This window comes from Halochromatium roseum (assembly GCF_016653315.1).
Taxonomy (GTDB): domain Bacteria; phylum Pseudomonadota; class Gammaproteobacteria; order Chromatiales; family Chromatiaceae; genus Lamprobacter; species Lamprobacter roseus.
Window position 1 is genome coordinate 114,543 of the sequence record NZ_NHSH01000065.1, and the last position, 56,702, is coordinate 171,244.

Consider the following 56,702-nt stretch of genomic DNA (forward strand, 5'->3'; position numbering starts at 1 on the left):
TCCTCATCGCTGATCTTCAGCAGCCGGAAGATGCTGCGCTGCACATCCTCACGATGGATACGGATCGAGCCGCCGCCGAGTTCGGTGCCATTCAGGACCAGGTCATAGGCGCGCGACAGGCAGGCGCCCGGATCGGTCTCGAGGCTGTCGAGCTGGTCTTCCTTCGGCGCCGTGAACGGATGATGCAGCGCGGTCCAGCGACCGGTGTGCGGCTCCTTCTCGAACATTGGGAAGTCGACCACCCAGAGCGGCTGCCAGCTACCTTCGAGCAGACCACGGTCGTGCCCGAGCTTGACCCGCAGTGCACCGAGCGCCTCGTTGACCACCGTCGCCTTATCGGCACCGAAGAACACCAGATCGCCGTCTTCAGCGCCGGTGCGCGCCATGATGCCATCGACCGCACTATCGGGCAGGAACTTGAGGATCGGCGATTGCAGCCCCTCGCGGCCCTTGCTGGACCAGTCATTGACCTTGATGTAGGCCAGCCCCTTGGCGCCATAGATACTGACGAACTTGGTGTAGTCGTCGATCTCTTTGCGCGTCAGCTCGCTGCCCTTGGGGAGTCGCAGCGCTGCAACGCGGCCCTCGGGATCAGCCGCTGGGCCAGCAAACACCTTGAATTCAACCTCGCCCATCAGATCGGCGACATCAACCAGCTCGAGCGGCACGCGCAAGTCGGGCCGGTCGGAGCCATAGCGACGCATCGCCTCGGCATAGGTCATGCGCGGGAAGGGGTCAGGCAGATCGACCTCAAGCACGCTTTTGAACAGCTCGCGCACCATCTGCTCCATCAGCGCCGTGAGCTGAGCCTCATCCATGAACGACATCTCGATGTCGAGCTGGGTGAACTCGGGCTGACGATCGGCGCGCAGATCCTCATCACGGAAGCAGCGCGCGATCTGATAGTAGCGATCCAGCCCGGACATCATCAGCAGCTGCTTGAACAGCTGCGGCGACTGCGGCAGCGCATAGAACTCGCCCGGGTGCACCCGGCTCGGTACCAGATAATCGCGCGCGCCCTCGGGGGTCGACTTGGTCAGGATCGGTGTCTCGATGTCGAGAAAACCCTGGGCATCGAGGAAGTTGCGCAGGGTCTGGGTGATGCGGCTGCGCAGGCGCAGGCGTTCTTGCATCTCCGGGCGGCGTAGATCGATGTAGCGATAGCGCAGCCGGACCTCCTCAGAGGCCTCGGCGCCATGCTCGTCGAGCTGGAACGGGGGCGTTTCGGCGGCGTTCAGCACCTGCAGTGAGAGACCCAGCACCTCGACCTCGCCGGTGGCAAGCTCTGTGTTCTCGGTGCCCTCGGGGCGGCGGCGCACGCGGCCAGTCACGGCCAGCACGAACTCGCTGCGCACCTGTTCGGCGAGCGCAAAGATCTCGGCGCGGTCCGGATCGAACACGACCTGGACCAGGCCGCTGCGGTCACGCAGATCGACAAAGATGACGCCGCCGTGATCACGCCGACGATGAACCCAGCCGCAGAGGCTCACCTCGTGGTCGATGAGGCCGCTCTCAAGCTCACCGCAATAATGACTGCGCATGCCGTTCAATCCCCGTTAACTGCCTGCCAGCCGGTGAGCCCAGCCAGCGGAATGCGGGCGGTGAACACCGCCGGAAAAAACAGAACAAGATAACGGCACCTGAACCCCTACGCAAGCAAGGGTTCAGGCGCGCCACTAGGCGGCCGTCATGATTCGGTTTTTAGACGGCTTATCAGGATGCAGACGGCTTATTAGGCTCCGGCCGCGGCCGCTTTCGGCTTCGGCGATTCCTTTGCGACGGGCTTAGCTGCCGGTGTGTCAGACGGAGCCTTGGGTTTCGCATCTGCGGCCGGTTTCTCTTTGGGCTTGTCAGCCGCGGATTTATCCTTGCTCGGCTCCGCATCCTGGTGCAGATTCTTGCGTTTATCTTTGTCGTTCTTGAAGTCGGTCTCGTACCAACCACTGCCTTTGAGCCGGAAGGCGGCGGCGGTGATCTGTTTGGCCAAGGCCGAGGCGCCACAAGCCGGGCAATCGGTCAACGGAGGATCACTGATCTTCTGCAATGCATCCATCTCGTGGCCGCATTCTTCGCAGCGATAGGCGTAGATAGGCATGTTCTCACTCACCAAGCAACAGGGGTTTAACCGCGCAAGTATGGGGTTTTGGGGCCGATTTTCAAAGCCTGATGATGGCTCGGGCAGCGTTCAGCCTGAAGACAGGCCGAAGCGGCTCTCAGCCCTCCTGTTGATGGGCGTCGAGCAGCGACCGGAGCTGCCGAAACAAGCGCCGCGGCGCCTCTGCACGCCCACGCACGGCATCACGCTGGGCAGCACGCACCAGGCTGCGCAGCTGCTGGCGATCGACCTCAGGATAGGCTGAGATCAGTTCAGCGAGGGCCGCGTCGCCCTCTTCGATCAGGCGTTGACGCCAGCGCTCGACCTCATGTTGGCGTGCCGTGGCGGCACGTGCTTGCGCCTCGCGCTGCTCCAGAAGGGCTTGCAAAGGCTCGGTGTTCTCGCGCGCCAGGCAGTTGGCGATGCGCTTGTAGTGGCGACGCAATGCGCGCTGATCCTTGATACGCGCAGTCTCGTTAATGGCAACCCAGGTCAACTCGCTGAACGAGAGTTCCTCGAGCAACCTACGCGGTAGCGTCAAGAGCTGCTCGGCGAGGCTCTGCAGGGCCAGATGCTCGCGCTTGATCTGGCTACGGCTCGGTTTCTTGTCGTCCGTGTCGAGATCTAGATCTGGATCTAGCGCATCGGTCGCGGCACGGGTGCGAGACGAGGTCATGGATTCATGGGCTCCGAGGCGGTGAGCGTTGCACACTCGACCGGGCGGTCAACGGCCATTCTCTAGGGTTGAGGTCATCAGCTTAGGCGATTTCTGCCAAAGCTCATACCGCTTTGCTTGTCTTTTCGCGCGTCTTGCTCCTCGTTTTGCTCCTCGTTTTGCTCCTCGTTTTGCTCCTCGTTTTGTTCATCGCCTTGCTCCCTCGTCTTGTTCATCGCCTTGCTCCCTCGTCTTGTTCATCGCCTGGTTCATCGCCTTGCTCATCGCTCTGCGGCCTGCTCGAGCTGTTCTTGCAGCGCTAAGACATCTGCGCGCGCGGATCGGAAATCGAAGCGCCGTACCGCTTGCAAAACGGCGTCGAGCTGGTTGCGAGACCGAGGGTCGATGACCCGCCGCGCCAGCGCCTCAACCTCCGCCCGAGCACGCAGATTATGCGCTGCCAGAAGCGCATCGAGCCGCTTCAGTTCTACTCCAAGGTCAACCGTATCGAGCGGTTCGGAACCGCCGCGCTCGATCGACCCAGCCTCAAGGCTCGAATCGGCTCGAGCAGACAAGCTCCTGATCGAGTCCAACACCTCGACCAAGGCGGTCTCCAGCGCTCCAAGCCGCTCCGCCAGCAACATCGGCAACGGCGCAAACCTTGCCCCGTCCGCCTGGGCGATGCGGCGCTCGATATCCTTCGCAATGGCGCCAACTCGTGGCATACCGAGCGTCAGCGCAACCCCGCTCAAGGCGTGCGCCGCCGCCCTAGACTGCTCCCAGTCGCCCGCATCAAGTCGCGCGCGGATCTCAGCAGGATGAGCCGAAAATCGCTCGGCAAAACGACGCAGGCGATCGAGATGGCCAGCAAGGTCCTCGTCAACCGGGTCCAGGCCCGGGCCAAGCTCGGCCATCGGTCGAGCGTCCGCCGACACAAGACGCGCCTTGGCAGCATCCTGCGCAGCAGCAGCCAACCCGCCTTCCTGTGCCTTTTGCACAGGGTTGGCTGGATCGGCATCAAACTCCGCGTTCTTGGCCGCTCGATCAGCTGCGCCTTCCGGCCGCAGCCCCCGCAAGGCGGCGATCAGCTTTGAGCGCTCGATCGGCTTACTCAAGTGCCCATTCAAACCCGCCGCACAACAACGCTCGCGCTCGGCATCCGTAGCATGAGCGGTCATCGCAAAAATCGGCTGCATCGCGCAGCCAGGCAGCGCACGCACCGCTCGGGTGGTCTCATAGCCATCCATTTCCGGCATCTGCAGATCCATCAGGATGGCATCGATGGCCTGGCACCCGCGCTCAGCGAGCAGCGCCAGCGCAATGGCGCCAGACTCGGCGACCAAGACCTCAGCGCCAGCATCCCGCAGGATCGCGGAGGCGACCTCATAGTTGAGTGGCTGATCCTCGACCAACAACACCCGCAGCCCCGACAAGACATCCGGGGCTGGCCGCTCAAGCACGAGCGGGCGCGAACGCACGTCCGGCGGCGCCGCCTCCAACGTCAGGTCGAAGGCAAAGCGACTGCCAACGTCGAGCTGGCTCGTCAGCTCGATCTGTCCACCCATCTGATTGACCAAACGCCGGCAGATGGCCAGGCCGAGCCCGGTGCCACCAAAACGCCGGGTGATCGAGGCATCGGCTTGGGTAAACGGCTGGAACAGCCGCTCGCGCTGATCGTCGCGAATACCAATGCCGGTATCGGTCACGGCAATGGCCAATCGCACCCAGTCATTGGCGAGAGGCTCAGCGCGCAGCTCAAGCTTGACCTGTCCTACCTCAGTAAATTTGATCGCGTTGTTGAGCAGATTCACCAACACTTGCCGCAGGCGCGATGCGTCACCAAACACCCAGCAGTCGTCTCCTCCCTGTTGCTCGATCTTCAACGCTAAGCCTTTGTTGACAGCGCTCAACTCCACCAAATCACGCGCCTCGTCGACCAAGGCGCTAACGCTGAAGGCGGTTCGCTCTAACTCGAGCCGCCCGGATTCGATCTTCGAGAAATCGAGCAGATCCCGAATCAGGTGCATCAGCACCCGCGCGGCGCGCTCAGCCTTGGCCACATAGTCACGCTGCGTCGCATTCAGCCTGCTGCCCTCTAGTAGCTGAATAAAGCCGACGATGGCGTTCATCGGCGTTCGGATCTCATGACTCATATTGGCCAAGAACTGCGATTTAGCGCGGTTAGCCGCCTCTGCCTTCTCTTCTGCGCGCCGTCGCACCTCAGCCTCGGCGCGCAGCCGCTCGTTGGTTTGACGAAGATCGTTTAGGGTTTCCCGCACGCGGGACTCGAGACCAACGTTCTCCTCCTTGATGGCGTCTGCAGCGCTGGCTTGCTTCTTGCGGCGCTGCTCCTCCAGCAGATAGAAGCGATCGGTAATCGCAAAGGCTAGGATCACCGCATCCAGGCCTGAGCCGATCTGCGTCGCCCAAGTGGTGATAAAGGTGGTCGGCAACAGACCAAAGGCATTCAGCGCATAGATCACCATGAAGCCGAGCAACACGGTCCAGCCAAACGAATAATAGATCGCCGGCCGAAACCCCTGAAAGCTGACTTTGAAGCCAACAACGATAAACAAAATGACACTAAAGACCAGCGCAACGGCAAACCGGACCGCGATGTCATAGGGTCCAATCAAAGCCAGCAGCATGCCGATCACAGCGAGCCAACGCAGACCACCCAGGATGCGGTGGATGACTGGCGCATTGGTGGCGGTATCCAAGATCGATCGGGTAAACGCAACCCCCGCCAAGTAGGCCGCTGAAAGGAAGAACGGCAGGCTGACATTACCCCACCAAGGATGATTGGGCCAGAAGAACTGAAATGAGATCCCACTCAGCGCAAGCTGAAAGGCGACGTAGAGACTGACAAAGGCCGCGTAATAGAGGGCATTGACATCACGGAGGCGCCTAGAGTGGTAAATGTTGTAGACCACCAGCATCAGCAGCGCGCCATAGTAGAGCGCCAATACGCTGTATTCAGTCGCCACGCGCTCGAACGCGCCATTGCCTGACAGGAGTTCGATCGGTAGGTTCAGCGAACCAGTCGTCTCAACCCGGAGATAGACGGTGACCAGCGCACCCGGCTGCAAGTCCAGTGGAAACAGAAAGGTCCGGGTCATCACCGGCCGCGTCGCAAAGGGCTCACGATCACCGGTTTGATAGCGTATGAATCCATCTGGGCCATCAACATAAACGATGACCGAATCGAGCAGTGGATAGGCCAGCTCAAGGAAGTAGGTCTGTGGACGATCGAGCCGGTTGTCGATCTGCAGGCGCGCCCAATGCACGCGGCGATCGAAACCAAGACTGTCCATTTCAGCCCGTACCGAAGCGAAGGCCGTAGCCGCATCCAGAGCGCGCACATCCTCGATGCCAAGCGCCCCGTCCGGATCGGTCAACAGCTGCAAATGCCCGACAGTGCTATATTGATCCTGCTTGCCCGCGACGAGCAATGGCGAGACTCGAGCGCCTAAGTCCCCTTCAGTAGGGGGCGCGACCGCCCAACTAAAGGCGGGCGCTAGCAGAGCCGCCAGCAGGAGGACGACTATTAAGTTCAGATGTGGCCGGATCATATTGAAGTCCTTCTCTCTCAGGTCCGTGAAGCCTACACCGCAGACTCCCACCGCTGAAGCCAGAGCTGGCCGCGTCCAGTGTTCGCGGCCTGCTCAAGTGCCTGCGATGCCGCTAAGGCCAAATCGTGGGAGCTAACCCGCTGAGTCAGATCAATCAGCGCAAACTCCAGTGTGATCCCACCCACACTGGCCGTCACCAGTTGCCCGGGTTCACGCCCCTTGAGTCCCAGCTGCGCCACCGTATCCACCAAAGCGGCCGCCCGGTCCAACGCCATATCGGCGCCCTGCTGCGGCAAGATCATTGCAAATTGGGGGCCGCCAAAGTGCGCACAGAAATCGAGTGCCCCCCTCGCCTGCTCAGCCAGCCCCCGTCCAACGCGCTCGAGCAAGGTCTGAATTGCGAGGTGTCCGCGGCTATCCACCAAGGCGCCGAAATCGTCGATCCCAACCAGCAACAGCGAGAGCGGCATTTGCTCGAGTTCAGCGCGCTTGATCTCACGCTCGAGCAAGCTGTCGAAGGTCGCGCGGTTCGCCACCCCGGCAATGCTATCGACCTGAGCCAGGGCTCGCAAACGATCGCGACTCGCCTTCAGCTGAAGATGGGTGCTGACCCGCGCCCGCACCCGCAGCCGTTTGATCGGCTTGGTGATGTAATCCACGCCGCCGACCTCGAAGCCCTTCGCCTCGTCCTCGATATCGGTCTTCGCGGTGACGAAGATCACTGGGATCTCGGCGAGCCGCGGATCGAGCTTGAGTAGACGGCAAACCTCATAGCCGTCGACATCCGGCATCATGATGTCGAGCAGGATCAGATCGATACGCAGGCTTGAGGCGATCTCGATGGCCTCGTCGCCCGACATCGCAAAGAACACCTCACACTCGGAGCCAAGGGCTGCGGCGAGCACCTCGATGTTCTCTGACACGTCGTCGACGATCAGCACATGTGGCCGCTCTTGCGAACCGGGATCGATCCCAGGATCAATGATCGCCATCTATCGCCTCACTCCACTCAGGCTCGAAAGCTCAGGCTGGAAAGCCGGCTGCGCAGATCAGATCGCGCTAAGGAAACGCCTCAAGCTCAGCGATCGCCCGTTCATAGCGCTCGCGCAGCTCATCGCGAAGCTTGGCCTTCTTAGCGCCCGAGCAGCCGCCCAGCTCGCCCAAGCGAGCAAGAAAGTCCTTTCTCATGCGCGCTTGCGCATCGCGATAATACCCTTCCGGGAAGAGATCGTCCTGCGCATCGAGCACCGTCATCCGAAAGCCGCTCGCCAGAATCTTATTCAGGTTTTCCGTGCGGCGCCCAGAGCGATCTTGCCGACAGCGATTGTTGTAGAGATCGAGTTCAAAGGCGGCCTCAACCGCGTTGACGATAAGCTGCTGTGTCTGCTCATCGAGCGAGGCTTGGGCTCGCGCCTGGAGTGGTATCAGCAACACTGATGACAATGACAGGGCGAGCAAGCTCAACAGCGCAGCTGAGCTGAGCAAACGCCGACGCAGCATAGATCGGTATAACAGGTGCATCGCCCCCTAGCTCCGGCCGTAGACCGGTACAGCCGCTCCAGTGACGCAACGCGCGGCGTCAGAGGCAAGAAAGACCATGACATCGGCAAGCGCGGCCGGCGGCACCCAGCGCGAATGATCTTGGTCTGGCATCGCTGCGCGGTTCTCGGGGGTATCCACCGTACCCGGGAGGATCGCATTGACCCTGATGCCACCCTGCTTGTGCTCCTGAGCCAGCGACTCGGTGAGTGCCACAACACCCGCCTTGGCCGCACAGTAAGGCCCCATGTGGCCTTTGGCCGCAAGCGCGGCTCGCGCCGAGACGTTGACGATGCTGCCCTGGCCTTGCTCGAGCATGACCGGCACCACCGCACGGCAGCAATGGAAGACGCTGCGCAGGTTGAGATCGAGCATGCGATCCCAGGTGGCGTCATCGGTTTCGTGCAGCGGCGGCCCCATCGCGAAGCCGCCAGCCACATTCGCGAGGATGTCGATACGGCCGAAACGCCCCTTGGCTGCAGAAATGGTGCGCGCGACGTCGTCGCTTGCCAGCAGGTCGGTTGGGAAGAGTTCGATCTCAGCGTCATCTGGCAGCCCAGATCTGGCCTTGACGAGGCCCTCCGAGCTGATGTCCAGCATGGCAATCCGCGCGCCTTCGCTCACCAGCGCCGCACACAGGGCTTGACCCAGATTACCAGCGGCGCCGGTCACCAGCGCGACTTTATCGTTAAACTGTCCCATATAGATACTCCCACATTCAGATACGCTTTTCAGACGCTTCAGCTACTCTGCTCAGACACTCTACTCGGACACTCTAAGCAGACACTCTACCGGTATCGACTGAGGCATGGACGGCGAGGTCGATGACGGCCAGACGCCTAGGGCCAGCCGAAGACTTGGCGCTGTCCAGCGGCGGCCTCTGCAGCCGGACAAGGAAGCACCGTAAGGCTATCGGACCGAGCTGTAAACGTCGCGCAGCCCCAAAGGCACGCCAACGCTGAACGGCCTGCGCGAGTCTGCATGCGACCCAGCGAGCTTCTCTGTATCATTAGCGGTTGTTCAAGTCACCGTAAAGAGGCCTGGCTTTGCCGAGAACGCTGACAGCAGCTGGCATCTGATGCAATGGCTTTTCCTATTGTTACCGATCGCGGCCGCCTCTGGCTGGCTCGTCGCGTGGCGCAGCGGCTCGCGACGCCGCCCCGAGGGCAGCTGTAGTAGCGGAGATCCGGTCTTTTTTCGCGGCCTCAACTATCTGCTCGACGAGCAGCCAGATAAGGCGATCGACGTCTTCCTGAAGCTCGCGGAGGTCGATGGCGAGACCGCGGAGACGCATCTCGCGCTCGGCGCCCTGTTCCAGCGCCGTGGCGAGGTGGAGCGCGCCATCCGCATCCACCAAAACCTGGTTGCCCGCGAAAACCTGAGCAATGCCCAGCGCGGTTACGCGCTCTACGAGCTCGGGCGCGACTATATGCTCGCCGGTTTGTTCGATCGGGCCGAGAGCCTGTTTCTGGAACTGGTCGAGCAAGGCCTGCAAGATCGGCGCGCACTTCGCAGCCTGATCGAGATCTATCAGGCGGAGAAGGATTGGCGGCGCTGTCTCGAGACGGCAGATCAACTGCGGCGGCGCTCCGACCAACCCATGCAGACCGAGATCGCCCAGTATCACTGCGAGTTAGCCGACGAATGCCTACGACATGCCCGCCGCGACGAAGCGCGCGCCCATTTGCTCGACGCGCAAGCCGTGGACCCCAATTGCATCCGCGCGACCATGATCCAGGCGCAAATGGAGATGGATGGCGGCGATCCGGACTCCGCGTTGATGCTGTATCGACATCTCGCGCGGCGCGGCCCCGATTACCTGCCGGCCATGCTGCCAGCGCTGCTGCACTGCTGCGAGCGACTCAACCGCCAAGGCATCGCCAACGAACTCGGCGATCTGTTCGCGGCCCATCCGTCGCCACCGTTGATGCTCGAGCTCTCGCGCGCAATCGAGCGCGAACAGGGCCCACAGGCCGCGCTCGAGTTCCTCAGCGACTACCTCGGCGCACATGCCGACCTGGTCGGCACCGAGCGGCTGCTCGAGCTGCGGCTGTCTCGGTTTCCGGAGCAAGCGGCGGAAGGCGACGCGCAACTGCTCGAGGTGATCAGGCACCTGGTCGCCGCACGCCCAAGCTATCGCTGTGACCAATGCGGATTTGAGGCCCGCGCCCTGCACTGGCAGTGCCCGAGCTGTAAACATTGGGGCAGCATCAAGGCCGTCGCCGCCCAGCCGCTCAGGTCACCTAGCGGCCTGGCGCCAGGCCTAACCGCCAGCGTCAGCGGTTAACCTTGGCCGTCAGCCGCGACAGACACCGAACAGACTCCGAAACAGACAGCGATCACGATCACGATCACGCCAACGCACGCGACCCAACGGATCACCGATGCCAGCCCTTGCAGACACCCGCATCATCGTCGCCCTCGACTACGCCTCCGCCGACGCGGCCATTGCGCTCGCCGACCAACTCGACCCGCAACACTGCCGGGTCAAGGTCGGCAAGGAGCTGTTCACCAGCGCCGGCCCGGCCGTGGTCGAACAGCTGGTCGGGCGCGGCTTCGATGTCTTCCTCGACCTCAAATTCCACGACATCCCGAACACCGTCGCTGCCGCTTGCGCCGCCGCCTCCGCACTCGGGATCTGGATGCTCAACGTCCACGCCTCCGGCGGGCTCGCCATGATGCAAGCCGCGCGTGAGCGTCTCGAGCGCGCGCAGAAGCCCCCCTTACTCATCGCCGTCACCCTGCTGACCAGCCTCGATGACAACGATCTGGCCGATATCGGCTGCCCCGGCAGCACTCTCGAGCGGGTCGAACGCCTCGCTGCACTCAGCGCCCAGGCGGGCCTCGATGGCGTCGTCTGCTCGCCACTCGAAGCCGCGGCACTGCGCCAGAGGCTTGGTCCGCAGTGTCTGCTCGTCACACCCGGCGTGCGTCCGGCCCAGGCTGTCAGCGGCGACCAGAAGCGCATCATGAGCCCCAGTCAGGCCATCGCTGCCGGCGCTGATCATCTGGTCATCGGTCGCCCCATCACCGCCGCGGATGATCCCATGGCCGCGCTGCTCGCGATACAAGACGAGCTTGCGGCCACCCCTTCCGCCCCAGGCTGACATCTGCGCAGGGGCTGTGATGGCACGCTATGGCACGCAGCGTCCCCGCCACCTCGAAGGATGCAGCGCTTGTTTCACAGTCACCAACACTACGACAGGAGCCCTCATGGCCAAGATCAATAAAGCTGTCTTCCCCGTCGCCGGCCTCGGTACGCGCTTTCTCCCGGTGACCAAGGCCAGCCCGAAAGAGATGCTGCCCATCGTCGACAAACCACTCATTCAGTACGCCGCCGAAGAGGCCGAACAGGCCGGAGCGACGCAGCTGGTATTTGTCACCGGCCGTCACAAACGCTCGATCGAGGATCATTTCGACAAGTCACCCGAGCTCGAGTCCGAGCTCGAATCGGCCGGCAAGGACAAGCTACTCACTATCGTGCGTACCATCCTGCCCGAGCACGTCAGCTGCATCTATCTGCGTCAGGCCGAAGCCCTCGGGCTCGGACACGCGGTGCTCTGCGCCAAGCCAGTAGTCGGCAATGAGCCGTTCGCGATCCTCCTCGCCGACGACCTGATCGACAATGCCGCTAAGGGCGTTTGCGAACAGATGGCCGAGTTGCACGAGCGCACTGGCGCCAGCATCCTCAGTGTCGAAGAGGTACCGCCGAACGAGACCCACAAGTACGGCATCGTCGAAACCGAGGCGCAGCCCGATGGCAGCCTACGGGTGACCTCGATCGTCGAGAAGCCGAAGCCAGAAGAGGCCCCGTCTAACCTCGCCGTCGTCGGCCGCTATCTCCTCACGCCAGCGATCTTCGACAAGCTCGAACAGACCCAGGCCGGCGCCGGTGGGGAGATCCAGCTGACCGATGCGATTGCGGCATTGCTTAAAGAAGAGACCGTGATTGCCCACCCGTTTGAAGGCAAACGTTACGACTGCGGCAGCAAAGAGGGCTACCTCGAGGCGACCGTCGAACTCGCGCTCAAACATCCAGAGCTTGGCGAATCGTTCCGTGATTACCTGAAATCGCTGGCGTTATGAGGGCTGCTTAGCCAGCCAGAGGACGCCAAGCCAAGGGGCTGCGGCGTCCTCGCGCCCAAGGCATCAATCGCCAGCAGCAAAAGTAAAATTTTGTCGACGATAAAATTTTTTTGATTGCCAATACCTAGGCAATTAGTAGGATACTCGGCTGGGTCTAGTCGACCGGTACCCGTACGGCAATCGCCAGCGATGACGAGGAGATGATGTACCAGTGAAAAACTGCAAGCTTTGCCGATTAAGCCGCCACTGCAACGACCTTCCCGGCGTCTGTATCCTGATGCCTTACTTTGCCGTCGTTGTGCTCACGGTCTCCATCGGCTATCTGTTCGTGACCCAAGAGGTCCTGGCCTAAGGCTCCGGCTCCGGCTCCGATCAGCCGAGTCCATGATCGAGCCGGTAGATCAGCATCGTCATCACGAGCGCTCCGGCCAAGAACCAGATCGGCCCGAGTAGCCATAGCGCTAGCGGGATCGCGACGTAGTAGCAACGCATCCCAAGGTTGTAGGCGCTCGCCCCGCGACTGAGCGCACGAATCGCGGCATCAGCGTCGAGTACCAATGTTTGGTCATCGCTTTGGTCATCGCGTGGCAGGTTGAGCAAGAAAGCGGCGTGATTATAGAAGCGCACGCAAAGCGAGAAGCTGACGAAGGCGATCAGAAACACGAGCACAATCAGCAAGGCCTTGATCACTGCCAGCTTATGGCTGCGAATACCGGCAAGATGGAAGATATTATTGAGCTGATCGAGACCTTCGTAGGTCAGGGCAAAACTGAGAATCCCGAGCCCGATCACAATCGCAGTCGAGGCCAGGAAGGTGGCCGCCATGGTCCAGTTGCGCAGTGTCTGCACCGCGAGGATATCAGCCCCCCGCGCCATGACATGCGAGGCCCATCGGGCCCGAGCGCGATTATTCCGACCGAGCGACGTCCTTGCTGGCCAATAGCGAACCTCCAGCAAGTGGATCAAGTGATAGCCAATCAGCAAGCCCCCCGCTGAGCCCGACAAGGCCAGTTCGAGGGTCAAGTCCGAGTCTGCGATCAGCATCAATGCCCGCCGGTCGATGAAGGGTCGACCTGCGTGATACAGGCCGGAGCCATGCCACCGCAGCTGTCGTCGTCACGCTCGCAGAAATCGAAACAGGTGATAAGCCGCCCCTCAAAGGTCGCATCCACCTGGAGACTGTTGGGGGTTCGGTCAACACTGAAACCCGCCTGAGGCTCCGGACTCTGCCCGACGAGGCGCAGACGCTGGCCGGGATAGTCGATACTCAGGGCGACGCGCATTGGATAATAACCATCCAAGAACCGGCGCATGTACGGGCCATTTCGGAGTCTGAACAGTCCATCCCCGAGCGATTGCAGGGCGCGACTCTGGGCCCGGATACACAGCTCCGCGTCGGCGCCAACATCCTCGAGCTGAACGCTATAGCCTTCGACCCAAGCGCGGCCGATATTGCGACTGCGCTCGATGGCAAGATCGCGAATGCCGTCGACCTTAAACAGGATCTGCGCAGCATGCACTGGGTCGATGTTCTCGTGGCATTGGATCAGCTCGACCCAACCGAGATCGAGGCTGGCCTCGGTGATCGCAATCCGGTTGCGATGATAGTGGGCGCCATCAGCCGCTGCCGACGAGATGAACTCCAGCTCGCCCTCGTTGACCAACTCGACTCGCGAGGAAAGATCGAACTCGTCGGACCAGTCCTCCGGCCAATCATCGGTCGCCTCAGCTGTTGCCGCTGCGACTGGCACTGCCATGAAGACCAGGGCGAGCAAGACCCACAAGAGGTAACTGAGCTTACCCCCCTTGTTGGGACAATTCTTGCAGCGCTTACCCTCTTTATACTTCTTGCAGCACTTACCGTTTTTCTTGGGCATGATCGGCGCCTGCGTGTTGAGCGATCAGGCCGCCGAAGGCGCAGCGGCACTAATCTTCTTCGCCGCGGCTGCAAGCTCATTGTCGATCATCAGCAAACCCTGTCCCTGGTCGCCAAACAATCGCAGACGGCCCAAGATGTCGTTAACGGTCGCCTCCTCTTCGATCTGCTCGGTCACGAACCATTGCAGGAAGATATGCGTCGCATGATCCTTCTCGTGCGCGGCATGGTCGACAAGGTCGTTAATAGCGCCAGTGACACTGCGCTCATGGCTCAGCGTGCGCTCGAACATGTCCATGATCCCGGCGGTCTGTGCCGGCGGCGCTGATACCGCCTCGAGTTCTACGGTGGCATCTTGATCGAGCAGGTAGCGGTACATCTTCAACGCATGGGTCATCTCCTCGCCATGCTTCGCCATGAACCAGGCTGCCGTACCGTTCAGATTATTACTTTCGGCCTGTGCAGACAGGCCGAGATAGAAATAGGCTGAGAACAGCTCTCGGTTGATCTGCGCGTTGATGCGCGAGGCCATTTCGTTAGAAATCATCGACGGGTCTCCGTTGCTAGCTGCCTAGGTTCTTGCAGATGCGAGTCATCCGAGCGCGGCGCATGTCTCATTCAGCCACGTCCAGCAACGTTGCTGGTCGACGCGCATCGAACGCACACTGTTATCAGCCCATGAGTTTGCGAGTCGAACGCCGTTTTCAAGCTCCCCTCGGACCCTGAGCCGACAGACGGGGTTCTGATCGAACGCGACGCCGCCGCTGTCGCCGAGCCAATGCCCGTGTCGCCGGGCCGATGCTCGGCTTGATCGCGCTAAAATGGCACCCATCCGCGCGCACCTGAGCGCAAACGTCGCTAATGTCCCTGCCTCCTTCATGACCGATCACCACGCGCGACCCCGCATCGCCATCGCCGGCGCCAGCGGCTTTATCGGCACCGCCCTCTGCCCGCTGCTCGCCGAGCGTTTCGAGGTCATCGCCCTGACGCGCTCGCCGGCACGCGCGCAAACGCCTGATCCAACAGGGCGCATCCAGTGGCGGCAGTGCGACCTGTTCTGCTCCAGCGCACTGGTCGACGGGCTTGCCGACATCGACTATGCGGTCTATCTGGTGCACTCCCTCGCTCCCTCCTCTCGCCTGACTCAGGCGAGCCCGCGAGACATGGATCTGGTTCTGGCCGACAACTTCGCCCACGCGGCCGCCGCCAACGGCGTCAAGCAGATCGTCTTCGTCAGCGGCGTGATGCCGGAGAGCTTCCGCTTCTCGCCGCTGCTTTGGAGTCGGCGCGAGGTCGAGATGGTGCTGGGCTCCAGGGGCACGCCGGTCACGGCACTTCGCGCCAGTCTGGTGATGGGTCCCGGCGGTACCGGCCCCCGGCTACTGCTCGACCTGGTGCGGCGCTTGCCCCTGTTGCTGTTGCCACCTGCGGCAGGCTCCGTGACCCGCCCGATCGCGCTCTCCGACCTGCTGCGAGCCATCCTCCACTGCCTCGGGCAGCCCGAGCGATTCCGTGGCGCCTACGACATCGGCGGCGCGGAGTCGCTCAGTTACGAGGCCATGCTGCGCGAGACCGCCGCTGCACTCGGCCTGCGACGGCGCTTCGTCAAGGTACCGGTGCTGCCGGTCGGGCTCGCGTCGCTGACAGCACGCGCGATCAGCGGCGCACCGGCGGCCATGGTCGGCGCCATCGTCGAGAGTTTGCCGCAGGATACGCGGATGCGCGACAACCCGGTGCAACAGGCCATCGAGCCGCATGCATTGGGCTTTCGCGCCGCCCTCGAGGCCAGCATTGACCCAGCCACCAGGCGCCTGTTGCCGAGCCCATGGCAACGCCTCAAGGAGCAGGATCGCGAGGTCATGCGCGAGCAATCCCTGGTGCGCTCGATCCAGCGCGCCATCCTGCCTCCGGGGCAGGACGCGGCTTGGCTCGCCGGCAACTATTTTCGCTGGCTCGGCGACTGCTGCTGGCCATTGGTGCGAAGCCAGGTCGACGACGACGGCCATGTCGAGGTCTGGTCGCGGCTGCCGCGCCTGCGGATGCTCCGGCTGCGGCACATGGCCAGTGAGAGCACGCCAGAGCGCCAGATCTACGAGATCGCCGGCGGCCTGCTGGCCCGCCCCGGCGAAGGCCGCGCCCGGTTCGAGTTCCAGACCCTGCTCGATGGGCGCTACACCATGACCGCGATCCATGACTACGCCCCGGCCATCCCCTGGTATCTCTACATACTCACCCAGGCTGTCGCCCATCGGCTGGTGATGCGGCGCTACCAGTCGCGCTTGGCGCGCCTAGCGCGTTAGCCGCGGCGAGTTCGGGTCAGGCGCAGCGTCCGAGCTTATGAAAGCACCCGACAGCCGTCTCGAACAGCGCCGGCTTGCACTGTGATGGTCAGGCATCGAGAATCGGGCAGTCAGAGGACAGTGACGACGCTGTCCATCACACTGAAGGATGACCGCAGCGCGCGGTGACGACACCCCATGACAGGAGAAATGCGTGATCACAGGAGAGCTCAAATCAAGGATCGACCGCATCTGGGACAGCATGTGGTCCGGCGGCATCTCCAACCCGCTCACCGTCATCGAGCAACTCACCTACCTGCTGTTCATCAAACGCCTCGATGAGCTGCACAGCCTGCGCGAGCGCAAGGCCGCGCGCACCGGCCAGCCGATCGAAGCGCCCATCTTTCAGGACTACCAGTCGAAGCTGCGCTGGTCGCGCTTCAAGGAGACTGCGCCCGAGCAGATGTTCGCCACCGTCAAGGACGAGGTCTTCCCCTTCATCAAGACCCTTGGCAGCCGGAACGGACCTGGCGGCGGCACCGACGCGGAAGGCGACTCCACCTACTCGCACCACATGCGCGACGCCATCTTCATGATGCCCACCCCGCGCGTACTCGCCAACGTGGTCGATCAGCTCGACGCCATCGACATGGCCGACGCTGACACCAAGGGTGATCTCTACGAGTACATGCTTGGCAAGATCGCCAGTGCCGGGCAGAACGGACAGTTCCGCACCCCGCGCCACATCATCAAGCTGATGGTCGAGATGACCGCGCCGACGCCCAACGATAGGATCTGCGACCCGGCCTGCGGCACCGCCGGCTTCCTGATCGCCGCCTCCGAGCACCTGCGCAGACAGCATGCCGAGGCCATCTACAAGAGCGAGACCTCACGCCGGCGCTTCAACGAGGGCACCTTCCACGGCTTCGACTTCGACAGCACCATGCTCCGCATCGGCAGCATGAACATGCTGCTGCACGGGGTCGAGAACCCAGACATCCGCTACAAGGACTCGCTCGCGCAGTCGGTCACCGATGATGGCAACGACGCCGAGCGCTACTCGCTGATCCTCGCCAATCCGCCCTTCGCCGGTAGCCTGGATTATGAATCCACCGCCAAGGACCTGCAGCAGATCGTCAAGACCAAGAAGACCGAGCTGCTGTTCTTGGCGCTGTTCCTGCGCCTGCTGCAGATCGGTGGACGTGCCGCGATCATCGTGCCGGATGGCGTGCTGTTCGGCTCCAGCAAGGCGCACAAGACGCTGCGCCAGATCCTGGTCGAGGACCAGAAGCTCGACGCCGTCATCTCGATGCCCTCGGGCGTGTTCAAGCCCTATGCCGGGGTCTCCACCGCCATCCTGCTGTTCACCAAGACCGGCCCTGTGGGGCAATCGAGGGGCGGCACCGACCAGGTCTGGTTCTACGACATGCGCGCCGACGGCTACTCGCTCGACGACAAGCGCAGCCCGCAGCCGGACAAGAGCGACCTTCCAGACATCCTCACCCGCTGGCAAGCCTTGCGTGCACAAGGGCAGGACGCCGAGGCCGAGCGCAAACGCACCGAGCAGAGCTTCCTGGTGCCCAAGGCCGAGATCGCTGGTAACGACTACGACCTCTCGATCAACCGCTACAAGGAGGTCGAGTACGAGGCCGTCGAGTACGACCCGCCGCAGGTGATTCTGGAGCGGTTGGCGAAGCTCGACGCAGAGATCGCCGAAGGGCGGGAGGCGTTGGAGGCGCTGCTGCAATGAGCCGTGATCTCGCCGGAGCGCCCGACGCCTTCTTCGAGCGCATCCGCGCCATGCTCGCCGAGGCGCGCGGCCGGACTTACGCCAGCGTCAACGCCATCATGGTCGAGGCGTACTGGAAGATCGGTCAGCGCATCGTCAAGGAAGAGCAAGGCGGTCGGGCCAATGCCGCCTATGGCAGCCAACTCATGCCCGAGCTGTCCCGGCGCTTGGGCGATGAGTTCGGCAAGGGCTTCTCCGTCGCCAATCTGAAGAACGCCCGCCAGTTCTACCTTCGATTTCCGGACCAGGAAAAACGCTACACACTGCGTAGCGAATTGAGCTGGAGCCACTACCGGCTGATCATGCGCGTCGAAGACGCCAAGGCCCGCGCCTACTACATCCGCAAGGCCGCCGACCAAGGCTGGAGCAGCCGCCAGCTCGAGCGCAACATCCGCAGTGGCTGGCATCGGCGCCTGCTGTCAAGCGCGGCGCCGATGACAACCCGACACTCGGTATCATCCTCTGTGCCGACAAGGACGAGACCGTCGTGCGCTACTCGGTGCTGAACGAAAACGCGCAGCTCTTCGCCGCCAAGTATCTGCGCGTGCTGCCTAGCGAAGAAGAGCTCGCGCGCGAGATCGAGGCGCGCCATGTCCTCGAACTGCCCGGAGCGAAGGATGACGCATGACCAGCCCCGAGTCCGTCCACCGCGAGCATCGCCAGAGGCGTCCATGATGACACTTGAGATCAAAGCGATCGGCGATTCGGTCGGAGTCATCCTACCGCCGGAAGTGCTGACCCTGCTGCGCGCGAAAGAGGGTGACAGGCTGCACCTGACAGAAATGCCCGAGGGGATTCTGCTCAGCACTCAACGCCCCGAGTCGACAAGGCAAATGCAGGTCGCTGAACAGATCATGGATGAGGACTGTGAGGTTTTGCGTGAACTGGCCAGGTGACCAGGACCGCGTCTCAGTGCATCAAAAATGTTAGTGATCAGCCTTTCACAAGAATCCGAAGCCCATTTGGAACAGATCGCCATGCGTGCCGGGCTGACGCCTGATGAACTGGCGCGACGTGCCATTCTCGACTTTCTTGAGGAGCAACAGGACGCTGAAACCGCCTTAGAGCGGCTCAACCATCCAGCCTGCCGCTGGAGCCAAACCGATTTGGAGCAAGGGGTTGATTTGGAGGATCGAATAGAATGAACGCAGCTGTTGCCAGCTACAATGCCTTGATTCAGCCATGCTGCGATACGGTCAAATATGATCCGCCCGCAGTGATCTTGGAGCGGTTGGCGCGGCTGGAGGATGATATTGCCGAGGGTCGGAGGGAACAGGAGTCGATGCTGCGATGACTCTCAAGCAGGCACCGATTGGGGACTTGGTTGCCAAATGCAGTACATGGAACCCGATACGCGACGGTAGCGGCGAGTTTGACTACATCGACCTAAGCTCCGTTGACAAAGACGAGAAACGGGTCGTCACCGTTGAGCGGTATCCGTGCGCCGAAGCACCTACCCGAGCTAGACAACTGGTCAAAGCTGGCGATGTTCTTGTTGCCACGGTGCGACCGAACCTAAACGGCGTCGCGCTCGTTGAGGAGTCTCACGACGGCATGACAGCATCGACTGGCTATTCCGTCTTGCGCCCGCTAGCGGACAAGCTCGACTCGGGTTTCCTTTTCCACTGGGTGAAGACGAACGCGTTCGTTCAGCGGATGATCGATGTTGCCACCGGGGCAAACTACCCAGCCGTATCCGACGCCAAGGTACGCGCTTCTACAATCCCCCTTCCCCCCCTCGCCGAGCAGAAGCGGATTGCGGCGATTCTGGATGCGGCGGACGCCTTGCGGGCCAAGCGCCGCGAGTCCCTCGCCGAACTCGACAGGCTCCTTCAGTCCACCTTTCTTGATCTGTTTGGTGATCCGGTTACCAATCCGATGGGGTGGGAAGTCAAACCACTAGGCGAGTTGGGCACGCTTGATCGCGGGGTATCTAAACACCGCCCTCGGAACGAACCTTCGCTTCTTGGTGGTGCACACCCGCTGATACAGACGGGCGAAGTTGCAAACTCGGAGGGCTACATTCGCTCCTACACGTCAACCTATTCCGATCTCGGGTTGAAGCAAAGCAAGATATGGTCAGCCGGAACACTCTGCATCACGATCGCAGCCAACATCGCCAGCACGGGGATTCTGACTTTCGACGCATGTTTTCCTGACAGTGTTGTCGGCTTTAAGTCAGACAAAGGTGGACGGGTTGAATACGTGCAAGGGCTATTTTGGTTCTTCAAGGAGATTCTGGATCAGAGAGCGCCGCAGGTTGCTCAAAAGAACATCAATTTGAAGATTCTTCGCGCTCTTCCGGTCCCGCTCCCCCCCGCTGATCTCCAACAACGCTTCGCCACCATCGTCGAGTCCATCGAACGCCAAAAGACCCGCCTCCGCGCCCACCTCTCCGAACTCGACACCCTTTTCGCCTCGCTCCAGTCTCGCGCCTTCAACGGTCAACTCTGAGAGATTGCCGCCATGACGCTCGCCGAAACCATCTACCAGAAAAGCCTGTCACTGCCGCCGGAGAAGGCGCGCGAGGTGCTCGACTTCATCGACTTCATCAAGGACCGCCCAGGCGTTACCGAGGCTGTTAGCGACAGAGGCGCCGCCAAGCGAAGGTCACTACTCGAAGTCTTCGAGGAAGCGGGCCTGATCGGCTGCCAGGAGACGGACAAGCAGTTATCAACAACCTACAAGGCGCAGCTTGACTTCTAACAGAAGCACGTTGGATCAATGTGATCATCGTCGACACCGTTTTCTGGTTCGGCCTGATGGACCGCCGCGATCAATACCACAAACCCTGCCATCGATTTCTCGCCAACTGCCAAGAACCGTTGATCACCACTTTTCCGGTGCTCACCAAGGCGCTGCACCTGCTGATGAGTCGGGGCCGTGCATCACAGGGCTTGACCGCCAAGGGTTAACGCGAGCTTGCATACAGAGTCATTTTAGGAGCGGGATGTGAGCACACAGAATATCAGTCGCGAACAGGTAAAGGCAGAGATCGATCAACTCGATAGCGAGTATTTGGGACTCGCCTATCGGGTAATTCGCCAATTTCCTCATCGAGCGGAACAGCGACAGCGCCCCGGCAAGCCAACTTTTTCGCGACGTTGGCTAGGCAAGCTTCAAAAGCCATCCCTCAGTGGCCAAGCGCTGCAGGAAGATCCCAAGTTGGCCTATCTGGCAAAGCGGTATGGGCTATGAGGGGTCGGACTTATGAATCTACCCTTGGAGACACCGTCATGACCGACTTAGCACGCATCACTGTTGATCCCGAGGTCTGCGGAGGTCGACCATGCATTCGAGGCCTGCGGGTGCGCGTCAAGGATATTTTGGACATGCTTGCAGCGGGTGCCTCACGCGACGAGGTCTTGGCGGATTATGCGTACTTGGAAGACGCTGACATCACCGCCGCACTCAACTACGCAGCGGCCCAGTCCGACCACCTGATCTTGCGAGTCGCCTGATCCTGCGCTTTCTGGTGGATGCTCAATTGCCCCCGGCGTTAGCGCGCTGGTTGGAATGGTTCGAGACGCTCCTGCCCAAGATCGAGTCGGCGTCGCGCTTGGGAGCGTCATTCGTCGAGGTCGTCTGAGGGCTGATCATGAGCAACTTCGCCTTCCTGCCAACCGAATTCCGCGCCATCCAGGAGTTCGCCACCAACGAAGAAAGCCACAAGCGGGACTGCTTGCGCGTGGCATGCTTCAAGTTCGCCGCTCTTGTACAAGCGTGTTACGAGAAATCTGAGGTGCACCGTTAATGGACAACATCTTCACTCTTGTCCAAGATGGGCATGGCCGGGGAGCCACCTATTGCACCAAGGGTTCAGATACGGTGGACATGGCAGGCGCGGATGAACTCGCTGCTTCAGATGCTAGCTCCGAACAGAGTAAGCGAAGGTCCGAGCATATCTCACCGACCTCCGAACATTTGTCGCTTAGCTCCGAACATTTGGAAGAGAGCCCCGGAGCGCCTCCATCAGCGTTGGAACGCCGTTTCCCAAAGCAACCAAACCACGAAGCTCAGGCCTATCGGACGAGAGGGACATGACCAACTTCGCCTTCCTACCCCCGGAGTTCCGCGACATCCAAGATGCCGCAACCAAGGCAGAAGGTCACATCTGGAGCGATCCCCGCGCCGCCTGCTTCCATGCCCGCTTCACGCTCGAGGCCATCGTCCACTGGCTCTACCGGCACGACCGCGACCTGCAGCCTCCCTATGACAACGGCCTCGGCGCACTGCTACACGCCACCAGCTTCCAGAACCTGGTCCCGCAGGCGGTCTACCTGAAGGCCCGGCTGATCCAGCAGCAAGGCAACGAGGCCGTCCACAATCCACGCCCGGTGCGCGAGCAGGATGCGCTGCAGGTGGTTAGAGAGCTACATCATCTCTGCTATTGGCTGGTCCGCACCTATTCACCAGGGGCTTCCCGCAACGGTGCGGCCTGGAAGGACGCGCGCGTCCCGCCCGCCCTCAGCAGCCACGCGGTCGTCCCGCGCCAGGAGCTGGAAGCCCTGGAGGCCAAGCTCGCAGAGCAGACCGCCGAGGCGCTAAAACGCCAACAACAACGCGATGCGCTGGACACCGAGATCCAGGCCCTGCGCGCCCAGCTCGCCGAGGTCCGCGCCGCCACCGAGCAGGTGCCCGACGATCACGACTACTCCGAGGTCGAGACCCGCTCGCACCTGATCGACATCGAGCTAAAGCGCGCCGGCTGGGCGCTCGATCCGGCCCCCGGCAGCCACAAGGTTCGCGAGGTCGAGGTCACCGGCATGCCCATCGGTATAGACTCTGGCACGGGCATCGGCTACGCCGACTATGTGCTCTGGGGCGATGACGGCCAACCGCTCGCAGTGATCGAGGCGAAGAAGACCAGCGTCGACCCGCACGCCGGCCAGCAGCAGGCCAAGCTCTATGCCGATTGCCTGGAGCAGATGCACGGCCAGCGCCCGCTGATCGTCAGCACCAACGGCTACAGCATCTGGCTCTGGGACGACCAAGCCTATCCACCACGCCAGATCGCCGGTTTCTACAGCAAGGACGCCCTGAGCCGACTCATCATCCGCCGCAGCCAACGCCAGGCGCTGGACGTGGCGCAGGTGAAGGATGCGATCGCCGGGCGCTACTACCAGAAGCGCGCCATCGGCAGTCTCTGTGCGCTGTTCACCGCCGCGCGGCGCAAGGCGCTCCTGGTGATGGCCACCGGCACCGGCAAGACCCGCACCGCCATTGCCCTGGTCGATCTGCTGCAGCGCGCCAACTGGGCCAAGCGCGTGCTGTTCCTGGCCGATCGCGTCTCCCTGGTCAAGCAGGCCTGCAACGCCTTCAAGGTGCACCTGCCCGAGTCCAGCCCGGTCAATCTGGTCACCGAGAAGGACACCGAGGGCCGGGTCTACGTCTGCACCTATCCGACCATGATGGGGCTGATCAACGAGACCGCCGGCCACCAGGCCCGCTTCGGCGTCGGCTACTTCGACCTGATCATCATCGACGAGGCGCATCGCTCGGTCTATCAGAAGTACGGCGCGATCTTCCGCTACTTCGACGCCCTGCTGGTCGGGCTCACTGCGACCCCGCGGGATGAGGTCGACAAGAACACCTATGCCCTGTTCGATCTGGAGCCAGGGGTACCGACCGACGCCTATGAGCTGGAACAGGCGGTCAACGACGGCTTCCTGGTGCCGCCCAAGGTCCAGCAGGTCGATCTGCGCTTCCCGCGCGAGGGCATCGACTATGACAGCCTGAGCGATGAGGAAAAGGCGCAGTGGGAGGCGCTGGATTGGGGCGATGACGCCGAGGACGCGACCTTGCCCGAGCGGGTCAATGCCGCCGCCATCAACAACTGGCTGTTCAACAAGGACACGGTCGACAAGGTGCTGCAGCACCTGATGGAGCACGGCCACCGCGTCGACGGCGGCGATCGGCTCGCCAAGACGGTGATCTTCGCCCGCAACCACGACCATGCCGTCTTCATCGAGCAGCGCTTCAACCAGCACTACCCGCACCTCAAGGGTCAGTTCGCGCGTGTCATCGACAACTACGCCAAGTACGCCCAGAGCCTGATCGACGACTTCGCCCAAGCGGAGAAGCTGCCGCAGATCGCGATCTCGGTCGACATGCTCGACACCGGCATCGACGTCCCCGAGATCGCCAACCTAGTCTTCTTCAAGCCGGTCTACTCCAAGATCAAGTTCTGGCAGATGATCGGCCGCGGCACCCGGCTCTGCCCGGACCTGTTCGGCCCTGGCGAGGACAAGCAGGACTTTCGCGTCTTCGACTTCTGCTTCAACTTCGATTTCTTCAACGAGCATCCGGAGGGCATCAACGCCCGCGACAGCGCGCCGCTGGGCACCCGCTTGTTCCGCGCCAGAGTCGCGCTGCTCGGACACCTGCAGACCACCCCCGAGCTGGACCCGGATGCCGATCTACAGATCGCGCTGAGCGATAACCTGCATGCCGAGGTGTCGGCGATGAACCGCGAGAACTTCATCGTGCGGATGCACCTGGAGCCGGTTGAGCGCTTCCAGGAGCGCGCTGTCTGGGACGATCTCACCGAGCAGGACCGCGACATCCTGCAGCGCGAGCTTGCCGGCCTGCCGTCCGAGATCGAGACCGATGATCTGGAGTCGCGACAGTTCGACCTGACGGCGCTGCGCATGCAGTTGGCCTTGGCCGAGACGGACAGCGCAACCTTCGAGCGCCAACGCCAACGCGTGGTCGAGATGGCGATGCTGCTGGAGGAGAAGCAGGCGATCCCTGCCGTTCAGCAACAACTCGCCTATCTCGCGCGCCTGCAGGAGACCGACTTCTGGGAAGGCATCGGTCTCCCGCAGCTCGAGGAAATCCGCCTGCGGCTGCGAGGCCTGGTGCCGCTGCTCGACAAGAAAGCGCGCAAGGTCGTCTACACCGACTTCAAAGACGAGGTCCTCGGCATACGCGAGGAAGCGGCGGTGGCGGTGCCGCGCATGACCGGCCTGCAGTACGAGAAGAAGGTCAAGGCGTACCTGAGCAGCCACCTGGACAACATCGTCATCCACCGCCTGCGCACCAACCAACCACTGACCCCGACCGACCTGGAGCACCTGGAAGCAACGCTGGTCAAGATCGGCGAGGATGAGGGCAAGACCCTGCTCTCCGGGCTCTTGGAGCGTAACAGCGCGCCTTCCCTGGTGCATTTTGTTCGCAGCCTGGTCGGCATGGATCGCCAAGCGGCTCAGGCGGCCTTCTCGCAGTTCCTCAACGACCGCAGCCTCACCCCACCGCAGATGCGCTTCATCGAGTTGATCATCGACCAACTGACCGCGCGCGGGCTCATGGACGCCGCCGCGCTCTACGAACCGCCGTTTAGTCACCTGCATGCCGGTGGACCGGATGCGTTGTTCGCGGGACGAGATAATGTGATCGATGGGGTGTTTGCGGCGTTGAAGGGGTTGGAGCCTGAGCGGCTGGCCGCTCCAACCCCTCTTCCGCGAGTGAGTCGCAGCCGATAGATGCGCCAACCGTGGCTGCATGCAGGTGGCCTGCTGAGCGTGCGGAAACACCGCGTTTCGCGGCAGACTTGGAGGACAGTTACCTCAGTGCCCGCTTGCTGGCCGCCGGCGAAACCGGTCTGCCTGAAACTCCGTTCCCACCGACTTGTCCGTTTTCGGCCGAGCAGTTGTTGGATCAAGACTATTGGCCGGAAGCCCAAGATCAAGCGCATTGATCCCGTTTTTCCTGGGTGGCCAATACTGGCAAGGGCTCGAACCCAAAGTGCCGATAGAAGGCCACGGCCAGGATCTGGCTGGCCTGCACGACTTTACGGCAGGCATCGGAGCGCAAGATCGACGGCCAAGCGTCCGAGTAACGTAACCGGTTCTGGAGAGTGGACAGCTTGCGGACCATCTCGGGCGGCAACCTGTCAGCGCGAACGCTTGCTGCGCTGAGTGCGAAAAAGCCAGCGGGTCGTTGCGCCTGCACGAATCGATCCACCCCGGAGAAAGCGGCATAATGGCGGCAGCTTAGCCCCAAACCTCAGATCCCAAACCGACAAGATCGTGCCAACCGCAGAGTGCGACGCATCCGGGAGAATGTTCAACGTGCCCGAATCATCTCAATCGATCTGGAAACCGCTGTTTTGGCTCGTGCTCGCCTCGTTGATCGCGGTCTATCTGCTCTGCAGCTACCACAACAGCCAACGACGAGAGACGATTGGCGATGAGCATCAGTCGCTGCGCGCACTCGACCAGCCCCTGACATCCAGCCTTAAATCCAGCCCTAAAACCACTCAGCACGAGCTGGCCAGCGCTACACAGGCGCGGATCGAACAGTTACAGACCGCGCTCAAGGCCGTCACGGCCGAGCGCGACCAGCTTGCCGCGGCGCGCAACGGTGACCAGCAAGCGCAAGCCGCTGATTATGAGGCACGCATCGCCGACGCCGAGGCGGCCCTCGAGGCGATGCGTCGCGAGCTGCAAGCGCAAGAGCAGGCGCTGCAACGTGCTCGCGAGCAGAGCGCGCGTTTGCGACAGGAAGCGGTTGAGCAGACCTCCGACCAGATCCATGACTTCTACGCGCAATTCGCTCCACTCGGGGCACAATTGACCGATCGTGGTCTGCTGGTCAACCTGAGTGGTGACACCATTCGCTTTCCCAGCGGCAGTGCCCAGCTGCCCGAGGACGCCGAGCCGACCCTGACCCGGATTGCCGACATCCTGGCTGAGCATCCAACGCTGATCGTGCAGATCGAAGGTCACACCGACAGCTCCGGCAACGCCACCATCAACCTGCAACTCTCAGAGCAACGCGCAGCCGCGGTTCGCGATGCACTGACCGAGCGGGGGATTCAGTCGGCACGACTCAGCATCAAGGGCCTGGGCTCGACCACCCCAATCGCATCCAATGCGACCGCCACGGGGCGGCAGCGCAACCGCCGGGTCGAACTCTATGTGGTGCGAGAGTAGATCTGTCTACTAGGTCACCCAGTAGGCCCCGCCAAATCGATCCGCCGATTCGGTTCCCAAGCAGGCACGCGAACTCGTCCTCGAAGGCCATCGCTAACCAGGGAATTCAGTGGCGCCAAAGCGACTCGTCGATCAGATCCTTGAGTCGCTGCTGCGATACCGTATCCGCCGAGCTGAACTCAAGGCTCGTGCGGAAGCGGTCTGCCCAAGGCACCGTCTGCACGACCTTCGCGTAGAGGTCGCCAACATCAGGCAATCCCTGATGCGATGCCAGACTGATCACCACGTCTGATGCATCAGGGAGCCCCAGTGGTAGATCAGCCCGCAAACCAAAATAACCGATATCGTTAATCAGACCCGGAATCGGCATCGGCCGAATGCCCTGCGCATCGACTTGGCGGAAGGTCGCTTCCAGACTAACCCCGATACGCGGCGAACGGCGTACCTCGATCGGCGGCACGACCAGTCGACACTGCGGGGCATGCACACTCAGCAGTTCGTAGAGCTGCACCGGATGTCGAATGCCTTTGAAGCGCACCACGTTGACCGCACCGACCTCGATCAGATCTGCAGCAGCGGCGCGGGTGGACTCGCTGATCAGCACCTGCCCGCGGAGCGCAAAGGACTCCATGCGTGACGCCAGATTCACCACGTCGCCGATCACGGTATATTCGCTATGCGCCGTTGCGCCGAAGCTGCCAGCAACCAGACTGCCGGTATTCAACGCAATGCCGGCGAAAAGCTCAGGCAGACCGCGCTCCCGAGCGTCCTGGTTGAGCGCCAGCATGGCCCGCTGCATCTCCGCCGCACAGGCCAATGCCCGTACCGCATCATCACCGCGCGCATCCGGCAGCCCGAACAGCGCCATCACAGCATCGCCGACGAACTTATCCACCACGCCACCAAAGCGATCGATGATCGCCGTCATCGCGGCAAACCAACGATTCAGAAGCTCGATCATGGTCGCCATCGGCAGTGACGACATCAGCGCGGTAAAGCCTCGAATATCGGCAATCAACACCGTCGCATAGGCCTCAACCTGGGGCTGCGACTCGAGTAGAAAGGTATCGAGCAGCGGGTTAAGACGTCCTTCGAGCGCGCGCCGTATCGCCTCTGGCTGCCCAGGCTGCGCCAGGCGCAGTAAGCCCTCGGCCTCGAGCTCTGCAACCACCTGCTCGATGCCGGAAAATAGCTCTGCTCGATTACGATGTTGCATGAGAGGCAGTGCTTAAGGACGAAAGTTCCGAGGCCCCGCGACCCTGATCGCCGGCAACATGCGCGAGTACGGCCTCGATCTGCATCGGCGCCTCACTATTGAGGAAGACCGCCGTTGGGTGCTCGGCATCGGTCAACGGCTCACGGTTGGCAATTTGCAAGCTCAAGACATCGATATCAGCATCTGAGGCGTCACCGCCCACAAGACTGCGCGCACTGATGCGCTCGCGCAAGAGGTGCATCGGCGCCTGCATCACCAGGATGCGGTGGGGACAGTTCAAGGTCTGCGCGAGTGCCCGGAAACGGGCTCGCTGCCGGCGTTGCAAGAAGGTCGCATCAACCAACACACTGAACCCGGCCTCGATCAGCTCACGTGCGAGGGCGAGGAGGCGCGCATAGGTCCGCTCGCTGGCATCAGCGCTGTAGAGCTGAGCAATCTGCTGAGCAATCTGCTGAGCAGCCTGCTGAGGAACTTGCTGTGCCGAAGGATGGCCCTGTGGCGCAATTCCGCACAGACGTTTGCGCTCGATATCGGAGCGGATCTGAATGATCGGCAGATGCTCGCGCAAGAGATTCCCGATCCAGGTCTTGCCGCTACCGGAGAGGCCATGGGTGATAAAGAGCTTGGGCCGATGGCGACCGGTACAGGTTTGGGCAAGCGCCAGATAGTGAAGCAGCGCCGCGCGCGCGCTGAGCCCGGACGACCCACCAGGCACAGGACTCGGGGCGCCCGCGTCTAACGTTGGCGAAGCGGAGGGCGGAGAAGGTCGCTCGGTCTCGATGGCCTGTGCCGGATCAGCTTGCATCAACTGGATTGCGCAGACCTTGGCCCGCACCAGTGCACGATAGACCTGATAAAAGCGCAGCAAACGCAGCCCAGCATAATCACCGGTGACCTCGAGGTAACGGTTGAGGAAGCGTCTGGCGTAACTGCTCGCGCCACTCTCGGCCAGGTCCATGGTGAGAAAAGCAACCTCACTCATGGTATCGATCCAACGCAGGCTCGAATTGAACTCGAGACAATCGAAGATCAACGGCTGCTCGTCGAGCACCACGATGTTACCGCGGTGCATATCGCCATGACACTCGCGGATGAAGCCATCGCGACGTCGCTGCTCGATGACCGGCCGCAAACAGGCGAAACGTTTGCGCGTCCAGCGCTCCAGGCGCTGAAGGCGACGCCGGATATCAGCGTCCCCAGACACCGCGAGCGCGGCTTGCAGAGGCGGAAAATTGTCTAACATCGGCGCCAATACAGCGCTCGGATCACCATAGGGCGTATCCGGCGGCGCCGGCGATAGACTGGCATGGAAGCGCGCTACGCGCTCGGCCAAGCGGTCGATCAGCACGCCATTCAGCGGCTGCTGCGAGAGCAACAACCGTTGCTCAAAACGGCGCATCCGCACCGCATAGTCGATGACCTCACCCTCAGCATTCATGCGTACCTGATTGCGAACGCGAACGACAGGAACCACATCCAGATACAGTTGCGGTGCTAGGCGGCGATTGAGCCGTAGCTCCTCCTCGCAGTAGAAGCGTCGGCGGCCTAGGGTCGAGAAGTCGACAAACCCAAGTGACACCGGCCGCTTCAGCTTGTAGGCATAGTCGCCCGCCAAGAAGATTTGGGAGATATGCGTGATCAGACCTTCGACCTGATCAACCGGATGCGGATAGGCTCCGGGGTCGAGGAGATCCGCGAGTGGCGCTAACTCGTTGGCCAGCATTAGGGAAGCCAGGCCCTAGACCCGCAACAGTGGCAACAGCAACGCACAGGGCATAAGTAGCGGCCAGGACGCCAGCAAGCTTGCGAAGACGAAGGCCGGTTCACTAGACTATTCTCCAGTGCGTCAATCACGCTATCTCTCTGAGGTTCATTTGATGAGTATCGAACGTATCGTCTTCGCGGTCGCCGGCGCCTTTGTGCTGATCTCCGCTATCCTGGCTGCGACTGTCAGCCCGCTTTGGCTCTGGTTCACCGGCTTCGTCGGGCTCAACCTGCTGCAGTCGGCCTTTACCGGCTTCTGCCCGCTCGCCGTCATCCTGAAAAAGCTCGGCAAAGAGCCTGGCACCGCGTTCTGAAGGCGAGCTTGGTAGGCGAGCTTGGTAGGCGAGTTTGGTGGGCGTCCTAGCCAGGGCGCCCAACCTCTTGCCGCACCCTGCCGATCAGATCAGCCCGGCTGCAGCCGCGCGATCAACCAACACTCGACTCTGGGCGGCTGTCGCAACCTGCGCAACCGGCAAGGGCTCCCCCGCCGACCAGCCCCGAATGGCATCCGCCTTACCGCTCCCGGTCACCAGGATCAGCAACTGTTCACTCTGCGATAATGCGCGAGTGGTCAGCGAAACACGATCTGGTGGCGGTTTCGGCGCCTCATGCACCGGCATCGCAAGCCGGTCGGCAGGCACCTTGCGACCCGGGAATAGGCTTGCTGTATGGCCATCTTCCCCCATCCCCAAAAGCACCAAATCGAACGGAAGCGCCGCCGCGACGAGCGGCTCATAGGCATCGGCGGCAGCCTCAGCGCCGAGTTCGGCCGGAATGGCGAACACCTGGCCAGGCAGCACGGGCACGCGGTTCAGCCAGACCTGATCGGCCGCAAGGCTATTGCGCTCCGGGTCGGTAATCGGCAGGCAGCGCTCATCGCCGTGATAGATCCACCAGCGCGACCAATCCGCATCCGCATCCGCCAACAACGCATAGGCTGCGGTCGGGGTCGTTCCGCCAGCCAAGCACAGCCGGAAGCGGCCATGACGCGCGATGGCCGCATCTGCAGCCGCCAGAATGGTATCAGCGGCAGCTTGAGCCACCGCAGCCTTGTCGTCGAAGAGCACCACCTCGGTACCCGGTAAGACAACGTCATCAGAAGCCATGCTGCTCTCCGTCGAAGATCGTTTTCACTAGTGCTCTACTAGTGCTCTACTAGGCCAGCACGCCACCTCCAGTGGGCTCCACCATCACGCAGGCAGGTCGCGGTGGTGACGATGGTAAGCCGAGATTCGCCAGTGGCACTAGCCCCGAACCGGACGGGCAGTTAAAGTGAGGGCAAGTCGGACATACGGCTAGGGAAAACGCTTACCTTCGAACAAGCGCTTCGTCGTCCGGAGTGGCGACTCGACTTGACCTGTGCCGAGGCATCGCGTAAATCTCCAAAAACAACGATCTCAGCAATAACGAGGAGCACCACCGATGGCAGAGACTATGCGCGACATCATGAACCCGGGCGCAACAAACCATGACCCGCGTTTCCCACAAGCGCCAGCGGACTGGAGTCCAGCAGATGCCGAACAGCAAGCCAGCAGCGAAGGTCTGACCCTGAGTGACGACATCTGGGAGGTTGTCCGGGCACTGCAGACCTTTTTCGCCAAAGACGAGCAGCCCAACACGCGAGCGCTTCACGACGCCCTCGACGAACACTTCCACGATCGTGGCGGCCTCAAACACTTGTATGAACTCCTGCCTGGCGGTCCAGTGGCACAAGGCTGCCGCCTAGCCGGCCTGAAACCCCCAGCGGGTGCCGTCGATACCTCATTCGGCAGCGTCAAATAGCTGTTGGCATCGCCGTCGTACTACAAAACCCGGGGTAAGCACTGATAGCTAAGGCCAGATTGGCGCGGGAGTCCGCGCCTGGTCCGCATGTGACTCAGCGCAGTGCACGGCGGACGCAACGATCAGATTCCGTCGGGCCGCACTGGTATTGGACTGAAAGAACGCGACTCAGGCGATTTCTATCAAAGCCGCTGAACTCAGTTTAGCCGCGTTCAGCCTCGCTCCCGCTCGAAGGCTTGCGCGACGCATGCCGGTCGGCCTCTGCATCCGGGAAGCGGCGCCCATCTTCAGCATCGGCATCCTCATCCATCAAGATGCGCTGGCCGTCGCCTTCCAGGTCATCGAACTGACCACTGCGTGCAGCCCAGAAGAGCACCACAACGGCCACCAAGCCGAGCAACAGCATGCCGGGAATCAGGCCATAGATCACTTCCATTCGCTCACCTCGTGGGGCTTGCCCCGAGCGGTTGACGACCGCGAGCCTTGCTTGAACAGCCGGCGCAGCCGTGCCGAGTTACCAATCACCGCCAGCGAGCTCAACGGCATCGAGATCGCGGCGACTAACGGCGTGATCAACGCGGCCATCGCCAGCGGCACCATAATCAGATTGTAGGTAATCGAGAGGCCGATGTTTTGGCGGATGGTGCGCAGCGTGCGCCGCGACAGGGCTGCCGCATCGCGGACCCGCATCAGCTCGGCGCTCATCAACACGATGTCGGCACTGGCGATCGACACATCGGTGCCGCTGCCCACCGCAATGCCGACATCAGCACGCACTAAAGCCGGCGCATCGTTGATGCCATCGCCGACCATCGCCACCCGCTCGCCACGCCGTTGCAGATCGGCGATCACCCGGTCCTTATCCTCGGGACGAACATCGGCGATCACGTCAACCGTCCCCAGCTGCGCGGCGATGCGGCGCGCGACGGCCTCGCGATCGCCGGTCAGCAGCGTGACGCGAATCCCATCGGCTTGCAACCGTTGCACGACCTCGGCGGCATCCGCGCGCAAGCGATCGGCCGCGAGCAGCCGCAGGCGCTCGCCCCCGTCGATGGCGCAGTGCAAGGTTGTGCCGTGAGGGCTGTCGGGCTCGTCGATTTCACCGTGAAACACGCCCGTCATCGTCCGAGACGGTGATGCGCTCTGGAGGTTGCGCGAATGCTCCGGCACGGCAGCCGGATTCGCGTTTTCCGCTGCCGGATTCTCGCCGACCGGATGCGGCTTCTCGGGTAATGCCGACGGATTCTCGGCGCCTGCAGACGGCTGGCACTCAATGCCGTTCTCGCGCAGCCACTCGCGTGTCCCGATCACCAGCCGATGCCCATCAACGCGACCACTGATCCCGGCGCCAGGCTCAATGTGCACGTCCCGCACCTCAGCCGAGCCCAGCCCGATCCCAGCGCCTTTCGCCAAGCGCACCACTGCACGTGCCAACGGATGCTCGGAGACCCGCTCTAGCGCCGCCACCAGCCGCAAGACCTCAGGTTGCGCGTTAGCGAATGGCGCCTCTGCATCTGCAGCTGCCGGCTGGCGCTGCCAGACCGTCTCCAGTTCAGCGGACTTTCCAAGCTCATCCCGTCCGGCTGGCCCAGGGTCCGCCCCGCGTTCACTCGGCTTGGCCAATGCCGCAGGAACGCCCGAGTCCGATGACCGGGCTTGCATACGCAGCCCGGCTGGCCCAGCCGCCAAGGTCTGAACCTGAATGACTTCCGGGCGCCCCTCGGTCAGGGTTCCAGTCTTATCGAACACGAAATGGTCGATATCCGAGAGTGTCTCCAGCACCGCACCCTGTTTGATCAGGATGCCGTATCGCGCGCCGAGCCCAGAGGCGACCGCGATCGCCATCGGCGTCGCCAGTCCGAAGGCGCAGGGGCAGGTGATGATCAGCACCGAGGTCGCCGCCATCAGCGCCGTCTCCAGATCGCGCCCGCTCCAAAGCCCAAAGGTGATCAGCGCCAGGCCGATGGTGAGAGCGACGAACCAGGGCACGATCCGATCGGCCAGGGACTGGATCGGCGCCTTGCTCGACTGCGCGTCCTCGACCAACCGGATGATGCGCCCGAGCGCGGTATCGCGCAGCAGGCCGGTGACCCGCACCTCGAGCACGCCGGCACCATTCAGGGTGCCTGCGGCAACGCTGTCGCCGATGGCGCGTTTGACCGGCTCGGACTCGCCGGTCAGCATGGCCTCATCGACCTCGCTGCGCCCCTCGCTGATGATCCCGTCAGCAGGAATCGTCTCGCCGGGGCGCACCAACAGCAGCTCCCCCATCGCTACCGCGCGGATCGGCACCACCACCTCCTCGCCGTCACGTAGAACGGTGGCCATCTTCGGCTGCAGATCCAACAGGCGCTGCGTCGAGGCCATTGCTTGGCGCTTGGACATCGCCTCGAGGAAGCGCCCGACCAAGATCACGAAGAGAAAATTCACCACCGTATCCCAGTACACATGGCCCTGGCCATCGACCGTGACGTAGAGCGAGTATAGGTAAGTGATCGAGGCGCCGATCGCGATCGGCAGATCCATGGTCAGTGCGCCCTGCCGCAGCCCCAGCCAGGCGCCGCGATAGAAGGGCCAGCCGGAGTAGATCAGCGTCGGCGTGGCGATGGCGAAGCCGATCCAGTGGAAGAGTCCGCGGAACTCACCCTCGTCGGCCCCCGCATAGAGCGCGATCGAAACCCACATCAGGTTCATCGCCGCGAAGGCGGCAAACGCCATGCGGAAGAGGAGCGCGCGGTTGCCCCGCTTTAGCGCGCCTTCGGCGGTCTCGGGGTCGAAGGGCACCGCGGCGTAGCCAATCTCGCCTAGCCGCCCGAGCAGGCTCGACAGACGCTGGCGCGAGTTATCCCATTTCAGACGCAGCCGGCGACCGGTGAGATTGACCCGCGCTTCCTCGACGCCGGGCATCTTACTGAGCCCGGTCTCGATCAGCCAGACACAGGCCGCGCAGTGGATGCCTTCGACGTGCAGATTGATCTCGCGCAGGTCGGCCGTGGTATCGAGATAAGCGGCCTGGACCTCGTCTAGGTCATAGAGCGCGAGCTGTTTCGGTGGCTCAGGCGGTGGCCCGAGCACCTCGCCTTCAGGCGTGCGCCGATAGAAGCCGTCGAGTCCAGCGGCGAAAATGGCCTCACAGACCGATTTGCAGCCGGTACAGCAGAAGTGACGCTCGCCGCCGGCAACGCTCGCGGTGACCGTCTCCGTGCGATCGAGCGGCAGACCACAGTGGAAACAGCGGTCATTGTGCCGGCACTTCATCGTCCGGATTGGCGAAGCGCCACAACCTTAACCTGAATCACGCGCGAATCGTCTAATGATCAGCGACCCCAATGCGCTGGTCGAAGGCCACCTCTTGGCCTCCGGTCTGCGCCGCGACCAGGGTGTCCCAGAGACCTGAAAGCGCAAAGGTAACCTCAGCGGCATAGCGCCCCGGGGCCTCCTCAACCATCGGCAACGCGAAGTCAGCGGATGGGTCCGAGGGGCGATAGGCATAGTAGGTCACTTGGTCTGGGCGCACCGGCTGCCCGGCCGAGTCGACCACATAGAAACGCACCATTGTTGGCGTTTCTGCCGCAACATCAGCCGGTGTATCCAGGCTCATGGTCCAACCCGGCGCTTCCGCGCGCCTTGTCGTCAGACTGCGCTCGACATTGCGCCCGCGCTCATAGTAGTCATCGACCACAAGGCCAGGATTGGTCACAAACGCCAGCGTAATCATGGTCGCGTTGACCACCAGCACGACCACAACGAGGCCGATCCATGCAAGAAACCAGGGGCTGCGCCAGGCTGAGTCCAGCCCGCCGCCCTGGCGGCCGGCAGAGGCCGATGCAGGCCCCCGATCAGCGCTGACCGGCACCGTAGATAGATCACTCATGGTTTCGTTCACAGTTGCGTATATCAGAAAATCGCCGCGAGGCACGGCCTCAGCGAGACGGCCCAAAGAACGCGCTCTCGCGCTCCGCGGCAATCTCGGTGTTATCGCTGAGCGTTGTTGTAGCATGGAACGTCACCGGGAGTGTCTCTCCGGGCAAGTCAGAGCGCTTGATCTTAACGAAGACGATCATCGGCGTAACCTCACCAGAGCGTGCGAACAAAGGCTCCTCGGCCCCGAGTAAGGTCATCGGCGCCGAACTCTCCGCGCTGACCCGCACCGTCAGATCTTGCCCGCTCTTATTCAGCACCTTTAACGTGTATTTGTTTTGCACTGAACCGTCCGATAACTGGACGAAGAGCGGCGCCCGCTCATGCAGCACCTTGACCTCAATCGCCTCAAGACTGGAGAGACCATACATGATCCCCACCAGCGCGAGTGCCAAGATGCCTGTATACACCCATACCCGCGCGCGCATCAGCATTGGCTTGACCGGCTTACCCTCAACCTCATCCAGTGAGGCATAGCGGATCAGCCCACGCGGCTTTCCAACCTTGTCCATGACTGCATCACAGGCATCAATACAGAGCCCACAGGTGATACAGCCTTCTTGCTGCCCATTACGGATGTCAACACCGGTCGGACAGACGGCAACACACTGATTGCAGTCAACACAATCGCCGACCGTTCGCTCCGCGCTGCTCTGGCCTTTCTGCAACCGTCCGCGCGGTTCACCGCGCGCCTCGTCATAGGTGGGCACAACTGTGGTCTTGTCGAGCATCACGCCTTGGATGCGCGCGTAGGGACAGAGCCAGAAGCAGACCTGCTCTCGGAGCCAGCCCGCAAGCAAGTAAGTGCCCAGTGTAAATAAAGCCACGGATGCATAGACGGCGACATTGGCGTCGCCAACAAAGAAATCACGCCATAGAGGACCAGCACCATAGAACCAGGCGACAAAGCTGAAGCCAGTGAAAAAACCGATTAGGAGCCAGATCGCATGTTTGAGAACCTTAATGCGCACCTTGCTGGCATCCAGCGGCGCTTTATCGAGCTTGCGCCGCTGCGGGGGGCTACCCTCGAGCTTTTCTTCAATCCAAGTGAAGACATCAGTCCATACCGTCTGAAAACAGAAGTAGCCGCAATAGGCGCGACCCACGAGCGCAGTGACCACGGCCAATAGGATGGCGAAGAAGAGCAGCAGCAGCGAGAGCATCCAAAAGTCTTGCGGCAAGACGGTCACCCCGAACAGGTGATACTTCCGGTTCGGTATATCGAACAGCACCGCCTGACTGCCATTCCAACGCAGGTAGGGGCCAAGGAAGAAGATCAGCCAGACTGAAGAGGCAAGCCATTTGATGCGGCGCCACTTGCCCGGCATGCGCTTGGCGTGGATGGTCTCTCCGCCAGTATTGACCTCCCAGTGATGGGCTTCGGCGTAGAGTTCGTCCATTGCGGCGCCAGAGCCGCGCGAGGGAGTCTCGTTCATAAGTACAACAACCAAGTACGCACGCGCTCGAAAGCGGCATTACCCCCGCCAACTGTATAGACAGCGAGGTAGGCGCCACGCCAAGCTCAATATGACAAGAGAAAAAAAGGGGGATTCACATCCCCCTTTTCCGGTCCCTTACCCTCCTCGACACTTCTCAGGGCACGACGCAACGCTACTGTTGTTCGCTCTTGTGTCGTTCGGCATCCTCATTCATCAGTCTGATCACCTTGAAGACCAAATAGCTGATGATGATGACGGCGAGTAGCACGCTGAAGATCGAACCCCAAAACACCGCATCTAGGTGCATGTCATCCTCCTCACTTTCTGATTCTAGTCGGTTCCCGAGATAACCGCCGCAACAACCATCTTCTCGCACATCTCGCGCCTTGATCCCTATGGCACTGAACCCACTGCGCAGAGCCAACCATGGCACAGCGGGTCAAGATGTTAAGCGACCGGATGCGCTATTGACCGCCACCCAGGCTGTGCACGTAGACCGCCAGTTTCTTGATCTGATCGGACTCGAGCTTACCTTCAAGACCACCAGCCGAACCACCAAACGCAGGCATCACCGCGTCGCGGGTTTGCTCAACGCCAGGCTGGTTCACACCATAGAGAATCGTGTGCTTAGCGCTCTCATAGCCGCCAGGCTCAAAGCGCCAGATACTATCGGTCAGATTAGCGGCACCCACGGTAACGATGCTCCCATCTGGCAGCTCGGCAAGGATACCGTTTGCCTGTTGCCCGTGGCAGGCGGTACAACCTTTATCATTGAACAGCTTCCATCCGGCCTCACTGCCCTCCCCGCCATCGGCGAGGCTGACAGTGAACTGCGATAATTGATCGACCTCGGCCTCGCTGAGGATATCTTTATGGGCTGTCATGGCACCTTTGCGGCCGTTGGTAATCGACTCCACGATCTTTGCCATCGAGCCGCCATAAAGCCAGTCATCATCGGCCAACACCGGATAACCCGGGTTGCCCTGACCGCCGCTACCATGGCATGCCGCACAATAATCGCCAAACAACACCTTTGCTGAGGCGAGCGTGTACTGCGTCAAACCAGGATCATCGAGAATCTGCTCCGGCGTCATCGCGGCGATTTGAGTCTCGTACTGGGCACGGACCTCGGCGACCTGCTCCATGCCCTGCTCAAATTCCTTAATTGAGGTCCAGCCAAGCACACCCTTGGTAAAGCCGCCACCCTCTTGGGACTGCCAAGGCAGTACCGGATACATGGGGTAGAGGATGCCGTAAAGAACAAACCAAGCAATCGAGACCCAGAGCGCGATCATCCACCACTTGGGTGGTGGATTATTCAGCTCACGGATGTTGTCGTCCCAAAAATGCCCGGTGTTATTTTCGCCTGGAAACGGATTATGGTCGGCCATCGTTATCTCCGAGGTCCTCGTGATCATCTTCAAACGGGATGTGCTTCTTGGCTTCGAGCTCGTCCCGATTCTTCGGCCGAAAGACCTGAAAATAGGCCACGACCATGAGCACGAAGATGGCGACCGTCAGAATGGTTCCGACCCAGTCGGAGGCCGTCATCGCTGCCCAATCGGTCTCGAAGTAGTCCGCGAGGCTACTCACGATAGACCACTCCTGGATCGAGCCTTGCCATGGTGCCGAGCACTTGCAGATAGGCCACCATCGCGTCCATCCCCGTCTTGCCCTGCACAAGCCCGACCGCCGCGTCGATGTCGGCATCGCTGTAGGGGACACCAATCGCACGCAATCCCTTCATATGCCGCTGGATCTTCTCCGGATTCAGGAGTTGCTCATCAAGCCAAGGATAGCCAGGCATGACAGATTCCGGCACCACCGAGCGCGGGGCGCGTAAGTGCTGGCGATGCCACTCATCAGAGTACTTACCGCCCAGCCGCGCCATGTCAGGGCCAGTGCGCTTCGATCCCCATTGGAACGGATGGTCGAACATCGACTCCGAGGCGAGCGAGTAGTGACCATAGCGTTCACGCTCGTCGCGGAATGGGCGAACCTGTTGTGAATGGCACAGATAACAGCCCTCGCGCTGGTAGATATCGCGGCCAGCGAGTTCCAGCGCCGTATACGGACGAATACCGTCACCGGGTTTCCAATTCCAGGTCGTCTCAATCGCCCGTAACTGCCCGCGGTTTGGGTCCTGAACGAATTCGCCGTTATCTTTTCTCAGGTAGGCGCCCTGATCATCGGTCTTGAAACGAAGCAGATTGCCAGCCTCGTCGGTCTCGTAGGCCACTGAAACGATCGGGGTCGTGCCGGCTTCTTGCCAGACGATTTCAGGAAACCGATTCGCTTCCTCGGTGCTCTTCAAATAGAAGAGCGGGACGATCTCAACGATACCGCCAACCGAGAGCACAAGCGCGGTGACGATCAACAGCCCCCAGATATTGCGCTCTAAGCGCTCCTGGATTCCCTTCGGTGGTGTGTTCTTATCAGCCATTTCAGGTTTACTCCTCGGGATTCTAGCGATGACGTTAGGCTTAAGCGGCAGCGATGGCTGGCGTGCCTCGCGCCTCGCGAAGACTCCCTGCGGTGACTGATTTGCGCACCGTCATCAGTACGTTGAACAACATGACGATGGCGCCTAGCAAGAAGATGCCGCCACCGACCGCACGCATCGCGTAATACGGATGCATGGCCGCTACCGATTCGACGAAGGTGTAAGCGAGGGTGCCGTACTCGTCATAAGCACGCCACATCAAGCCCTGCATGATGCCGGACACCCACATCGCGACCACATAGATCACGGTACCGATAGTCGCCGTCCAGAAGTGCACATTGACGAGTTTCTCGGACCACATCTCGGTGTGCCACAAGCGCGTCATCAGGTGGTAGATGGCGCCGATCGAGATACCCGCGACCCAGCCGAGCGCACCAGAGTGAACATGACCGATGGTCCAGTCGGTGTAGTGCGAGAGGGCGTTGACGGTCTTCAGTGACATCACCGGCCCTTCAAAGGTCGACATTGCGTAGAAGGCCAAGGCGATAATCAGGAAGCGCATGACGTAGTCAGTGCGCAATTTGTCCCAAGCGCCCGAGAGGGTCATCATGCCGTTCACCGCCCCACCCCAAGACGGGATGATCATCGCCAACGAGACGGCGGCACCGAGCGAGCCGGTCCAGTCTGGTAAGGCGGTGTACTGCAGGTGATGCGCGCCCAGCCACACATAACCAAACATCAGCGCCCAGAAATGGATGACGGACAGCCGGTAAGAGTAGATCGGCCGGTTAGCCTGTTTCGGCACGAAGTAATACATGATGCCGAGGAAGCCCGCGGTGAGGTAGAAGCCGACCGCGTTATGGCCCCACCACCACTGGATCATCGCGTCCTGCACGCCCGAGAATAGGCTATAGGACTTCATCAGCCCGACTGGGATCGATAGGCTGTTGACCACGTGCAGATAGACAATCATCACCATCATGCCGAGGAAGAACCAGTTCGACACATAGATGTGCGATGACTTCCGGTTGGCGATGGTCATGATGAAGTTGAAGGTGAATGCTAGCCAAACTACAGCAATCAGAATGTCGATCGGCCATTCCAGCTCGGCATACTCTTTCGACTGGGTAAAGCCCAGTGGCAGCGTGATCACCGCCAAGACGATGATGGCGTTCCAACCCCAGAAGGTGAACCAGGCCAGCTTGTTGCTCCAGAGGCTGACGCCGCAGGTGCGCTGTACCGTATAAAATGCAGTGCCCATGAGGGTACAGCCACCGAATGCGAAGATCACCGCATTGGTGTGCAGAGGCCGCAGGCGACCGAACGAGATGTAGGGATTGTCGAAATTGAGAAACGGCCAAGCGAGCTCGGACGCGATATAGACCCCAACGCCCGCACCTACCACCAGGTAGACGACGGCCATGATCGTAAACCAGCGGACGACGTCAAAGTCGTACTTTCGTTCCGCCGTAAAGTCGGCTGTAGCTTCCATAAACCCCCCCAAACAGGCTGGGAAAAACAGAGGTGACTGGGCACTGCAGGCCCGATGTTTTGGTGGTGCGCCGCGCCTCGGCACGTGACCGCGCCATGAGACTGGATCGATTGCGAAAAGTCAAGACAAGTGCGCTACAGGAAACGCTCCAGTGAGGCATTTCACACAGTGCCAATTGATCTCGATCAACTTGCCCAAGCGATAACCCTCATCAGATAAGACTTTATTTTTGTAGGTTTTTTAGAAAAAAGCAGGAGCACTGCCAGGGCGAAACGCACTCGCGAGAACGTTGCACGACCGACCAAGTATAAAGGTGGGGTTTTCCAGCCGGCATGTGCCGCCTAGGTGCCGCCTAAATGCCGCCTAGGTGCTACCTAAATGTCGCTGGTGCCGCTCAGGGTTCGCGCAGGGTGGCCCTTACTTGAAGAACGACTCGAGCGAAAAGCCCTCTTTCTCGAGGATGTCGCGCAGCCGGCGCAGTGCATCCATCTGGATCTGACGCACCCGTTCACGCGTCACCCCTAACTCCTGGGCCACCCGCTCGAGTGTCGAATGCTCGTAGCCATGCAGACCAAAACGACGCTCGACCACCTCGCGCTGCTTGTCATTGAGCTTCTCAAGCCAATGATCGAGATTGGTATGGATATCACCATCCTGGATATCATCGCTCGGATCATGGGCGGCCTCATCCTGAAGCAGGTCCACCAATGGCTTGTCAGCGTCCTTGCCATAGGGTGTATCCACCGAGGCGGTGCGCTCATTGAGACCGAGCATGCGCTTGACCTCAGCGATCGGCTTATCAAGCAGCTCTGCCACCTCTTCGGTCGTAGGCTCGTGATCGAGCTGCTGCGAGAGCAACCTGGTCGCCTTCAGGTAGACGTTGATCTCCTTGACGACATGGATCGGCAGACGCACCGTTCGCGTCTGATTCATGATGGCACGCTCGATGGTCTGGCGAATCCACCAGGTCGCGTAGGTCGAGAAGCGAAAACCGCGTTCCGGATCGAATTTCTCCACGGCGCGGATCAGACCAAGGTTGCCCTCTTCGATTAGGTCTAGAAGCGGCAGTCCGCGGTTGAGATAGCGCCGCGCGATCTTGACGACCAAGCGTAGGTTACTGACGATCATCCGCTGACGCGCCGTCTCGTCGCCTTGCTGAGCGAGGCGCGCAAAGCGCACCTCTTCATCGGCGGAGAGCAGCTTGGACTCGCCAATCTCGTTCAGATACAGGCGCGTTGCATCGAGTTCGGTATCGCTGGCCGCATAGCGTCTGCCGGAGTCATCAGACAATTGCGGCACCAAGGCCGCCTGAGCACGAGCGTCAGGCACCTCGTCGTCATCAGGGTTATCGGTCTCGGTTTCCGGCAGATCCGGATCTTCCTCGTCAGCGTTATCGCCGTCGATCAGGATCTCGTCCTCATCGGGAAGGGCGTCCCTGTCTGGGTCCTCTTCCGGTTTAACCGCTGGCATGAATCCCCCTTGGGTGCGATCGCTAAGCTTATCGTGACGCTGGCAAGAACAGCAGCGGATCAACGGTTGCGCCGTCGCGACGGATCTCGAAGTGCAACATCGGCTGCCCATCTGCCGCCTGGCCAACCTCGGCGAGCTGTTGCCCGCGCTTAACCGAGGCCCCTTCGCTTGCAAGCACACGGCGGTTGAAGCCGTAAGCGCTCAGATACCTTGGACTGTGCTTGACGATAATAAGATTGCCGTAACCGGCGAGTCCACTGCTACCGCTGTAGACCACCTCACCATCAGCCGCAGCGGCAACCGGCGTGCCAACCGCCGCAGCGATGCGAATCCCCTGCCGGGTGCGATCGCTCGATCGATATCCCTGCACCACCCGACCCGACACTGGCCAGGCCCAAGCCAGCCCTGATGCACGCGCCGAACTCCCAGGCTTCGCCGACGCGCTGACCGGGGCACTGGTCTTCGCGCGAACCTGGGTCCCCGTCTTCGTGCTCGCCCTAGGACTGCTGCGTGCGACGACCGTCCGCTTGCTCCCGCTTTTGCTGCCACCCCGTGGGGGCTCGATCCGGAGCAGTTGCCCGGCATAGAGCGGATAAGGCGGACCGAGGTCGTTCCAGGCCGCAAGCTTGCGCATGCTGATGCGGCGTCGCTCCGCGATCTCACTCAGGGTATCGCCGGAACGAATGCGATAGAACCCAGCCGGCGCCGGCCCGTAGCCGCGATCATCGACTGGCGCCAGCCCGCCACCCGCGCAACCGCCCAGCACCAACGCAACCAGCAAGGCGGCCAAGCGCATCCGCGTCGGAGGTGGGTCTCGCAACAGAAAACACATCCTAGCGACCAGAACGCACGCCAGTCAGCGCAACAATGGAATCAGACTAATCAGCGCCACCAGCAACCAACCGATAATCTCAAATCCCGAGAGATGCCGATGGTAAACAGCAGCATGAAAATGCTGTGACCAACCGCGGCCGTTCGTAGCCGAGAACAATCGCATCAGGCAACCCCCCCGAGTAAAGGCACAAAGGTAACAGGCTCTAGCACCTCGTGTTGGTACCCCGAACGCTGACCACCACGCTTCTTGACCAGACGCACGAGCAACTGTTCATGACCGCAGTCGATTGGCAACAGCATGCGCCCGCCGGGAGCCAACTGCTCCGCTAGCCGACGCGGGATACCGCTCCCCGCCGCAGTCACCAAAATGCCGTCGAATGGGGCATACTCCGACCATCCCGCGCTACCATCGCCGTGGCGCAGGCGAACATTACGCAGCTTGAGCGCACGCAAGCGCTGCTCAGCACGCGCCTGCAGCGAGCTGATCCGCTCGATGCTATACACCCGCCGCACCAGCGATGCGAGCACCGCGGTCTGATAGCCGGAGCCGGTGCCCACCTCCAACACGGTCTGCACCGGACCCGCCTCAAGCAAGGCCTGAGTCATACGCGCGACCATGTAGGGCTGCGAGATCGTCTGACCCCAACCGATTGGCAGCGAGGAGTCCTCATAGGCGCGGCTCGCCAACGCCTCCTCGACAAACAGGTGCCGCGGCACTTGGCGCAGCACCTCGATGACCGCATCGTCGCGCAGGCCAATGGCCAGCAGGCGCTGCACTAATCGCTCGCGGGTGCGCAGCGAGGTCATGCCGCTACCCGCAACCGGATCGCGCACCTGCGCCAAGCCGCTCATAGGGATTCCAACCATCGCCCCAGCGGCGCAACTGCCTCATGGCGGGTCAGGTCGACCTTCAGCGGCGTCACCGAAACATAGCCCTGGCGTAGCGCGTGGAAGTCCGTGCCCTCCCCTGCATCCTGCTCGGGTCCGGCTGGACCGACCCAGAACATCGGCCGCCCGCGCGGATCAAGGATGCGCTCGATCGGCTCGGCCTTGTGGCGATGCCCGAGCCGCGTCGCACGCATGCCGCGCAGCGAAGAGAGTGGCAGGTCGGGAACATTGACATTGAGGATGGTACTGGGCGGCATCTCCATGTCGTTGTCGCGCAGCCCGGCGATCAACTGTGCCGCAACAGCAGCAGCCGTGCCAAGATGCCGCGGCTCATGCGTGTCGATGGAGATGGCCAATGCCGGCAACCCAAGAAAGCGTCCTTCAGTTGCGGCCGCAACCGTGCCCGAATAGATCACGTCGTCACCGAGATTGGGGCCGTGATTGATGCCGGCGACGACCAGGTCAGGCTCCTCCTCGAGCAGCCCGGTGATCGCCAGATGCACGCAGTCGGTCGGCGTCCCGTTAACGCGGATGAACCCGTTCTCGAGCTGCTCGGCGCGAATCGGCACGTCAAGTGTCAGCGAGTTGCTTGCGCCACTGCGATCACGATCCGGCGCCACCACCGTCAGCTCGCCGAAGCGCACAAGCTCATCGGCAAGGGCTTGGAGGCCGGGTGAGCGGTAGCCATCATCATTACTAAGAAGGATCTTCATGGGGCATCGGGGCAAACAACCGGCCTGCTCTGGTCCTGACATGGGTACAGGAGTTTACCCTTAGCGGCGAAACACAGACCCGGCAAGTTTGCTACATTCTCGGCTCGACGCCGCGAAAACGCGAGAAGAAATGTGAACAACCGTCTTCAGGATGCTGATTATGCGTTATTTCGCGCCGAAGTCGAAGACGCGATTCCGCTCGACAACGAGATCGCTGAGCCATTTCGTGAGCGACCGAAGCCAATTCCGCGCCCACGCGTTGAAGAAGCGCCGGTCGAAGATCCACAGCTCCTGTCTGAGTCTGAAGTCGAGACCCACGACTACCTGGTCTTCATGCGGCCTGGTCTGCAGAAGCGGGTCTTGCTCTCGCTCCAGCGCGGCCAGATCGAGCCGAGCCTCGAGCTCGACCTGCATGGGCTGACGGTGAGCCATGCCGGCCCACTGCTGCAGGCCTTCCTCGCCGATTGCGCCGCTCGGCGGATACGCTGTGCAAAGATCATTCACGGTAAGGGTCGCGGCTCGGCACAACGCCAGCCGGTGCTGAAGTGCAAGGTGAACTACTGGCTGCGATTGCGCCCCGATGTGCTCGCCTTTTGCTCGGCGCCACGGTTTGATGGCGGCACCGGCGCCGTCTATCTGTTGCTGCGCAACCCGGAGAAGACGAAGCGGCGGCGCTAGTGGACACTCGCGACACTCGCGCTAGTGGACGCTAGCGCTAGGCCCCAGACCAGTGGCCGGGGCCAACGTCTACCTCAGATCTTCTAGCTCAGGATCTGGCCATCGTAGTCAGCGATGCCCGGGTTGCCCTTGACGTTCTTCAGCTTCGGCGTGTTGAGCTTATCGATCTTGACCGTCTTCACATCGCGCAGATAGGTCGCGACCGTCTCCCAGATCGGCTCACCCGGCGACTGACTACCAACCGTCGCCCAACCGGCGACGACATAGGTCTTGTCGGCCTCGATCTTGGTGCCGTCATCAAGCTGCATCTCAGAGACACGCTTGCCCATCCCGGCCGCCGGATCGCAGACATAATCGAGCCCACCGACACGCACCATATCCCCGCCCTGCTGCACATACGGATCAGCATTGAACAGGTTGTCGCAGACATCCTCGAGGATCACCTTGATGTCGGCCCCGCTCATCTCGCGCCGATAGGTCTCCGGATAAGTGATGCAGGTCTGATCCATAACGTTGTCCATGGTGATCTTCTGCCCCGGCAGCACCGTGGTACCCCAACGGAAGCCGGGTGAGAGACTGATCTGGGCGTCGTTGACCTTGCGCAGCGCATCACAGATCACCTGATCGAAGGTGCCGTTGAAGTTACCGCGACGGTAGAGCACCTCTTCGGCCGTTGCCAGCTCCTCGGTCAGCTTGTCCAGGTAAGGCGCGCGCTGCTCCTCGATGTACTTGGTCATCTCCGCGTTCGGCTTGAGCAGGTTCGAGAACACGGGCAACAACCGATAACGATAGTCGCGCAGCTTACCGTCCTTGATGTCGAGGTCCATCACACCGAGGAACTTGCCGTTCGAACCAGCATTGGTGACCAGGGTCTTGCCGCTGGCGTTCTCGACGATGCTCGGGGCTGGCATGCCGTCGTGAGTATGGCCGCCGAAGATGACATCGATGCCGGTGACCCGCGAGGCCATCTTCAGGTCGACGTCCATGCCGTTGTGTGAGAGCACCACGACCAGATCCGGCGATTCCTCGTCGCGCACCTTGTCGACGAACTCCTGCATGCGCTGATCCTGGATACCGAAGGTCCAGTCGGGGATGAAGCGCTGCGGATTGGCAATCGGCGTGTAGGGGAAGGCCTGACCGATCACTGCCACCCGTGAGCCACCGACCTCTTTGATGGTATACGGATTGAAGGCGAGGCCATCGTCTTCCTGGAAGCCGCCGAAGTCCTCGAACTGGTAGTCGAACAGCGCCTCTTCACGCACCTTGACGTTCTGCGCCACGAAGTCGCCATTGAACGCCTCGATGTTCTTGATGACCTCGGTGTCCAGGTAGGTGAACTCCCAGTGGCCGGTCATCACGTCGACGCCGAGCCGGTTAGTCGCGCCGACCATATCCATGCCGCGCGTCCAGTAGGCGGTGCCCGAGCCCTGCCAGGTATCGCCACCATCCATCAGCAAGGTGTTGCCATCACCACGCTCGGCGCGGATACGATCGACCAGGGTCTTCAGGTGCGCAAAGCCGCCGACGGTGCCGAATTTCTCAGCCGCCTCGGCGAAATCGAGATAGCTGAAGGCGTGTGCTTCGATGCTGCCTGGCGCGATGCCGAAATGCTTCAGCAGTGCCTCGCCCACGATGTGCGGCGCCTTGCCAAACGCTGGCCCGATGCCGAGGTTGACATTCGGCTCGCGGAAATAGACCGGATTCAGCTGCGCATGGCAATCGGTCATGTGCAGCAGCGTCAGATTGCCGAACTTGGGCACCTCATAGAGGTCGCTCGGCTGCTTGGCCTCGGCGAACACCGAACGCGGCAGCATGCCGGCGGCACCGGCCAGACTCAACAGACGGACGAATTCACGGCGAGAAATAGTCATTGGGGTATCATCTCCTCCTAAACATTCTGCTTATCGACTCGCCGCGATCCGCACAGGCTGGCTGCCTGCTCGGCGCGGCTAAAAGCGGTCATAGTATGCACGCGGGCCACCTCGGATTGCCATTCACCGAAGCCTTGCCTCGATTAGGGACTTTCTGCCTTGATGGGCTCAGGGGCCTTGGCTCGATCGTACAGAGGGGGGCGCAGCAGCGCCGGTCGCAGCAGCGCCGAGCCCAACTCGACTCGATACTTTTTCTCATCGTCGGGCTGGTCGCCTTACCGATTGCAGCGGGCAACCGCGCCCTCGCCGACACAGCCGGGCTCGATGACCCCGGCCTACCGCGGCCGATCGAGATTGGCGTGCTCAGCCATCGCGGCGATCGCGTCACCCAGCAGCAATGGGGTCCTACCGCTGACTATCTGACCCGAGCGCTCCCGCACCACCGCTTCCGGATCTTACCGCTCGCATTCAAGGAGGTCGAAGCTGCGCTGGCCAACGGTCGCATCCAGTTCTTACTGGTCAACCCAGGCATGTACGTCGACCTGGAGGTGCGCTATCGCATCTCGCGCATTGCGACCCTGCGCAACGGCACCGGCAATCAGGCACGCAACCGCTTTGGGGGCGTGATCTTCACCCGCGCCGAGCGCGACGATATCACTCAATTATCCGACCTGCGCGGCAAACGTCTGCTTGCAGTGGACCCGAATTCATTCGGTGGCTTCCTGATGCAGCTCGATGTCTTGCGTCAGCAAGGCATCGCGGCGCCCCGGGCGCTGGCTGCACTCGAGTTCGCGGGCATCCACGATGCCGTGGTGCTTGGGGTGCGCGATGGCCAGGCAGACGCCGGCATGGTCCGCACCGACATCCTCGAGCGCATGGCGACTCAAGGCCGCATCAATCTCTCGGATTTTCGCGTGCTCGCATCGCCCGCCGCGCCTGACTTCAGGCTGCGGCTCAGCACCCCACTCTACCCCGAATGGCCCTTCAGCACCCTGCAACACACCCCAAACGCATTGGCCCAGCAGGTTGCCGTGGCGCTGATGCAGATGCCACAGGACGACCCGGCTGCGTTGGCCGGCGGCTATGCCGGCTGGACCGTGCCACTCGACTATCAGCCGGTGCATCAACTCCTGCAGGCACTGGGGCGGCCACCCTACGATCAGCCGACCGCTTTCACCCTGAACGATGCCTTGCGGCGCTACTGGCCTGCTGTGCTGCTCAGCCTCCTGGCGCTCGGGCTCTTGGCTGCCCTCAGCGGCCGATTGAAGACCCTCAATGCGCGCCTCAATCGCGCCAAGTCGCGCCTCGAGCAGCGCCAAGAACTGATCCTCAACTCGGTCGCCGAAGGCATCTACGGCGTCGATCTCTGCGGCAGAACCACCTTCGTCAACAAGGCCGTTGAGCGCCTGACCGGCTGGGATGGGCATCAGCTCATCGGCTGCAACCAGCACCAGGTGCTTCATCATGCGCATCGCCATGAGCATCATCGGCTAGCGCACCAGCATGCGCATCGGCACAGCACCCTGACCGCAGAGGAAGACTGCCCGGTCTACGCCACCTTCCGCGACCAGCGCCCACGCTTCGTTGAGGACGATCTGTTCCGGCGCCGAGACGGCTCCTGCTTCCCGGTCGAGTACAGCACCACCCCCATCCGCGACGAGCGCGGCAAAACCGTCGGCAGCGTGGTCGTCTTTCGCGACATCACTGAGCGACGCGAGGCCGCCGAGCGCATCCGTGGTCTGCAGCGCGAGCAAGCCCGAGCGGCGCGCCTCAGCACGCTCGGCGAGATGGCCTCGGGCATGGCCCATGAGCTCAATCAACCGCTCACCGCAATCAGCACCAATGCTCGCGCCTGCGTGCGGTTGGTCGAGAACGGACGCGGCAACCTCGAGCGCTGCACGGAGGTCATGACCAAGATTGCCGACCAAGCCGAACGCGCGGGCGAGATCATCCGCCATATCCGACGTTTCGTGCGCAAAGAGCCCCTCGAGACAGCCTCAGTTGCCGTTGCCGACCTGTTCGAGACAGTCCTCGTGCTACTGCACCAGGACGCCGGTCAGCATGCGGTCGAGATCCAGGTCAACATCGATGCGAACGTCGGCGCAGTCAGGGTTCAGCGCATCGAGATCGAGCAGGTCATCCTCAATTTAGCCCGTAATGCGGTCGAAGCCATGGCCGAGATCGACGGCCCCCATCGACTCTGGCTCGAGGCCAGCCGAGCCGAGCACCCCGCGAGCATCCAGATCCGCGTCAAGGATACCGGGCCAGGCATCCCGGAGCAGATCCGCGAACGCCTGTTCGAGCCCTTCGTGACGACCAAGCGCAAAGGCTTGGGGCTTGGGCTGTCGATCAGTGCCGGCATCGTCGAGAACCATGGCGGCCGACTCAGCCTCTGCCAGCAGCCGTCCGGCGGGGCCTGCTTCGCATTCAATCTTCCGCTCGCACCTGAGGTGCCGCGGCCGCCTATCCTGGAGTCCAGCCATGACCACCGATCCTAACGTCTTTATCGTTGACGATGACGATGAAGTGCGCGCCGCCATCGCACTCCTGATGGAGTCTGTCGGCCTCGATGTGCGCAGCTATGACTCAGCCCAGGCCTTTCTCGAGGACTTCGATCCACAACGCCCAGGCTGCCTGGTGCTCGATGTGCGCATGCGCGGCATGAGCGGGCTTGAGCTGCAGAGCCACCTCGCTCAGCAGCCGCTTTACCCACCCATCGTCATCATCACCGGCCATGGCGATGTGCCGATGGCGGTGCGCGCGGTGCAGGCCGGCGCGATCGATTTTCTCGAGAAACCGTTCAACGATCAGGCCCTGCTTGACGCCGTCCACCAGGCGTTGAGCGTTGATGAGCATCGCCGTGGCCATGCGCTGCAACGCGCCGAGATCAATCGACGGCTGGACCGCCTGACCCCGCGCGAGCGCGAGATCCTCGATCAAATCATTGCCGGTAAGCGCAACAAGGTGATCGCCTACGATCTCGGCATCAGTCAATCGACGGTCGAAGCGCACCGGGCCAAGGTCATGGACAAACTCGGTGCAAGCTCGCTCTCCGAGCTGATGCGACTGATGTTCAAGCACACGAAGAGCGACCAGGAAAATGTATGAGTCGTTGCATCAGGACTCGCGCAGTCAGTTGCAAGCCCGGCCTGAAGGGAATCAGGCAAAAACGAGAGGGATTGATTGAAAAGGGGCACCGAGAAAAATGCGATGCCTTAAGAAAGAAAAGACGCCAGCCGTGATCCCCCGATCACGGAGGATCACGGCGATCGACGTTATTGGTTGACCGGAGAATCCGGATCGAGCAGATAGGCCATGATGTCGGCGATCGACTGTTGGTCTAGGTAATTCGTGACGCCGAAACGGGGCATATTGGTGCAGGGGAAGGCGGCATGCGAGTTATAGATGACGTCGTAGGTGTACTTGACGATCGCATCGCTGGTGCCGCGAATCCGACCAAACCCGACGAGGCTTGGACCAATGGTCCCACCGGTGCGGTCGGTTCCGATCTGATGGCAGTTGTAGCAATTGCCACCGACATCATTGTTCTCATGATCATCCATGCGATGTCCGACCCGGAAGCCGTAGCCGGACCAGGCGAGATCACGGCCCCGCTTCCAATCACCTAGCTTGATACCGTCTTCTGGGTAGGTGATGGTCTCGCGTGCCTGCTGACTGACCTTAAGCAAGGTCTCCATGTCCGGCCGGGTTCCATCGATGCTTGAGCAGGTCTTCTGCAGTTCATCTTGCACCATGCGTTGACGCGCTGTACCGCCTTCCTGGACCTCTTGATCGAGCTTGAAACCGCCGGCCTCGAAAATCAGGTATTCGGCGAGTTCCTCGGGCGTCATCTTGGTGTAATCAACCTCCTCAGCGACGACCGCAGCGAAGGGCATGGAGAGCGCGACAAGGCCGACGACCATGCGCCCTGAAATCATCTTTTTAGACATCATTAGAATCTCCTCTTGGCGTCGATGATCAACGCTTCATATCTGACAGGATCGCTGGCTGACCGCGGGCGGCGTCGGTCCAGTAGCTCAGCATGGCGATGCTCGCGTCAGAGCCGGCAACCGGGCTCGCTTGACGCATCTGCCAGTAGCAACCGCGTAGGCGATGTTGGCTGCTGCGAACATGGTCGTGCCCCACGCGGAACGCCGGCCAAGAGATCGCCTTGGTCCACTCCTCGGGAATGTTCTTATTCGGTAACACGGATGCGCGAATGCGCTTGCCGGACTCGGCATGGCAGGTGCTGCAGGCAAAGTCAGCCTTGCCGGCACGGCGGTAGAACATGACCTCGCCCGCATCGCGCAGGGCCTTCTCTAGCGGATGATCCATCGGTGGATTCCAGGCAAAGCCGCTCGACAAGCTGGCGATATAGGTCTGCAGCTTCATGTGATCGGTATTACTGCCATGACGCTTTGTTATCGCCGGATCATCCGGAGCAAAGCCTTGCAGCGTGATCATGCAATGCACCAAGCGCGTCTCGAGATCCATCACCTTGCCGGTGTCTTCAAAATAACGCGGCAACTCGACATAGGCCCCTTCCAGCACTCCCGGACCCTTGCCGAAATCGCATTCTTCAAGCGAGACATTGTTCGGTCCACGAGGCTCTTTGAACAGATCCTCGCCATCCGCCGCTGTCCACAGCGCGGGGCTGTCAGGCATCATCATCAGGTTCTGGTCGCTCTGCGACAGATATTCCGACTGGGTCCGAGCGATCAGTCCCTCAAGCACGTCTAGCGGCTCTTGGTAGTTGCCCACCGCAGCCTTCGCGGCATCTCCGACGGCTTTGCGCTCCTCTTGCTGGGCAAGCAACTCCATCGCCATGGCATCCTGGCGTCGCGCCCATACCGCATACTGGAGTGCCCGGGTGTACTGCCGCGAGGGCAACACCGACTCGGCCTGCTCGATCATCTCATTGGTTGGACTGTCCGTGACGCCGGCGGCAATGGCTTCTTCACGCGTCTGCTTGGCCTCGGCGATCGCGGTTTCAGCCTCTTCACGTGTCGTCGCCCAGACCGTCAGTGGGATCAAAGCCACGAGCAGTAGGGCCAACGAAACCCGCCCGAGACGCCGTGCGCGCCCGCCCGGCAGGCGCGGCTGTTGATGTTGATTCGCAGCGTGACCGGACACTTGATGGAGCGACCGGAGCGGTATTGGCAGTAACTTTCGTAACATTGAAACCTCGTTTCCACTGAATGGTCTTGCTTGATCTTAGCTAGGGTAGCGCACCCTGAAAGCCGCGTTATCCTGCAAATACCCGAGTGCGAATGTCAAGAAACAACAGAACATTAGAATGTTATAAATCAATGATAAACTGCGGATTTCACCCCTCTAATCACCTATACTCCCTTGTTCTCTAGTGTCTTACCAAGTTCACACCGTTCCTACAGCAGACGGGCTCTAAACTGCTATACCGTGAAATAAGCGCTTGATCGTCCGACGTGGCGACGCGCCATTAACGTCAGACTCAACTTAAGGAGCACGCGCCTTGATCATCCGTCCCACCTACGCCCTCGCCTCACTGCTGCTCATCGGCTCGGTCGCCCTGGCCGATGACAACAAGATCACGCCAACGCTCAAGAGCGTCGATGTCAGTCACCAGAGCACGACCCTGACGGTCACCCGCGGCGCGGATCGCCACGCCACCCTCCCGGAGATGTTCCAAAAGACTGAGCGTGGCTGTCCGCCCTTCTGTGTGCAGCCGATGCAAGCGCTCCCCGGCGTCGAGACCATCGGTGAACTTGAGGTCCTGGACTACCTAAGCCGGATACACCAGGGCGACGACTCGATTCTCGTCGTCGACTCGCGCACGCCAGACTGGGTGATGCGCGGCACCATTCCAGGTGCGATCAATATCCCTTGGAACAGACTCAACACCGATCCGAGTGGTAGCCTGCAACAGGCCGGCGAGGCCGAGGACCTCGGGCAGATCCTGACCGAGCAATTCGGTGCCAGCCAAGACCCCAGCAGCGGCCAGTGGCGTTTCGACGATGCCAAGACCCTAGTCCTGTTCTGCAACGGCATCTGGTGCGCGCAGTCGACAGCTAACCTCAAGACCTTGGCGGGACTCGGCTACCCGGTCGACAAGCTCAAATGGTACCGAGGCGGGATGCAGGACTGGCTCAGTGTTGGGCTGACCGCCGTCAAGCCCTAGCACAGTCCTTCAAGGCTTGGCTTGGCTTGGCTTGGCTCGGCTCGGCTGATGCTGAGTCCGCCAAGGGCCTAGCGTGACTCAAAGCGCTGACGTCCTCGTCAGCGCCTTTCATCCCCCAGCCCCCAAAGCGTTGCTAGGCAGGTCGCTAGGCAGCATGCACTCCGACCGCGGCTGGTGGTCGCGAGACAGAAACGCCTCGGGGCCAAAGTCGGCACATTGATGCACCGCACAAAACGCGCGTAACTGATCGTTTATAGTGTGTCGTTTTTCGATCCAGAGGCACCGAGAGCAATGACCGATTATGTGCGTTGGCTGAGCGACTTAGGGATGGGGGACGTGGGCGTCGTCGGCGGCAAGAACGCCTCGCTTGGCGAGATGATCCAACATCTGACCCAGCTTGGGGTGCTGGTCCCCGGTGGCTTCGCGACCACCGCGCAGGCCTACCGCGACTTCTTGGCCGTTGATGGCCTGGCCGAGCGCATCGCCGCTGAGCTGGACGCACTTGACGTCGATGACATCGCCGCGCTCAGCGCCGCCGGCCCGCGCATCCGCGGCTGGATCATCGAGCAGCCGTTCCAGCCCGAACTGGAACAGGCCATCGAACAGGCCTACGCCGCCCTCGCCGAGAACATCGAGAACGCTGCCGATGCGACCTGGGCGGTGCGCTCCTCCGCCACCGCCGAGGATCTGCCCGATGCCTCGTTCGCCGGTCAACAAGAGACCTTCCTGAATATCCACGGCCTGGACAACGTCAAGCGCGCCATCAAGGAGGTCTTCGCCTCGCTCTATAATGACCGCGCCATCTCCTATCGCGTGCACAAGGGCTTTACCCACGCCGATGTCGCGCTCTCCGCTGGCATCCAGCGCATGGTGCGCAGCGACCTCGCCGCCAGCGGTGTGATGTTCACCCTCGACACCGAATCCGGCTTCAACGATGCCGTCTTCATCACCGCCAGCGTCGGCCTCGGCGAGATGGTGGTCCAAGGCGCGGTCAACCCCGACGAATTCTACGTGCACAAGCCGACGCTCGCGGCCGGGCGCCCCGCCATCCTGCGTCGCACCCTTGGCGACAAGGCCATGCGCATGGTCTTTGCCGAACCCGGCAGCCGCGAGCCGGTGCGCACCGAACAAACACCGATGGCCGAGCGCCAGCAGTTCTCCATCAGCGATGCCGAGATCGAGGCGCTGGCCAAGCAGGCGGTGCTGATCGAACAGCACTACCAGCGGCCGATGGATATCGAATGGGCCAAGGACGGACTCGACGGCAAGCTCTACATCGTCCAGGCGCGCCCGGAGACGGTCCAGAGCCGCAGTGGTCAGGTGGTCGAGCGCTATCGCCTGAAAGAGACCGGCGGCGAGATCCTCGCCACCGGGCGCAGCATCGGCGGGCGCATCGGCGCCGGCAAGGCACGGGTGGTCGAGTCGATCCGCGACATGGAGCATGTCCAGGCCGGCGACGTGCTGGTCACCGACATGACCGACCCCGACTGGGAGCCGGTGATGAAACGTGCCGCGGCCATTGTCACCAACCGTGGTGGTAGGACATGTCACGCCGCTATTATTGCCCGTGAATTAGGCGTGCCAGCGGTGGTCGGCTGCAACGATGCGACCGATAAGATCGCCGATGGCCAAGCCGTCACGGTCTCTTGCGCCGAGGGCGATACCGGTTACATCTATGACGGCGAGCTTGCCTTCGAGCACAAGGTCGTCGAGCTGGAGAAGATGCCCGAGGTGCCGGTCAAGGTCATGATGAACGTCGGCAACCCGGAGCGCGCCTTCGGCTTCGCCTCGATCCCAAATGCCGGCGTGGGTCTCGCCAGGCTCGAGTTCATCATCAACAACAGCATCGGCATCCATCCCAAGGCGCTGCTGGAATTCGACCAGCTGCCCGATGACCTCAAGGCCGAGATCAGCCCGCGTATCGCCGCCTATCCGAGCCCGCGCGAATTCTTCGTCATGCGCCTAGCCGAAGGCATTGCCACGCTGGCGGCGACCTTTGCACCGAATCCGGTCATCATCCGGATGTCTGACTTCAAGTCGAATGAGTATGCGAACCTGATCGCCGGCCCGCGCTACGAGCCCGAGGAAGAAAACCCGATGATCGGCTTCCGCGGCGCCGGGCGTTATGTCTCCGACAGCTTCAAGGCCTGCTTCGAGATGGAATGCGAGGCGTTGAAGTACGTCCGCAACGAGATGGGCCTGAGCAATCTACAGATCATGATCCCCTTCGTGCGCACGCTGAATCAGGCCAAGGCGGTCACCGAGGCGCTGGCTGAGCAGGGTCTCAAGCGCGGTGAGAATGGCCTCAAGCTGATCATGATGTGCGAGATCCCCTCCAACGCGGTGCTCGCCGAGCAGTTCCTCGAATACTTCGACGGCTTCTCGATCGGCTCCAACGACATGACCCAGCTCACCCTTGGCATCGACCGCGACTCAAGCCTGGTCGCCGCCGACTTCGACGAGCGCGATCCGGCGGTCAAGGCGATGCTCTCAATGGCCATTCAAGCCTGTCGCAAGCAGGGCAAGTACGTTGGCATCTGTGGTCAGGGGCCGTCCGACCATGCTGACTTTGCTGATTGGCTGGTCAAGGAAGGTATTGAGAGCGTGTCGCTGAACCCGGATACCGTGATCGACACCTGGCTGTATCTGGCTGAGCACATGGAGAAGGAAGGCTGAAGGCTGAAGGCTGAAGGCTGAAGGCTGAAGATTGTAGTCTGGTCTGAATGGTGGCAGGGATGCCATGGCCTTCAGCGAAAGAGAACCATGAGGCCCGCCTCATACCGCACGCCTCACTACTCACCACTCACGCTCATGGCGCGCCCCCGGATCATGAATTGCCCGAGGTTCAGATCAAAAATAGGGCGTCTCATAAAAGTCATCCGTCCCAAGCAGCGGAACGTATTTGGTGACGATACTTGCAAATTTATCGGGGCCAGCCAAATACATCCAATCATCGATGGAGCCGCGAAAACAGAAGCGCTCCGCATAAAAGGTTCTTGTTAGCTTATCCTGCAAGGAAAACCTGAGGACCGCGGAATAATTCTTGTCGACAACATTGACAGCGGCAGCAATCGCATTATCTGTTTTTTGACCGGAAAAATGAGGCAATTGGCTTAACAGCCCAGCGAATGAGTCTTTGAAATAGTCAGGATCAATATTGGATTCGTAGATAGTGATTTTTTCGTCCTTACAGTCGACCAGATAGCG

The 56,702-nt window shown here is 61.4% G+C and carries 57 protein-coding genes (2 of these 57 cut by a window edge); 27 read left to right on the plus strand and 30 right to left on the minus strand.

What is annotated here, in order from left to right; all coding sequences use genetic code 11:
* From aspS to CCR96_RS16645, 6 genes are all read right to left on the minus strand, one after another.
* Positions 1-1,541, minus strand: the 5' portion of a protein-coding gene (gene aspS / locus CCR96_RS16620; RefSeq protein WP_201221312.1) for an aspartate--tRNA ligase. 238 nt of this gene lie to the left of the window's left edge; only the first 1,541 of its 1,779 coding nucleotides appear in the window; the start codon lies at positions 1,539-1,541; its stop codon lies beyond the left edge, outside the window.
* Between the two features lie 191 nt (positions 1,542-1,732).
* Positions 1,733-2,095 carry an FmdB family zinc ribbon protein gene (locus tag CCR96_RS16625; protein WP_201221314.1) on the minus strand — a complete coding sequence of 121 codons (363 nt, stop codon included), beginning with the start codon at positions 2,093-2,095 and terminating at the stop codon, positions 1,733-1,735.
* A 118-nt stretch (positions 2,096-2,213) separates the two neighbouring features.
* Positions 2,214-2,771 carry a ribosome biogenesis factor YjgA gene (yjgA, locus tag CCR96_RS16630; RefSeq protein ID WP_201221316.1) on the minus strand — a complete coding sequence of 186 codons (558 nt, stop codon included), beginning with the start codon at positions 2,769-2,771 and terminating at the stop codon, positions 2,214-2,216.
* A 77-nt stretch (positions 2,772-2,848) separates the two neighbouring features.
* Positions 2,849-2,986, minus strand: coding sequence for a hypothetical protein (locus CCR96_RS16635; protein ID WP_201221318.1), 138 nt, complete (start codon positions 2,984-2,986; stop codon positions 2,849-2,851).
* Positions 2,987-3,031: 45 nt separating this feature from the next.
* Entirely contained in the window at positions 3,032-6,322 is a 3,291-nt protein-coding gene (locus CCR96_RS16640) for a hybrid sensor histidine kinase/response regulator (protein ID WP_201221320.1), read from the minus strand.
* A 32-nt stretch (positions 6,323-6,354) separates the two neighbouring features.
* A complete protein-coding gene (locus tag CCR96_RS16645) occupies positions 6,355-7,314 on the minus strand; it encodes a response regulator (RefSeq protein WP_201221322.1) in 960 nt (319 codons plus the stop codon).
* Between CCR96_RS16645 and CCR96_RS16650 the strand changes: the two genes are divergently transcribed.
* Entirely contained in the window at positions 7,304-7,759 is a 456-nt protein-coding gene (locus CCR96_RS16650; RefSeq protein ID WP_201221324.1) for a hypothetical protein, read from the plus strand. The genes CCR96_RS16645 and CCR96_RS16650 overlap by 11 nt on opposite strands.
* Positions 7,760-7,849: 90 nt before the next feature.
* Here CCR96_RS16650 and CCR96_RS16655 read toward each other — a convergent pair whose 3' ends face one another.
* The gene (locus CCR96_RS16655; RefSeq protein ID WP_201221326.1) at positions 7,850-8,563 is read right to left on the minus strand and encodes an SDR family NAD(P)-dependent oxidoreductase; all 714 of its coding nucleotides are present in this window, start codon (positions 8,561-8,563) and stop codon (positions 7,850-7,852) included.
* 376 nt (positions 8,564-8,939) lie between these two features.
* Between CCR96_RS16655 and lapB the strand changes: the two genes are divergently transcribed.
* The 4 genes from lapB to CCR96_RS16675 all read left to right on the plus strand — a co-directional run bounded on the left by lapB (position 8,940) and on the right by CCR96_RS16675 (position 12,299).
* Entirely contained in the window at positions 8,940-10,148 is a 1,209-nt protein-coding gene (lapB, locus tag CCR96_RS16660) for a lipopolysaccharide assembly protein LapB (RefSeq protein WP_338035898.1), read from the plus strand.
* Between the two features lie 97 nt (positions 10,149-10,245).
* Positions 10,246-10,968, plus strand: a complete 723-nt coding sequence (pyrF, locus tag CCR96_RS16665) for an orotidine-5'-phosphate decarboxylase (RefSeq protein ID WP_201221328.1) — start codon at positions 10,246-10,248, stop codon at positions 10,966-10,968.
* 106 nt (positions 10,969-11,074) lie between these two features.
* Complete coding sequence (gene galU, locus CCR96_RS16670) at positions 11,075-11,947, plus strand: UTP--glucose-1-phosphate uridylyltransferase GalU (protein WP_201221330.1); 873 nt, start codon at positions 11,075-11,077, stop codon at positions 11,945-11,947.
* A 211-nt stretch (positions 11,948-12,158) separates the two neighbouring features.
* Entirely contained in the window at positions 12,159-12,299 is a 141-nt protein-coding gene (locus tag CCR96_RS16675) for a hypothetical protein (RefSeq protein ID WP_200243701.1), read from the plus strand.
* A gap of 20 nt (positions 12,300-12,319) precedes the next feature.
* On the opposite strand, the gene CCR96_RS16680 is transcribed toward CCR96_RS16675, so the two are convergent.
* Genes CCR96_RS16680 through CCR96_RS16690 form a run of 3 tightly spaced genes read right to left on the minus strand, consistent with a single transcriptional unit; the run spans position 12,320 to position 14,370 of the window.
* Entirely contained in the window at positions 12,320-12,991 is a 672-nt protein-coding gene (locus CCR96_RS16680) for a DUF599 domain-containing protein (RefSeq protein WP_201221335.1), read from the minus strand.
* A complete protein-coding gene (locus CCR96_RS16685; protein ID WP_201221337.1) occupies positions 12,991-13,824 on the minus strand; it encodes an alpha/beta hydrolase in 834 nt (277 codons plus the stop codon). The genes CCR96_RS16680 and CCR96_RS16685 overlap by 1 nt, the downstream gene beginning before the upstream one ends.
* 24 nt (positions 13,825-13,848) lie before the next feature.
* Positions 13,849-14,370 (minus strand): ferritin, encoded by a 522-nt coding sequence (locus tag CCR96_RS16690; protein WP_201221339.1) that lies wholly within the window; start codon positions 14,368-14,370, stop codon positions 13,849-13,851.
* Positions 14,371-14,701: 331 nt separating this feature from the next.
* Here CCR96_RS16690 and CCR96_RS16695 point away from each other — a divergent pair, with 331 nt between their 5' ends.
* From CCR96_RS16695 to CCR96_RS25355, 15 genes are all read left to right on the plus strand, one after another.
* A complete protein-coding gene (locus CCR96_RS16695) occupies positions 14,702-16,123 on the plus strand; it encodes an NAD(P)H-binding protein (RefSeq protein ID WP_201221798.1) in 1,422 nt (473 codons plus the stop codon).
* Positions 16,124-16,316: 193 nt separating this feature from the next.
* Positions 16,317-17,852 carry an N-6 DNA methylase gene (locus tag CCR96_RS16700; protein ID WP_201221341.1) on the plus strand — a complete coding sequence of 512 codons (1,536 nt, stop codon included), beginning with the start codon at positions 16,317-16,319 and terminating at the stop codon, positions 17,850-17,852.
* Positions 17,849-18,397, plus strand: coding sequence for a DUF1016 N-terminal domain-containing protein (locus CCR96_RS16705; protein WP_201221343.1), 549 nt, complete (start codon positions 17,849-17,851; stop codon positions 18,395-18,397). Before CCR96_RS16700 ends, CCR96_RS16705 begins: the two co-directional genes overlap by 4 nt.
* Entirely contained in the window at positions 18,349-18,519 is a 171-nt protein-coding gene (locus CCR96_RS24695) for a hypothetical protein (RefSeq protein WP_338035905.1), read from the plus strand. Before CCR96_RS16705 ends, CCR96_RS24695 begins: the two co-directional genes overlap by 49 nt.
* 43 nt (positions 18,520-18,562) lie before the next feature.
* Entirely contained in the window at positions 18,563-18,787 is a 225-nt protein-coding gene (locus CCR96_RS16715) for an AbrB/MazE/SpoVT family DNA-binding domain-containing protein (RefSeq protein WP_201221347.1), read from the plus strand.
* A gap of 27 nt (positions 18,788-18,814) precedes the next feature.
* Positions 18,815-19,036 carry a hypothetical protein gene (locus tag CCR96_RS16720; RefSeq protein ID WP_201221349.1) on the plus strand — a complete coding sequence of 74 codons (222 nt, stop codon included), beginning with the start codon at positions 18,815-18,817 and terminating at the stop codon, positions 19,034-19,036.
* The gene (locus CCR96_RS16725; protein WP_201221351.1) at positions 19,033-19,185 is read left to right on the plus strand and encodes a hypothetical protein; all 153 of its coding nucleotides are present in this window, start codon (positions 19,033-19,035) and stop codon (positions 19,183-19,185) included. The genes CCR96_RS16720 and CCR96_RS16725 overlap by 4 nt, the downstream gene beginning before the upstream one ends.
* A complete protein-coding gene (locus tag CCR96_RS16730) occupies positions 19,182-20,345 on the plus strand; it encodes a restriction endonuclease subunit S (RefSeq protein WP_201221353.1) in 1,164 nt (387 codons plus the stop codon). The genes CCR96_RS16725 and CCR96_RS16730 overlap by 4 nt, the downstream gene beginning before the upstream one ends.
* A gap of 12 nt (positions 20,346-20,357) precedes the next feature.
* Complete coding sequence (locus CCR96_RS16735) at positions 20,358-20,597, plus strand: hypothetical protein (protein ID WP_201221355.1); 240 nt, start codon at positions 20,358-20,360, stop codon at positions 20,595-20,597.
* Between the two features lie 20 nt (positions 20,598-20,617).
* Complete coding sequence (locus CCR96_RS16740) at positions 20,618-20,806, plus strand: PIN domain-containing protein (RefSeq protein ID WP_201221357.1); 189 nt, start codon at positions 20,618-20,620, stop codon at positions 20,804-20,806.
* A gap of 321 nt (positions 20,807-21,127) precedes the next feature.
* Positions 21,128-21,352, plus strand: coding sequence for a DUF433 domain-containing protein (locus CCR96_RS16745; RefSeq protein WP_201221359.1), 225 nt, complete (start codon positions 21,128-21,130; stop codon positions 21,350-21,352).
* 137 nt (positions 21,353-21,489) lie between these two features.
* Positions 21,490-21,645 (plus strand): hypothetical protein, encoded by a 156-nt coding sequence (locus CCR96_RS16750; protein WP_201221360.1) that lies wholly within the window; start codon positions 21,490-21,492, stop codon positions 21,643-21,645.
* A 286-nt stretch (positions 21,646-21,931) separates the two neighbouring features.
* Positions 21,932-25,375, plus strand: coding sequence for a DEAD/DEAH box helicase family protein (locus CCR96_RS16755; RefSeq protein WP_201221362.1), 3,444 nt, complete (start codon positions 21,932-21,934; stop codon positions 25,373-25,375).
* A gap of 11 nt (positions 25,376-25,386) precedes the next feature.
* Positions 25,387-25,590 carry a DUF29 family protein gene (locus tag CCR96_RS25635; RefSeq protein WP_420827279.1) on the plus strand — a complete coding sequence of 68 codons (204 nt, stop codon included), beginning with the start codon at positions 25,387-25,389 and terminating at the stop codon, positions 25,588-25,590.
* Between the two features lie 373 nt (positions 25,591-25,963).
* Positions 25,964-26,827, plus strand: coding sequence for an OmpA family protein (locus tag CCR96_RS25355; RefSeq protein ID WP_201221366.1), 864 nt, complete (start codon positions 25,964-25,966; stop codon positions 26,825-26,827).
* Positions 26,828-26,933: 106 nt separating this feature from the next.
* Here the strand turns inward: CCR96_RS25355 and CCR96_RS16770 are convergent, their stop codons facing one another.
* Positions 26,934-28,043 carry an adenylate/guanylate cyclase domain-containing protein gene (locus CCR96_RS16770; RefSeq protein ID WP_201221368.1) on the minus strand — a complete coding sequence of 370 codons (1,110 nt, stop codon included), beginning with the start codon at positions 28,041-28,043 and terminating at the stop codon, positions 26,934-26,936.
* Positions 28,030-29,766 (minus strand): bifunctional aminoglycoside phosphotransferase/ATP-binding protein, encoded by a 1,737-nt coding sequence (locus tag CCR96_RS16775; protein WP_201221370.1) that lies wholly within the window; start codon positions 29,764-29,766, stop codon positions 28,030-28,032. The genes CCR96_RS16770 and CCR96_RS16775 overlap by 14 nt, the downstream gene beginning before the upstream one ends.
* Before the next feature lie 154 nt (positions 29,767-29,920).
* On the opposite strand from CCR96_RS16775, the gene CCR96_RS16780 reads away from it, so the two are divergent.
* Positions 29,921-30,121, plus strand: coding sequence for a YgaP family membrane protein (locus CCR96_RS16780; protein WP_200249157.1), 201 nt, complete (start codon positions 29,921-29,923; stop codon positions 30,119-30,121).
* A gap of 84 nt (positions 30,122-30,205) precedes the next feature.
* On the opposite strand, the gene pgl is transcribed toward CCR96_RS16780, so the two are convergent.
* Positions 30,206-30,913 carry a 6-phosphogluconolactonase gene (pgl, locus tag CCR96_RS16785; protein ID WP_201221372.1) on the minus strand — a complete coding sequence of 236 codons (708 nt, stop codon included), beginning with the start codon at positions 30,911-30,913 and terminating at the stop codon, positions 30,206-30,208.
* 316 nt (positions 30,914-31,229) lie between these two features.
* Here pgl and CCR96_RS16790 point away from each other — a divergent pair, with 316 nt between their 5' ends.
* Positions 31,230-31,589 (plus strand): TusE/DsrC/DsvC family sulfur relay protein, encoded by a 360-nt coding sequence (locus CCR96_RS16790; RefSeq protein WP_201221375.1) that lies wholly within the window; start codon positions 31,230-31,232, stop codon positions 31,587-31,589.
* Positions 31,590-31,791: 202 nt separating this feature from the next.
* On the opposite strand, the gene ccoS is transcribed toward CCR96_RS16790, so the two are convergent.
* The 13 genes from ccoS to surE all read right to left on the minus strand — a co-directional run bounded on the left by ccoS (position 31,792) and on the right by surE (position 44,789).
* A complete protein-coding gene (gene ccoS / locus CCR96_RS16795; RefSeq protein WP_201221377.1) occupies positions 31,792-32,025 on the minus strand; it encodes a cbb3-type cytochrome oxidase assembly protein CcoS in 234 nt (77 codons plus the stop codon).
* On the minus strand, positions 32,016-34,847 hold the full coding sequence (locus tag CCR96_RS16800; protein ID WP_201221379.1) for a heavy metal translocating P-type ATPase: 2,832 nt from the start codon (positions 34,845-34,847) through the stop codon (positions 32,016-32,018). Before CCR96_RS16800 ends, ccoS begins: the two co-directional genes overlap by 10 nt.
* Before the next feature lie 52 nt (positions 34,848-34,899).
* Positions 34,900-35,463: a FixH family protein gene (locus CCR96_RS16805; protein ID WP_201221381.1), complete on the minus strand. Its 564-nt coding sequence runs from the start codon at positions 35,461-35,463 to the stop codon at positions 34,900-34,902.
* Positions 35,464-35,512: 49 nt separating this feature from the next.
* Positions 35,513-36,946 (minus strand): cytochrome c oxidase accessory protein CcoG, encoded by a 1,434-nt coding sequence (gene ccoG / locus CCR96_RS16810; protein WP_201221383.1) that lies wholly within the window; start codon positions 36,944-36,946, stop codon positions 35,513-35,515.
* Positions 36,947-37,121: 175 nt separating this feature from the next.
* Positions 37,122-37,256 (minus strand): hypothetical protein, encoded by a 135-nt coding sequence (locus CCR96_RS25140; protein ID WP_274601142.1) that lies wholly within the window; start codon positions 37,254-37,256, stop codon positions 37,122-37,124.
* A 157-nt stretch (positions 37,257-37,413) separates the two neighbouring features.
* The gene (gene ccoP, locus CCR96_RS16815; RefSeq protein WP_201221385.1) at positions 37,414-38,340 is read right to left on the minus strand and encodes a cytochrome-c oxidase, cbb3-type subunit III; all 927 of its coding nucleotides are present in this window, start codon (positions 38,338-38,340) and stop codon (positions 37,414-37,416) included.
* The gene (locus CCR96_RS16820) at positions 38,327-38,542 is read right to left on the minus strand and encodes a cbb3-type cytochrome c oxidase subunit 3 (RefSeq protein ID WP_201221386.1); all 216 of its coding nucleotides are present in this window, start codon (positions 38,540-38,542) and stop codon (positions 38,327-38,329) included. The genes ccoP and CCR96_RS16820 overlap by 14 nt, the downstream gene beginning before the upstream one ends.
* The gene (gene ccoO, locus CCR96_RS16825) at positions 38,535-39,392 is read right to left on the minus strand and encodes a cytochrome-c oxidase, cbb3-type subunit II (RefSeq protein WP_201221388.1); all 858 of its coding nucleotides are present in this window, start codon (positions 39,390-39,392) and stop codon (positions 38,535-38,537) included. The genes CCR96_RS16820 and ccoO overlap by 8 nt, the downstream gene beginning before the upstream one ends.
* 40 nt (positions 39,393-39,432) lie before the next feature.
* A complete protein-coding gene (gene ccoN / locus CCR96_RS16830; protein WP_201221390.1) occupies positions 39,433-40,884 on the minus strand; it encodes a cytochrome-c oxidase, cbb3-type subunit I in 1,452 nt (483 codons plus the stop codon).
* A 417-nt stretch (positions 40,885-41,301) separates the two neighbouring features.
* The gene (gene rpoS / locus CCR96_RS16835) at positions 41,302-42,354 is read right to left on the minus strand and encodes an RNA polymerase sigma factor RpoS (RefSeq protein ID WP_201221392.1); all 1,053 of its coding nucleotides are present in this window, start codon (positions 42,352-42,354) and stop codon (positions 41,302-41,304) included.
* A 28-nt stretch (positions 42,355-42,382) separates the two neighbouring features.
* Positions 42,383-43,174: a peptidoglycan DD-metalloendopeptidase family protein gene (locus CCR96_RS16840; RefSeq protein WP_242519146.1), complete on the minus strand. Its 792-nt coding sequence runs from the start codon at positions 43,172-43,174 to the stop codon at positions 42,383-42,385.
* Positions 43,175-43,350: 176 nt separating this feature from the next.
* A complete protein-coding gene (locus CCR96_RS16845; RefSeq protein WP_242519147.1) occupies positions 43,351-44,055 on the minus strand; it encodes a protein-L-isoaspartate(D-aspartate) O-methyltransferase in 705 nt (234 codons plus the stop codon).
* Positions 44,037-44,789, minus strand: coding sequence for a 5'/3'-nucleotidase SurE (gene surE, locus CCR96_RS16850; protein WP_201221396.1), 753 nt, complete (start codon positions 44,787-44,789; stop codon positions 44,037-44,039). Before surE ends, CCR96_RS16845 begins: the two co-directional genes overlap by 19 nt.
* 132 nt (positions 44,790-44,921) lie before the next feature.
* On the opposite strand from surE, the gene CCR96_RS16855 reads away from it, so the two are divergent.
* Positions 44,922-45,467, plus strand: coding sequence for a Smr/MutS family protein (locus tag CCR96_RS16855; RefSeq protein WP_201221398.1), 546 nt, complete (start codon positions 44,922-44,924; stop codon positions 45,465-45,467).
* 83 nt (positions 45,468-45,550) lie between these two features.
* Here the strand turns inward: CCR96_RS16855 and soxB are convergent, their stop codons facing one another.
* Entirely contained in the window at positions 45,551-47,338 is a 1,788-nt protein-coding gene (gene soxB, locus CCR96_RS16860; protein WP_201221399.1) for a thiosulfohydrolase SoxB, read from the minus strand.
* Positions 47,339-47,433: 95 nt separating this feature from the next.
* Here soxB and CCR96_RS16865 point away from each other — a divergent pair, with 95 nt between their 5' ends.
* Together CCR96_RS16865 and CCR96_RS16870 are read left to right on the plus strand one after the other, a co-directional pair.
* Positions 47,434-49,836 (plus strand): PhnD/SsuA/transferrin family substrate-binding protein, encoded by a 2,403-nt coding sequence (locus CCR96_RS16865; RefSeq protein ID WP_201221402.1) that lies wholly within the window; start codon positions 47,434-47,436, stop codon positions 49,834-49,836.
* Complete coding sequence (locus CCR96_RS16870) at positions 49,820-50,446, plus strand: response regulator transcription factor (protein ID WP_201221405.1); 627 nt, start codon at positions 49,820-49,822, stop codon at positions 50,444-50,446. Before CCR96_RS16865 ends, CCR96_RS16870 begins: the two co-directional genes overlap by 17 nt.
* A gap of 167 nt (positions 50,447-50,613) precedes the next feature.
* Here the strand turns inward: CCR96_RS16870 and soxX are convergent, their stop codons facing one another.
* Positions 50,614-51,288: a sulfur oxidation c-type cytochrome SoxX gene (gene soxX / locus CCR96_RS16875; protein ID WP_420827280.1), complete on the minus strand. Its 675-nt coding sequence runs from the start codon at positions 51,286-51,288 to the stop codon at positions 50,614-50,616.
* 28 nt (positions 51,289-51,316) lie between these two features.
* Entirely contained in the window at positions 51,317-52,159 is an 843-nt protein-coding gene (gene soxA, locus CCR96_RS16880; protein ID WP_201221802.1) for a sulfur oxidation c-type cytochrome SoxA, read from the minus strand.
* A 676-nt stretch (positions 52,160-52,835) separates the two neighbouring features.
* Here soxA and CCR96_RS16885 point away from each other — a divergent pair.
* Positions 52,836-53,495, plus strand: a complete 660-nt coding sequence (locus tag CCR96_RS16885) for a rhodanese-like domain-containing protein (RefSeq protein ID WP_420827283.1) — start codon at positions 52,836-52,838, stop codon at positions 53,493-53,495.
* A gap of 291 nt (positions 53,496-53,786) precedes the next feature.
* Entirely contained in the window at positions 53,787-56,171 is a 2,385-nt protein-coding gene (gene ppsA, locus CCR96_RS16890; RefSeq protein WP_201221409.1) for a phosphoenolpyruvate synthase, read from the plus strand.
* A gap of 174 nt (positions 56,172-56,345) precedes the next feature.
* Here ppsA and CCR96_RS16895 read toward each other — a convergent pair whose 3' ends face one another.
* On the minus strand, positions 56,346-56,702 hold the 3' portion of the coding sequence (locus CCR96_RS16895; protein WP_201221410.1) for a hypothetical protein. It continues 261 nt past the right edge of the window; 357 of the gene's 618 nt are visible here — the last part of the coding sequence; the start codon falls outside the window, past its right edge — the gene reads right to left on this strand; it ends in the stop codon at positions 56,346-56,348.

Coding starts and splice junctions, on each gene's coding strand:
- CCR96_RS16655 (WP_201221326.1), bottom strand. CDS start 8,563: ATGGGACAGTTTAACGATAAAGTCGCGCTGGTGACCGGCGCCGCTGGT.
- CCR96_RS16750 (WP_201221360.1), top strand. CDS start 21,490: ATGAGCAACTTCGCCTTCCTGCCAACCGAATTCCGCGCCATCCAGGAG.
- CCR96_RS16685 (WP_201221337.1), bottom strand. CDS start 13,824: ATGCCCAAGAAAAACGGTAAGTGCTGCAAGAAGTATAAAGAGGGTAAG.
- ccoP (WP_201221385.1), bottom strand. CDS start 38,340: ATGGCCGACCATAATCCGTTTCCAGGCGAAAATAACACCGGGCATTTT.
- ccoO (WP_201221388.1), bottom strand. CDS start 39,392: ATGGCTGATAAGAACACACCACCGAAGGGAATCCAGGAGCGCTTAGAG.
- ppsA (WP_201221409.1), top strand. CDS start 53,787: ATGACCGATTATGTGCGTTGGCTGAGCGACTTAGGGATGGGGGACGTG.
- CCR96_RS16805 (WP_201221381.1), bottom strand. CDS start 35,463: ATGAGTGATCTATCTACGGTGCCGGTCAGCGCTGATCGGGGGCCTGCA.
- CCR96_RS16745 (WP_201221359.1), top strand. CDS start 21,128: ATGACCGACTTAGCACGCATCACTGTTGATCCCGAGGTCTGCGGAGGT.
- soxB (WP_201221399.1), bottom strand. CDS start 47,338: ATGACTATTTCTCGCCGTGAATTCGTCCGTCTGTTGAGTCTGGCCGGT.
- CCR96_RS16650 (WP_201221324.1), top strand. CDS start 7,304: ATGATCGCCATCTATCGCCTCACTCCACTCAGGCTCGAAAGCTCAGGC.
- CCR96_RS16725 (WP_201221351.1), top strand. CDS start 19,033: ATGAACGCAGCTGTTGCCAGCTACAATGCCTTGATTCAGCCATGCTGC.
- soxX (WP_420827280.1), bottom strand. CDS start 51,288: ATGTCTAAAAAGATGATTTCAGGGCGCATGGTCGTCGGCCTTGTCGCG.
- CCR96_RS16640 (WP_201221320.1), bottom strand. CDS start 6,322: ATGATCCGGCCACATCTGAACTTAATAGTCGTCCTCCTGCTGGCGGCT.
- CCR96_RS16755 (WP_201221362.1), top strand. CDS start 21,932: ATGACCAACTTCGCCTTCCTACCCCCGGAGTTCCGCGACATCCAAGAT.
- CCR96_RS16865 (WP_201221402.1), top strand. CDS start 47,434: ATGCACGCGGGCCACCTCGGATTGCCATTCACCGAAGCCTTGCCTCGA.
- soxA (WP_201221802.1), bottom strand. CDS start 52,159: ATGGAGTTGCTTGCCCAGCAAGAGGAGCGCAAAGCCGTCGGAGATGCC.
- ccoS (WP_201221377.1), bottom strand. CDS start 32,025: ATGGAAGTGATCTATGGCCTGATTCCCGGCATGCTGTTGCTCGGCTTG.
- rpoS (WP_201221392.1), bottom strand. CDS start 42,354: ATGCCAGCGGTTAAACCGGAAGAGGACCCAGACAGGGACGCCCTTCCC.
- CCR96_RS16770 (WP_201221368.1), bottom strand. CDS start 28,043: ATGCAACATCGTAATCGAGCAGAGCTATTTTCCGGCATCGAGCAGGTG.
- CCR96_RS16845 (WP_242519147.1), bottom strand. CDS start 44,055: ATGGTTGGAATCCCTATGAGCGGCTTGGCGCAGGTGCGCGATCCGGTT.
- pyrF (WP_201221328.1), top strand. CDS start 10,246: ATGCCAGCCCTTGCAGACACCCGCATCATCGTCGCCCTCGACTACGCC.
- ccoG (WP_201221383.1), bottom strand. CDS start 36,946: ATGAACGAGACTCCCTCGCGCGGCTCTGGCGCCGCAATGGACGAACTC.
- CCR96_RS16775 (WP_201221370.1), bottom strand. CDS start 29,766: ATGCTGGCCAACGAGTTAGCGCCACTCGCGGATCTCCTCGACCCCGGA.
- CCR96_RS16715 (WP_201221347.1), top strand. CDS start 18,563: ATGATGACACTTGAGATCAAAGCGATCGGCGATTCGGTCGGAGTCATC.
- CCR96_RS16870 (WP_201221405.1), top strand. CDS start 49,820: ATGACCACCGATCCTAACGTCTTTATCGTTGACGATGACGATGAAGTG.
- CCR96_RS16625 (WP_201221314.1), bottom strand. CDS start 2,095: ATGCCTATCTACGCCTATCGCTGCGAAGAATGCGGCCACGAGATGGAT.
- CCR96_RS16730 (WP_201221353.1), top strand. CDS start 19,182: ATGACTCTCAAGCAGGCACCGATTGGGGACTTGGTTGCCAAATGCAGT.
- yjgA (WP_201221316.1), bottom strand. CDS start 2,771: ATGACCTCGTCTCGCACCCGTGCCGCGACCGATGCGCTAGATCCAGAT.
- CCR96_RS16695 (WP_201221798.1), top strand. CDS start 14,702: ATGACCGATCACCACGCGCGACCCCGCATCGCCATCGCCGGCGCCAGC.
- galU (WP_201221330.1), top strand. CDS start 11,075: ATGGCCAAGATCAATAAAGCTGTCTTCCCCGTCGCCGGCCTCGGTACG.
- CCR96_RS16790 (WP_201221375.1), top strand. CDS start 31,230: ATGGCAGAGACTATGCGCGACATCATGAACCCGGGCGCAACAAACCAT.
- CCR96_RS16645 (WP_201221322.1), bottom strand. CDS start 7,314: ATGGCGATCATTGATCCTGGGATCGATCCCGGTTCGCAAGAGCGGCCA.
- CCR96_RS16705 (WP_201221343.1), top strand. CDS start 17,849: ATGAGCCGTGATCTCGCCGGAGCGCCCGACGCCTTCTTCGAGCGCATC.
- pgl (WP_201221372.1), bottom strand. CDS start 30,913: ATGGCTTCTGATGACGTTGTCTTACCGGGTACCGAGGTGGTGCTCTTC.
- lapB (WP_338035898.1), top strand. CDS start 8,940: ATGCAATGGCTTTTCCTATTGTTACCGATCGCGGCCGCCTCTGGCTGG.
- CCR96_RS16720 (WP_201221349.1), top strand. CDS start 18,815: ATGTTAGTGATCAGCCTTTCACAAGAATCCGAAGCCCATTTGGAACAG.
- CCR96_RS16735 (WP_201221355.1), top strand. CDS start 20,358: ATGACGCTCGCCGAAACCATCTACCAGAAAAGCCTGTCACTGCCGCCG.
- surE (WP_201221396.1), bottom strand. CDS start 44,789: ATGAAGATCCTTCTTAGTAATGATGATGGCTACCGCTCACCCGGCCTC.
- ccoN (WP_201221390.1), bottom strand. CDS start 40,884: ATGGAAGCTACAGCCGACTTTACGGCGGAACGAAAGTACGACTTTGAC.
- CCR96_RS16690 (WP_201221339.1), bottom strand. CDS start 14,370: ATGATTTCTAACGAAATGGCCTCGCGCATCAACGCGCAGATCAACCGA.
- CCR96_RS16635 (WP_201221318.1), bottom strand. CDS start 2,986: ATGAACAAGACGAGGGAGCAAGGCGATGAACAAAACGAGGAGCAAAAC.
- CCR96_RS16780 (WP_200249157.1), top strand. CDS start 29,921: ATGAGTATCGAACGTATCGTCTTCGCGGTCGCCGGCGCCTTTGTGCTG.
- CCR96_RS16680 (WP_201221335.1), bottom strand. CDS start 12,991: ATGCTGATCGCAGACTCGGACTTGACCCTCGAACTGGCCTTGTCGGGC.
- CCR96_RS25140 (WP_274601142.1), bottom strand. CDS start 37,256: ATGCACCTAGATGCGGTGTTTTGGGGTTCGATCTTCAGCGTGCTACTC.
- CCR96_RS16800 (WP_201221379.1), bottom strand. CDS start 34,847: ATGAAGTGCCGGCACAATGACCGCTGTTTCCACTGTGGTCTGCCGCTC.